The 57,671-nt window shown below is 39.7% G+C and carries 53 protein-coding genes and 3 riboswitches (1 of these 56 running past the window's edge); of the genes, 29 read left to right on the forward strand and 24 right to left on the reverse strand.

Annotation, left to right across the window (positions count from 1 at the left end):
• Window positions 1–283 precede the first annotated feature (283 nt).
• Window positions 284–679 (reverse strand): secondary thiamine-phosphate synthase enzyme YjbQ, encoded by a 396-nt coding sequence (locus MLE14_RS12105; RefSeq protein ID WP_243298638.1) that lies wholly within the window; start codon window positions 677–679, stop codon window positions 284–286.
• 76 nt (window positions 680–755) lie between these two features.
• Window positions 756–1,538 (reverse strand): arginase family protein, encoded by a 783-nt coding sequence (locus MLE14_RS12110; protein WP_243298639.1) that lies wholly within the window; start codon window positions 1,536–1,538, stop codon window positions 756–758.
• A gap of 214 nt (window positions 1,539–1,752) precedes the next feature.
• Here MLE14_RS12110 and MLE14_RS12115 point away from each other — a divergent pair, with 214 nt between their 5' ends.
• From MLE14_RS12115 to MLE14_RS12150, 8 genes are all read left to right on the forward strand, one after another.
• Window positions 1,753–2,514, forward strand: a complete 762-nt coding sequence (locus tag MLE14_RS12115) for an SDR family NAD(P)-dependent oxidoreductase (protein WP_243298640.1) — start codon at window positions 1,753–1,755, stop codon at window positions 2,512–2,514.
• A gap of 243 nt (window positions 2,515–2,757) precedes the next feature.
• Complete coding sequence (locus MLE14_RS12120) at window positions 2,758–3,420, forward strand: hypothetical protein (protein WP_243298641.1); 663 nt, start codon at window positions 2,758–2,760, stop codon at window positions 3,418–3,420.
• A 45-nt stretch (window positions 3,421–3,465) separates the two neighbouring features.
• The gene (locus MLE14_RS12125; RefSeq protein ID WP_243298642.1) at window positions 3,466–5,505 is read left to right on the forward strand and encodes a sensor histidine kinase; all 2,040 of its coding nucleotides are present in this window, start codon (window positions 3,466–3,468) and stop codon (window positions 5,503–5,505) included.
• Window positions 5,477–6,124 carry a response regulator transcription factor gene (locus MLE14_RS12130; RefSeq protein WP_243298643.1) on the forward strand — a complete coding sequence of 216 codons (648 nt, stop codon included), beginning with the start codon at window positions 5,477–5,479 and terminating at the stop codon, window positions 6,122–6,124. The genes MLE14_RS12125 and MLE14_RS12130 overlap by 29 nt, the downstream gene beginning before the upstream one ends.
• Window positions 6,125–6,321: 197 nt before the next feature.
• Entirely contained in the window at window positions 6,322–7,050 is a 729-nt protein-coding gene (locus tag MLE14_RS12135) for a MurR/RpiR family transcriptional regulator (RefSeq protein WP_243298644.1), read from the forward strand.
• Between the two features lie 132 nt (window positions 7,051–7,182).
• On the forward strand, window positions 7,183–9,126 hold the full coding sequence (gene mngA, locus MLE14_RS12140) for a PTS 2-O-a-mannosyl-D-glycerate transporter subunit IIABC (RefSeq protein WP_243298645.1): 1,944 nt from the start codon (window positions 7,183–7,185) through the stop codon (window positions 9,124–9,126).
• Between the two features lie 25 nt (window positions 9,127–9,151).
• Entirely contained in the window at window positions 9,152–11,761 is a 2,610-nt protein-coding gene (gene mngB, locus MLE14_RS12145; RefSeq protein WP_243298646.1) for a mannosylglycerate hydrolase, read from the forward strand.
• Window positions 11,762–11,828: 67 nt separating this feature from the next.
• Window positions 11,829–12,965: a glycerate kinase gene (locus MLE14_RS12150; RefSeq protein ID WP_313897761.1), complete on the forward strand. Its 1,137-nt coding sequence runs from the start codon at window positions 11,829–11,831 to the stop codon at window positions 12,963–12,965.
• A gap of 71 nt (window positions 12,966–13,036) precedes the next feature.
• On the opposite strand, the gene MLE14_RS12155 is transcribed toward MLE14_RS12150, so the two are convergent.
• Together MLE14_RS12155 and MLE14_RS12160 are read right to left on the reverse strand one after the other, a co-directional pair.
• Window positions 13,037–13,324, reverse strand: a complete 288-nt coding sequence (locus tag MLE14_RS12155; RefSeq protein ID WP_243298648.1) for a YxcD family protein — start codon at window positions 13,322–13,324, stop codon at window positions 13,037–13,039.
• A complete protein-coding gene (locus tag MLE14_RS12160) occupies window positions 13,312–13,752 on the reverse strand; it encodes a hypothetical protein (protein ID WP_243298649.1) in 441 nt (146 codons plus the stop codon). Before MLE14_RS12160 ends, MLE14_RS12155 begins: the two co-directional genes overlap by 13 nt.
• A 706-nt stretch (window positions 13,753–14,458) precedes the next feature.
• Here MLE14_RS12160 and MLE14_RS12165 point away from each other — a divergent pair.
• From MLE14_RS12165 to MLE14_RS12180, 4 genes are all read left to right on the forward strand, one after another.
• Window positions 14,459–14,623 (forward strand): FbpB family small basic protein, encoded by a 165-nt coding sequence (locus MLE14_RS12165; RefSeq protein ID WP_243298650.1) that lies wholly within the window; start codon window positions 14,459–14,461, stop codon window positions 14,621–14,623.
• A complete protein-coding gene (locus MLE14_RS12170) occupies window positions 14,620–15,012 on the forward strand; it encodes a sporulation protein (RefSeq protein ID WP_243298651.1) in 393 nt (130 codons plus the stop codon). The genes MLE14_RS12165 and MLE14_RS12170 overlap by 4 nt, the downstream gene beginning before the upstream one ends.
• Before the next feature lie 131 nt (window positions 15,013–15,143).
• Window positions 15,144–15,347 (forward strand): YkvA family protein, encoded by a 204-nt coding sequence (locus MLE14_RS12175; RefSeq protein ID WP_313897759.1) that lies wholly within the window; start codon window positions 15,144–15,146, stop codon window positions 15,345–15,347.
• A gap of 84 nt (window positions 15,348–15,431) precedes the next feature.
• Window positions 15,432–16,373, forward strand: a complete 942-nt coding sequence (locus MLE14_RS12180) for a nucleoside hydrolase (RefSeq protein WP_243298653.1) — start codon at window positions 15,432–15,434, stop codon at window positions 16,371–16,373.
• 429 nt (window positions 16,374–16,802) lie between these two features.
• On the opposite strand, the gene MLE14_RS12185 is transcribed toward MLE14_RS12180, so the two are convergent.
• Complete coding sequence (locus MLE14_RS12185; protein WP_313897760.1) at window positions 16,803–17,699, reverse strand: diacylglycerol/lipid kinase family protein; 897 nt, start codon at window positions 17,697–17,699, stop codon at window positions 16,803–16,805.
• Window positions 17,700–17,768: 69 nt separating this feature from the next.
• A complete protein-coding gene (locus MLE14_RS12190) occupies window positions 17,769–18,659 on the reverse strand; it encodes a diacylglycerol/lipid kinase family protein (RefSeq protein WP_243298655.1) in 891 nt (296 codons plus the stop codon).
• A 188-nt stretch (window positions 18,660–18,847) separates the two neighbouring features.
• On the opposite strand from MLE14_RS12190, the gene MLE14_RS12195 reads away from it, so the two are divergent.
• Genes MLE14_RS12195 through lgt form a run of 3 tightly spaced genes read left to right on the forward strand, consistent with a single transcriptional unit; the run spans window position 18,848 to window position 22,068 of the window.
• The gene (locus tag MLE14_RS12195; RefSeq protein ID WP_243298656.1) at window positions 18,848–20,068 is read left to right on the forward strand and encodes a zinc-dependent alcohol dehydrogenase; all 1,221 of its coding nucleotides are present in this window, start codon (window positions 18,848–18,850) and stop codon (window positions 20,066–20,068) included.
• 43 nt (window positions 20,069–20,111) lie between these two features.
• On the forward strand, window positions 20,112–21,200 hold the full coding sequence (locus MLE14_RS12200; protein ID WP_243298657.1) for a class II aldolase/adducin family protein: 1,089 nt from the start codon (window positions 20,112–20,114) through the stop codon (window positions 21,198–21,200).
• A gap of 49 nt (window positions 21,201–21,249) precedes the next feature.
• Window positions 21,250–22,068 (forward strand): prolipoprotein diacylglyceryl transferase, encoded by an 819-nt coding sequence (lgt, locus tag MLE14_RS12205; RefSeq protein WP_243298658.1) that lies wholly within the window; start codon window positions 21,250–21,252, stop codon window positions 22,066–22,068.
• A 72-nt stretch (window positions 22,069–22,140) separates the two neighbouring features.
• On the opposite strand, the gene MLE14_RS12210 is transcribed toward lgt, so the two are convergent.
• Window positions 22,141–23,013: a TetR/AcrR family transcriptional regulator gene (locus MLE14_RS12210; RefSeq protein ID WP_243298659.1), complete on the reverse strand. Its 873-nt coding sequence runs from the start codon at window positions 23,011–23,013 to the stop codon at window positions 22,141–22,143.
• A gap of 189 nt (window positions 23,014–23,202) precedes the next feature.
• On the opposite strand from MLE14_RS12210, the gene MLE14_RS12215 reads away from it, so the two are divergent.
• From MLE14_RS12215 to nagE, 3 genes are all read left to right on the forward strand, one after another.
• Window positions 23,203–24,705, forward strand: coding sequence for a DHA2 family efflux MFS transporter permease subunit (locus tag MLE14_RS12215; protein ID WP_243298660.1), 1,503 nt, complete (start codon window positions 23,203–23,205; stop codon window positions 24,703–24,705).
• 296 nt (window positions 24,706–25,001) lie between these two features.
• Window positions 25,002–25,922, forward strand: a complete 921-nt coding sequence (locus MLE14_RS12220) for an FkbM family methyltransferase (RefSeq protein ID WP_243298661.1) — start codon at window positions 25,002–25,004, stop codon at window positions 25,920–25,922.
• A 218-nt stretch (window positions 25,923–26,140) separates the two neighbouring features.
• Window positions 26,141–27,592 (forward strand): N-acetylglucosamine-specific PTS transporter subunit IIBC, encoded by a 1,452-nt coding sequence (nagE, locus tag MLE14_RS12225; RefSeq protein ID WP_243298662.1) that lies wholly within the window; start codon window positions 26,141–26,143, stop codon window positions 27,590–27,592.
• Window positions 27,593–27,688: 96 nt separating this feature from the next.
• Here nagE and MLE14_RS12230 read toward each other — a convergent pair whose 3' ends face one another.
• Window positions 27,689–28,891 (reverse strand): MFS transporter, encoded by a 1,203-nt coding sequence (locus MLE14_RS12230; protein ID WP_243298663.1) that lies wholly within the window; start codon window positions 28,889–28,891, stop codon window positions 27,689–27,691.
• A 435-nt stretch (window positions 28,892–29,326) separates the two neighbouring features.
• On the opposite strand from MLE14_RS12230, the gene MLE14_RS12235 reads away from it, so the two are divergent.
• The 5 genes from MLE14_RS12235 (at window position 29,327) to MLE14_RS12250 (ending at window position 34,856) form a co-directional block, all read left to right on the forward strand.
• Window positions 29,327–30,673, forward strand: coding sequence for a cytochrome ubiquinol oxidase subunit I (locus tag MLE14_RS12235; RefSeq protein ID WP_243298700.1), 1,347 nt, complete (start codon window positions 29,327–29,329; stop codon window positions 30,671–30,673).
• Window positions 30,670–31,686, forward strand: coding sequence for a cytochrome d ubiquinol oxidase subunit II (locus MLE14_RS12240; RefSeq protein ID WP_243298664.1), 1,017 nt, complete (start codon window positions 30,670–30,672; stop codon window positions 31,684–31,686). Before MLE14_RS12235 ends, MLE14_RS12240 begins: the two co-directional genes overlap by 4 nt.
• Window positions 31,687–31,775: 89 nt before the next feature.
• The gene (cydS, locus tag MLE14_RS22745) at window positions 31,776–31,877 is read left to right on the forward strand and encodes a cytochrome bd oxidase small subunit CydS (RefSeq protein ID WP_390628766.1); all 102 of its coding nucleotides are present in this window, start codon (window positions 31,776–31,778) and stop codon (window positions 31,875–31,877) included.
• Window positions 31,878–32,028: 151 nt separating this feature from the next.
• Window positions 32,029–33,414 carry a protoporphyrinogen oxidase gene (gene hemG / locus MLE14_RS12245; RefSeq protein ID WP_243298665.1) on the forward strand — a complete coding sequence of 462 codons (1,386 nt, stop codon included), beginning with the start codon at window positions 32,029–32,031 and terminating at the stop codon, window positions 33,412–33,414.
• A gap of 170 nt (window positions 33,415–33,584) precedes the next feature.
• A complete protein-coding gene (locus MLE14_RS12250; protein ID WP_243298666.1) occupies window positions 33,585–34,856 on the forward strand; it encodes a sensor histidine kinase in 1,272 nt (423 codons plus the stop codon).
• A gap of 99 nt (window positions 34,857–34,955) precedes the next feature.
• Here the strand turns inward: MLE14_RS12250 and MLE14_RS12255 are convergent, their stop codons facing one another.
• The 3 genes from MLE14_RS12255 to MLE14_RS12265 form a co-directional block, all read right to left on the reverse strand.
• A complete protein-coding gene (locus tag MLE14_RS12255; protein ID WP_243298667.1) occupies window positions 34,956–36,185 on the reverse strand; it encodes an MFS transporter in 1,230 nt (409 codons plus the stop codon).
• Window positions 36,186–37,862: 1,677 nt separating this feature from the next.
• Window positions 37,863–38,117 carry a spore coat protein gene (locus MLE14_RS12260; RefSeq protein WP_243298668.1) on the reverse strand — a complete coding sequence of 85 codons (255 nt, stop codon included), beginning with the start codon at window positions 38,115–38,117 and terminating at the stop codon, window positions 37,863–37,865.
• A gap of 12 nt (window positions 38,118–38,129) precedes the next feature.
• Window positions 38,130–38,315 carry a hypothetical protein gene (locus MLE14_RS12265; protein WP_097158663.1) on the reverse strand — a complete coding sequence of 62 codons (186 nt, stop codon included), beginning with the start codon at window positions 38,313–38,315 and terminating at the stop codon, window positions 38,130–38,132.
• A 232-nt stretch (window positions 38,316–38,547) separates the two neighbouring features.
• Here MLE14_RS12265 and MLE14_RS12270 point away from each other — a divergent pair, with 232 nt between their 5' ends.
• Complete coding sequence (locus MLE14_RS12270) at window positions 38,548–39,345, forward strand: arylamine N-acetyltransferase (RefSeq protein WP_243298669.1); 798 nt, start codon at window positions 38,548–38,550, stop codon at window positions 39,343–39,345.
• A gap of 262 nt (window positions 39,346–39,607) precedes the next feature.
• Window positions 39,608–40,489 carry an aminoglycoside 6-adenylyltransferase gene (locus MLE14_RS12275; RefSeq protein ID WP_243298670.1) on the forward strand — a complete coding sequence of 294 codons (882 nt, stop codon included), beginning with the start codon at window positions 39,608–39,610 and terminating at the stop codon, window positions 40,487–40,489.
• Window positions 40,490–40,554: 65 nt separating this feature from the next.
• Here MLE14_RS12275 and MLE14_RS12280 read toward each other — a convergent pair whose 3' ends face one another.
• The gene (locus MLE14_RS12280) at window positions 40,555–41,865 is read right to left on the reverse strand and encodes a nucleobase:cation symporter-2 family protein (protein WP_243298671.1); all 1,311 of its coding nucleotides are present in this window, start codon (window positions 41,863–41,865) and stop codon (window positions 40,555–40,557) included.
• Window positions 41,846–42,445, reverse strand: a complete 600-nt coding sequence (locus tag MLE14_RS12285) for a xanthine phosphoribosyltransferase (protein WP_243298672.1) — start codon at window positions 42,443–42,445, stop codon at window positions 41,846–41,848. Before MLE14_RS12285 ends, MLE14_RS12280 begins: the two co-directional genes overlap by 20 nt.
• Window positions 42,446–42,593: 148 nt before the next feature.
• A riboswitch (purine riboswitch) is annotated at window positions 42,594–42,695 on the reverse strand.
• A gap of 536 nt (window positions 42,696–43,231) precedes the next feature.
• Here MLE14_RS12285 and MLE14_RS12290 point away from each other — a divergent pair.
• Entirely contained in the window at window positions 43,232–43,828 is a 597-nt protein-coding gene (locus tag MLE14_RS12290; RefSeq protein ID WP_243298673.1) for an NADPH-dependent FMN reductase, read from the forward strand.
• A 248-nt stretch (window positions 43,829–44,076) separates the two neighbouring features.
• On the opposite strand, the gene MLE14_RS12295 is transcribed toward MLE14_RS12290, so the two are convergent.
• The 8 genes from MLE14_RS12295 to MLE14_RS12330 all read right to left on the reverse strand — a co-directional run bounded on the left by MLE14_RS12295 (window position 44,077) and on the right by MLE14_RS12330 (window position 52,588).
• Window positions 44,077–44,940: a zinc ribbon domain-containing protein gene (locus MLE14_RS12295; protein WP_243298674.1), complete on the reverse strand. Its 864-nt coding sequence runs from the start codon at window positions 44,938–44,940 to the stop codon at window positions 44,077–44,079.
• 498 nt (window positions 44,941–45,438) lie between these two features.
• Window positions 45,439–46,212 (reverse strand): ABC transporter ATP-binding protein, encoded by a 774-nt coding sequence (locus MLE14_RS12300; RefSeq protein ID WP_243298675.1) that lies wholly within the window; start codon window positions 46,210–46,212, stop codon window positions 45,439–45,441.
• 4 nt (window positions 46,213–46,216) lie between these two features.
• On the reverse strand, window positions 46,217–47,011 hold the full coding sequence (locus MLE14_RS12305; protein WP_243298676.1) for an ABC transporter permease: 795 nt from the start codon (window positions 47,009–47,011) through the stop codon (window positions 46,217–46,219).
• A 64-nt stretch (window positions 47,012–47,075) separates the two neighbouring features.
• The gene (locus tag MLE14_RS12310) at window positions 47,076–48,083 is read right to left on the reverse strand and encodes an ABC transporter substrate-binding protein (protein ID WP_243298677.1); all 1,008 of its coding nucleotides are present in this window, start codon (window positions 48,081–48,083) and stop codon (window positions 47,076–47,078) included.
• Window positions 48,084–48,106: 23 nt separating this feature from the next.
• The gene (gene hisC, locus MLE14_RS12315) at window positions 48,107–49,219 is read right to left on the reverse strand and encodes a histidinol-phosphate transaminase (RefSeq protein ID WP_243298678.1); all 1,113 of its coding nucleotides are present in this window, start codon (window positions 49,217–49,219) and stop codon (window positions 48,107–48,109) included.
• Window positions 49,216–50,310 (reverse strand): iron-containing alcohol dehydrogenase family protein, encoded by a 1,095-nt coding sequence (locus MLE14_RS12320; protein ID WP_243298679.1) that lies wholly within the window; start codon window positions 50,308–50,310, stop codon window positions 49,216–49,218. Before MLE14_RS12320 ends, hisC begins: the two co-directional genes overlap by 4 nt.
• 245 nt (window positions 50,311–50,555) lie before the next feature.
• Window positions 50,556–51,515: an ATP-grasp domain-containing protein gene (locus tag MLE14_RS12325; protein WP_243298680.1), complete on the reverse strand. Its 960-nt coding sequence runs from the start codon at window positions 51,513–51,515 to the stop codon at window positions 50,556–50,558.
• Window positions 51,516–51,535: 20 nt separating this feature from the next.
• Entirely contained in the window at window positions 51,536–52,588 is a 1,053-nt protein-coding gene (locus MLE14_RS12330) for an LLM class flavin-dependent oxidoreductase (protein ID WP_243298681.1), read from the reverse strand.
• Window positions 52,589–52,731: 143 nt separating this feature from the next.
• A riboswitch (SAM riboswitch) is annotated at window positions 52,732–52,839 on the reverse strand.
• A 245-nt stretch (window positions 52,840–53,084) separates the two neighbouring features.
• Window positions 53,085–53,190: riboswitch (SAM riboswitch) on the forward strand.
• A gap of 92 nt (window positions 53,191–53,282) precedes the next feature.
• On the opposite strand from MLE14_RS12330, the gene MLE14_RS12335 reads away from it, so the two are divergent.
• A complete protein-coding gene (locus MLE14_RS12335; protein ID WP_243298682.1) occupies window positions 53,283–54,389 on the forward strand; it encodes a 5-methyltetrahydropteroyltriglutamate--homocysteine S-methyltransferase in 1,107 nt (368 codons plus the stop codon).
• A gap of 108 nt (window positions 54,390–54,497) precedes the next feature.
• Here the strand turns inward: MLE14_RS12335 and MLE14_RS12340 are convergent, their stop codons facing one another.
• Genes MLE14_RS12340 through MLE14_RS12350 form a run of 3 tightly spaced genes read right to left on the reverse strand, consistent with a single transcriptional unit; the run spans window position 54,498 to window position 55,416 of the window.
• A complete protein-coding gene (locus MLE14_RS12340; RefSeq protein ID WP_243298683.1) occupies window positions 54,498–54,776 on the reverse strand; it encodes a DUF3784 domain-containing protein in 279 nt (92 codons plus the stop codon).
• A 43-nt stretch (window positions 54,777–54,819) separates the two neighbouring features.
• Window positions 54,820–55,191 carry a hypothetical protein gene (locus MLE14_RS12345; protein ID WP_243298684.1) on the reverse strand — a complete coding sequence of 124 codons (372 nt, stop codon included), beginning with the start codon at window positions 55,189–55,191 and terminating at the stop codon, window positions 54,820–54,822.
• A gap of 12 nt (window positions 55,192–55,203) precedes the next feature.
• Window positions 55,204–55,416 (reverse strand): helix-turn-helix transcriptional regulator, encoded by a 213-nt coding sequence (locus tag MLE14_RS12350; RefSeq protein WP_243298685.1) that lies wholly within the window; start codon window positions 55,414–55,416, stop codon window positions 55,204–55,206.
• 254 nt (window positions 55,417–55,670) lie between these two features.
• Here MLE14_RS12350 and MLE14_RS12355 point away from each other — a divergent pair, with 254 nt between their 5' ends.
• Window positions 55,671–56,999 carry an extracellular solute-binding protein gene (locus MLE14_RS12355; protein ID WP_243298686.1) on the forward strand — a complete coding sequence of 443 codons (1,329 nt, stop codon included), beginning with the start codon at window positions 55,671–55,673 and terminating at the stop codon, window positions 56,997–56,999.
• 66 nt (window positions 57,000–57,065) lie between these two features.
• Window positions 57,066–57,671, forward strand: the 5' portion of a protein-coding gene (locus MLE14_RS12360) for a carbohydrate ABC transporter permease (protein WP_243298687.1). 273 nt of this gene lie beyond the right edge of the window; 606 of the gene's 879 nt are visible here — the first part of the coding sequence; the start codon lies at window positions 57,066–57,068; its stop codon lies beyond the right edge, outside the window.

Consider the following 57,671-nt stretch of genomic DNA (forward strand, 5'->3'; position numbering starts at 1 on the left):
TCATATACACGTAACTCCATTTCTTTTGTCTTGTTTCTAGACAATTCAAGTATAAAAGAATTGGATGTCTACGTGTTTTTTTATGAATAAAAAGTTGTGTTCAAACCCCAACAAATATTATAGAGCCATTATTATAAGATTAAATAAAATTCCGCAGTCACATTGGCTGCGGAATTTTATTTTGGAGATGGGTCACAAGGACAGTAATGGTCAATAGTACGGAAGAAAAGTTTTTGATAAACGAAATGAAGGAAAAATTCGATAAAGAAATCGAATCGGTCCTTTATAAAATCTTGACATAAAAACTCCGTGTTCTTGGGCCGTCAAATTCACAAAAGTAGATACCCTGCCACGTTCCAATCAGCAGTCGTCCTTCATTTATAATTACATACTGGGAGGAACCGACCGTACTAGCTTTCATATGTGCAGCTGTATTTCCTTCCATATGCCGATCTAATTTATGATGCCAAGGATACACTTCATCGAATCGGCGGATCATGTCGCGTTTGACATCAGGATCTGCGTTTTCATTAATGGTGATGCCTGCTGTGGTATGGGGGCAATAGATGATTACTGCGCCATCCTTTATTTTGTTTTCTGTAATGAATGCCTGTATTTGTTCAGTAACATCGATCATTTGGTCCCGTTCGTTTGTTTTTAAAGTAAATGATTTGAGCATAGCCGGCCATCCTTTTATTGTTTATTATTTATTTTACTTAATTTTAAGAAGGCTGTAAAAATAGAGGAGCTGATTGTCAGGCTCCTTTTGTATGTGTTTCATTGGCATTTAAGCAGGTTTGTAAAAGCTGGAGGTTGGCTTTTTGATTTTTTTGAATAATAGACTGATAGGTTGGCTGTAAGGATTCAATAGGAGATAGTCGAAGTTCGCCGCAAATATCAACACCTTCAACTTGTTTAGACATCAGGAATGATTTCAGCATTTGGGTCAAGGTATGAATGCCCATTACACCTTGGTCCCAGTTTGTTTGGACTTCACCTTTATGCAGAACGTCTTTATCAATGCTAACATACACATGATTTGTAGGTATACTTGAAAGAATTAACGGAAGTGAGTAATGATGGACACCATCAAACGGAAAGATCACGGTGCGAGAGTGTGTGGAGTTCTGTGCTAAAGCAACAGTTGGACCAATGATTACAACTTGCTGTAATAAAAGTATATTGGAAAGAGCATAGGAAACCCAGGAGCCGCATGAGAGCATTTCATCATGATCTTGGTTCGTCCTGAGGTCAGGATGATTATCAAATAATACGAGAGTAAAAGGTTTTGAGATTTCTTTAAGCAGTAAATAGGTTACATAATGATAGTTTCCGCTTCCAATCAGGGTGATTCCTTTCTGTCGCCTTTTTTGAAGCCGCATTTGCAGGGTTTGCAGGGTTTCTTCTTCGCAAAATAAATTGACATGCTCTAAATGCCGAAAATCCAGTCTTTCATGAGGATAGTGCTGAAGCTTTGTTTGTGCTAAATACGTTTCGTCAAAATCTATGATGGTTATTCCACTGTTGATTAACCCCATATTCTTTCAACTCCCAAACCGTATTTAAATTATTCAAACATTTACATAATTTTAACATACAATTTGGAATGTGGGAGAAATAATGCTTATACTTTACTAAGAAACGTCCTGAGGCGCACGAGCTTAGGGTAATACCTGCGGCATTGTTTTGTGTAGATCTTCGGGTAAACCTTGTATGCACCGATATTTGCAGAATGAATGGAGGCTTTTGTAAATGGATTTGCAATTAAGAGGGAAGAAGGTTTTGGTCACGGGTGGTTCGAAGGGAATTGGGAAAGCAATTGCTCAAGTGTTTGTTCAAGAGGGAGCAGATGTAGGGATTGCAGCTCGTGATTTAGCTGTTCTTGAACAAGCGAAGGAGGAACTGGGCGGTAGAGTTTCAATTTTTCAAGCCGATTTGACGATTTCGGATGAAAGAGAAAGGTTAATCGAGTCCTTCATCAAAGAGAAGGGAGCGATTGATGTCCTTATTAACAACGCAGGCGGCAGTAATGGCGGAAAAGTAACGGAAACATCCATGGATTTATTTTACAAGGCATTGGAACTTAATTATTTTTCAGCGGTTCATTTAAGTAAGCTAGCGGTCGAACATATGAGAAAGGCTCAGAAAGGTGCTATTATACATATTTCATCGATATATGGCAGAGAAAGCGGGGGTAAAGCAACCTATAATAATGCGAAATCCGCTTTAATCAGTTTTACAAAGGCTCTTGCAGACGAAGTGGCAGCAGATGGTATCCGGGTGAATAGTGTTGCGCCAGGCAGTATCCTTCATGAAACGGGTAACTGGAAGAAACGGATCGAAGAGAATCCGGAAAAAATGAAGCAATTCGTGAAAAATGAAATACCAGCTGGCCGGTTTGGTACTCCAGAAGAAGTAGCTAATGTTGTGGCTTTTCTCGCATCTGAAAAAGCTTCTTGGATTGTTGGGGCCAGTATCAATGTTGACGGCGGGCAATCACGGATGAACTTTTAAAAGCTTTTCGTATCAAGGAATCATTGAAGTATTAGAACCTATATTAGGTCTGCAAGGCATAAGAAGGAAATAAAAATGAAGTAGAGAAATACTACTAGGAAGATTTCGGGGTAGAAATCATTTTTTAATTGCTCCCAGGACTAAAGATAGGACTCGGCATAGGAGTTGCTCCCTTGTGGCAGTACGGAGCCCTTTTCTAGAATGAATGGCGAGAATATATCTTTATAAAAAGGAGCGATTTTTGTGCAAACTCATTCTTTACCTCGTAGCTTCACAGTTGTTTTTGGAGGTGTCTGTTTCTTTCTCACTGCAATCTTGCAGATTGTGTCCTTATTTGGGCCACCGTTAGCAGGTGATATTGCGTTTCTAGACTGGGTTTTGGAACGACCAGGCTATACGCTGTTTTTTACTTTTTTAGTGTTAGGCTTTTCTCTTTTTAATGTGCCAGCCTTGCTAGGTGCTACTCATTTGGTAAAGGGCCGTGGAGAAAAACTGGTATACATTGGATCAATTATGGCTTTAATTGGAAATTTCTTTTTTACGATCCTAGTAACAGAGGCGCTGATCCAGCGCGGTATGGCGATCTTAGAAAGGGAACCAATGGTCTCACTCCTGCAGTGGATATTTGAAGCACCGGTCTATATTGTGCCACACATGTTATTCTTCTTACTTTTCTACGTTGGCTTGCTATTGCTGACAATTGGTTTATTTCGTGCCCGTGTCGCGTCAAAGTGGTTGATTGTAGCGGGAATTGTTCAAATCTTAGCTGGATTCTTGGAACTGGGACCTGCTCAAGCCTATGTTCAGTCGGCAGTATCCCTGGCTTTGTTTGGAGGAATTGGGTGGGTATTGGTAAGAAAACCGGCAGAACAAGATACGATGGTTACAGTTCAAAAAACAATTTAAAGCTATTCGAGTCTATGTAAAGAAAACGAAAAAGGGGGTGCTGTCATGCAGCGAAACGTATTAATAGTGTCTCAGATTTCTGCTATTTTCATAGTTTTCGCTGCTTCAGCACTCTTTGTTCTAAATTCGCCGGTGCTTTATGGAGAGCTTCATCAAGTCTGTGATTCATGTGCAATAACAGACTCTATCGAAAGAGAACTAATGATGTTGGGCTGGTCTGTAAGTGGTTATGGACTGTACCTGCTAATTTTATCTATATCATTTGCATGTGGCAGCCTTATTCTAGGAATCTTGATTTTTCAAAAACGTCCCAAGGATCCAATGGCGCTTCTAGTATCAGTTTGTCTTGCTATTTTTGGATTAACTGTTACAGTCTCCGATTCATTCTATGCAGCTTATCCATTTCTCTCCAATTTCTCGAAAATCATTCATTTTATTGCCATTTTACTTATGGGGGCAGTAATTTGCTATTTCCCCGACTTCCGGTCTACACCAAGATGGAATCATTTCCTCGCAGGCACCTATCTTTTGGTAGAAATAATGGGTCATTTTTTCATCGTGAATCGACAAAAATTTATTTTTCCTGATTTGTATCATCCCTTGGAGTGGACCATTCTCCTTACAATGGGAGTAAGTCAAATCTATCGGTACCGACGTCTTTCTACTCCTATACAGCGCCAGCAGATTAAGCTGCCCATCTATGCTTTTACAATGACGGTGTTATTGGTGATTCTTTCTGTCCAAATTCCATTAGATCGTCTTTGGGGAAATCTTGTGGGACAGACATTATATTTTATTGGGCTGTCACTTATTCCTCTATCCTTTGGAATTGCAATCATTCGCTACAGGCTTTGGACTATCGACTATTTGATAAATAGGACGATTCTCTATGGTATCTTGGCAGGTATTTTATTGACAATCTACGGTAGTGTCATTTTTGTGTTTGGTTCTACCTTTCAAGCAGAGGGAACGACCTTTGCTGCTTTGATGGGTACGATTGCTGTTGCAATTTTAGTCCAGCCGCTTCATCATCGATTGCAGAAGTTAGTTAACCGGTTCATGTACGGGGACAGGCAGGACCCCTATGCCGCTTTAGTACGATTGGGAAATCGTCTTGAGAATACTACAACCTCAGAGCTGGTTTTAGATGCAATTGTAACTTCCGTCCGAGATGCTCTCCATTTGTATTATGTCGCACTAATTTGGCCAGGCGGGGAGGTTGCAGCGGCAAGCGGTATCCCTCAGGAAGGTACAAAGCGTTTGGACGTTGTGTATCAGGGCGAGAGGGTAGCGGAGCTCATCTTTGCAGCGAAGGAACAAGATGACGGATGGCCGGATGCGGATCAGCAAATTTTGAATGATCTGTGCCGACAGGCGGGTGCTGTTATTCATGCTGTCCGACTTACTCAAGAACTGCAGCGTTCACGCCAGACTCTTGTAACGACACGTGAAGATGAAAGGCGTAGGTTAAGAAGGGATCTGCATGACGGGTTAGGTCCTGAAATTGCTGCCTTCTCTTTTCGGGTTGCAACCGCTCGTCATCTGCTCCGGACTGATCCGGATCAAGCCGATCAAATCCTAAGTGAACTCCAGCTTGATATTCGAAGTGCAGTAGATCTCATCCGTCGGCTCGCTTATAATCTCCGTCCACCCGTGCTAGATGAATACGGACTAGAAGAGGCTATGAGAGAACTTGTTCGGGTAAATAAAGGGGCAGACCTAGAGATTAAGCTGCATATTCCTTCACCGTTACCAGGGCTGGATGCAGCGGTTGAGGTGGCTGCTTACAGAATTGTTCAGGAGGGTCTGGCGAATGCGGTCAGACATGCCCGAGCAACTCAAGTACAACTTAACCTGACGATGGAGAAAGAAAAGATAATTGTAACAATAACGGACAATGGAGTAGGTTTACCACAAGTATCCCGTCCAGGAGTTGGCCTTACTTCGATGCGAGAACGAACAGAAGAACTTGGGGGTACCTTTACAATAATGAACCGAAAAGAGGGAGGCACCTCGATTCGAGCAGAAATTCCTAACTATGACAGAGGTGAACAAAATGCCGCAAGTACGCGTCCTGCTGGCTGATGACCATCCAACCTTTCGAGCAGGGCTGGTTGCTTTATTACAAACTGATTCAAGCGTAACCGTTGCCGGTGAGGCTGGCTCTGGAGATGAAGTAATTGCAATGGCAGAAGACTTAAAACCAGATATCATTATAATGGATATCCAAATGCCGAGCTGTAATGGGATAGAGGCGATTCGGCGCATTCTTCAAAAGGATCCGCAGGTGCGTATCCTCGTGATGACGATGTTCGAGGATGACCATACCGTGACAGCAGCGATGCGGGCAGGGGCACGCGGGTATATTTTAAAAGGGGCACTCCCCGATGAAATTATCCGTGCGATTCGGGCAGTTGCAGCGGGGGAGGCGATTTTTAGCCAGACCATTACCATCCGTTTTATCGAATATTTCGATCAAATCCGTCCAGGTGTACGTGAAGGCGACCTGATGATGCTTACTATTAGGGAGCGGGAAGTGCTTGATTTGATTGCAAGAGGCTATCGTAATGCAGAAATTGCAGAAACGCTTGTCCTTAGTCCAAGTACGGTCCGCAATCACATTACCAACATCTTAAGTAAACTTCAGGTGGCTGATCGCGCGGCGGCGATTCAAAAGGCTAGGGACGCTGGATTAGGAAAATGATACTTTATAAAAATAACAATTTTTATAAATGAGTAAAATAAACATACCTAAACACAAGACTTGAATAATTCTTTTTCAAATTTAAACAAACGATTGATTAAGAGTCACCACAAACTTCATTATTGTACACAAATTTTTTCTTATTTTAAAATAGCCGTAACAAGGTTGTACATTTCAAAGGATCAAGGTGCTGAATTATGTTATTTGAAGAACGCGTCCGGAAATTCGAATATAAATTAAATGATACAGATGATCAGATTATTGAATACATCATCAAAAATAAAGAGAAAGCTGTTACTTTGTCTATTCAGCATTTAGCAGCTCAATTATATACGGTACCAAATACGATTACGAGACTTTCGAAAAAGCTTGGGTATGATGGATTTTCTCATATGAAAAATAGCTTAAAGGAGGAGCTTCATAATCAGGAAGAGGCTGAAGAGGACAGTCTCTCCTTTTTGGTACATAAAACGATAGGATTATTGGATCAGGATAAACTTGCACTTATTACTAAAATGATTCAAGAGGCCGATCATGTCTTATTTTTTGCTGTAGGCGATACATCACCATTATGTGATGTCATGGTGAAAAATCTTAAGATTGTCGGAAAATCATCTGCTTTTTATATGCATCGGCATGATATGGTTCATGAAATAAATAAGCTAAATTCCGATGATGTCCTTTTCTTAATTAGTTTATCAGGCGAAACATCGCAGGTTTTAGATATGGCTAAGTTAGCAAAGGAAAAGGGAGTACGATTAATTTCTCTTACCCACTTTGATCGAAACTCCCTCCAGCAAATGGCTGATGTCAATTTATATTGTTACTCTCCAAGAAAAACATTAAACGGTTATAATATCACAGATAAAACCCCTGCCATGATTGTTTTGCGGGTGTTGTCGGAATATATGTGGGACTCTTTCTAGGGTGTGTATAAATACACATGAAAGCGTTTTTACATGTAAATTACTGTGTAAAAATAAGAAGAATTCGGGCTTCTTATTTTTTTTTGTTAAGATGGGGTCAAGTTCTTTTCAAGCTATAAAGGGGGTTACAACATGTTATTAAAACATCTTACATCACCAGCCCTTATTCATACAAAGCAATCATTTTCTAAAAAGGAGGAAGTGATTCGCTTTTTAGTTCAAAAGCTGGGTGAGGAAGGTAAAATTTCATCGGAAGATGAGTTTTATCAGGCTGTATTGGATAGAGAAGCCATTTCTCCTACAGGGTTTGAGGGTGGCCTTGCGATTCCGCACGGTAAATCTTCTGCAGTAAGGGAAGCCGCTTTTGCTGTGGCTACGCTTTCAAAGCCGATCGGCACATGGGAGAGCATTGACCCAAATAATCAAGTCGAATTAGTTATTTTGTTAGCGATTCCAAAAGAAGAAGAGGGTTCAACTCATCTTTCATTATTATCAGAGCTTGTTACAAGATTATCGAATAAATCCTATAAAAACAATCTTTTACAGGCACAGACCAGTAAAGAATTATTCGAGAGTTTGGATCCTATACAACAAGTCGATGAAGAAGCAGAAAAACCAAATTCAGTAAAACTTGATAAGACCGTTCTGGCAGTCACTGCTTGTGCGGCAGGGATTGCTCACACTTATATGGCTGCTGAAGCACTTCAGAAAGCTGCGAAGGAATTAGGTGTGGATATTTTTGTTGAAAAACAAGGGGCAAACGGAATTGAAAACAGGCATTCAAAGGAGCTTCTTAAAGAAGCGGACGTTGTCATTTTTGCAACAGATGTAGCAGTAAAAGATGAGAACCGATACAATCACCTGCCCAAGCTGAAAACATCCGTTGCTGCTCCTATTAAAGATGCCAAAAGAGTTTTACAGGATGCCTTACAAAAAGCAGAGAATTCATCTAAAACTGAATTTCTCGATACAGCAGATTTTTCTAATGAACCAGACCGTAATTCCATTAAAACTGAACTAAAGGATTCGATTTTAACGGGTATTTCTCATATCATTCCTGTAATCGTGGCAGGGGGAATGACATTAGCAGCTGCTGTCTTTATCTCACAAGCGTTTGGTCTTCAGGACTTATATGCTGAAGAAGGATCGTGGTTATGGTTATTAAGACAACTCGGCGGAACCTTGCTCGGTACATTAATGGTTCCAATTCTTGCAGCATATATGGCGTACTCGATTGCCGATAAACCTGCATTAGGACCAGGTTTTGCAGCAGGGGTTGCCGCCAACTTAATTGGCAGCGGTTTCCTGGGGGCGATGTTAGGCGGTATTTTAGCCGGTTATTTCTTAAAATTCTTAAAAAACAAAGTAAAGCCAATCGGTACTTTTGCAGGGTTTATTAGTTTTTGGCTGTACCCGGTAGTTGGAACCCTGGTTGTTGGTTCTATCATGTTGTTCGTTATAGGGGAACCATTGGCAGCCTTGAACAGCGGATTAATTCAGTGGCTAGAAGGAATGTCTGGCGCCAATGCCATCATTTTAGGTGCAATTCTGGGAGCCATGGTGTCCTTCGACCTCGGAGGTCCAGTTAATAAAGCTGCCTACACGTTTTGTATTGGGGCAATGGCGAGCGGAAATATCGTACCATATGCTGCTTTCGCATCTGTCAAAATGGTATCAGCGTTTTCCGTAACAGGAGCAACTATAATTGGTAAAAAATATTTTACTCAGCAGGAACAAGAAGTTGGTAAGCAAACCTGGCTATTAGGATTAGCTGGTATTACAGAAGGTGCAATTCCATTTGCAATTAACGATCCATTGCGCGTTATCCCTTCATTTATAGCGGGGTCTGCTGTAACGGGCGCGATCGTAGCTTTCTTTGACATCGGTCTGAATGTTCCAGGTGCCGGTATCTTTTCATTAGCGTTAGTACAGGGACAGCCGTTAGTAATTGCTGCTGGCATTTGGCTGGGAGCTGCATTGCTGGGGGCCTTTATCTCGATGGTATTGCTTATTGTAACTAGAAAACAAAAGCTCAATAAAGAGCAAAAAAATAAAGAGCTAGTAAAGTCAGCATAAGAACTCACAAAAGCGGGGAGATATAATGAAAAAAGTTCATATTGTTCCGCACATGCATTGGGACAGAGAATGGTATTTCTCGACGGAAGAATCTCGTATTTTATTAGTTAACAATATGGAAGAAATCTTAGATATGTTAGAGAATAATCCAGATTACCCTAACTATGTATTAGATGGACAAACATCCATTTTAGAAGATTATTTTGCCGTAAAACCAGAGAACAGAGAAAGAGTTAAAAAGCTTGTTCAAGAGGGCCGTCTTATTATAGGACCATGGTATACGCAGACTGATGAGATGGTGGTTGGCGGAGAGTCAATTGTCCGTAATCTGTTATATGGAATCAAAAACAGCGAAGAATTTGGCCCTTATATGCAAATTGGCTATCTGCCTGACTCATTTGGGCAATCGGCGCAAATGCCAATGATTTTAAACGGATTTGATATTAAGTATTCCATCTTTTGGCGTGGCACGTCAGAACGTCATGGAACCGATAAAACAGAATTTTATTGGGAAACGGATGATGGATCTAAAGTTCTCGTTCAATTGTTTCCGTTAGGGTATGCAATCGGCAAATACTTGCCAGAGGATGAGGAAGCACTTCAGCAACGGATTGATAAATATTTTACGGTGCTGGACAGAGGAGCCACTACCGAGAATATTATTTTACCTAACGGTCACGACCAAATGCCGATTCAAAAAAATATTTTCACGATTATGGAAAAACTCCGAAAACTGTATCCGGACCGTGAATTCTTCTTAAGCAAGTATGAGAATGTATTTGCTGAACTTGAAAAACAGGAAGGTCTTGCGACACTTTCAGGTGAATTTTTAGATGGCAAATATATGCGAGTCCATCGCAGTATTTACTCCACTCGTATGGATATCAAGGCAGCTAATGCCAGAATCGAGAACAAGATTACAAATATTTTAGAGCCCCTGGCATCTATCGCTTACAGCTTAGGTTTTGAATATCATCATGGCTTAATTGAACTGATCTGGAAGGAAATTATGAAAAACCATGCTCATGACAGTATTGGCTGCTGCTGCTCGGATAAAGTTCACCGTGAAATTTGCAATCGTTTCTTCCTTGCAGAGGAAAGAGTGGATCAGCTAATCAAGTTTTATAAAAGAAAAATAGTAGATTCCATGAATACAGAGTGGAATTATGACCGGCTAACTGCCTTTAATTTACTTCCGTATGAGCGTAATGAGGTCGTGACGACAGAGGTTATCTCAAAATTCACGTCATTTAAGCTGATTGATGAAAATGCTGAGGAAGTTGAATTTGAGATTCTTGGAAGTGAAATCATGGATCCAGGACTGATAGACAGGCAGATTGTTCATTACGGCAACTACGATCCATTCATTAAATATACAATCCAGCTAAGGGATACACTTCCAAGCATGGGGTATAAAACGTATTTTGTAGCAGAAAGCGATCATGAAGTCAATCAGTCAGCAGCCGAAACGGAAAAAGTAGACACTGATTTTTATGAAATTACCGTTAATCCAAATGGAACTTTAAATATTTTTGATAAGCAAACCAAACAAAGGTTTAACCAGGTTCTTTTACTGGAAAATGGCGGCGACGACGGAGACGAATATGATTTTTCTCCATTACCAAACGAAACATTGATATATAGTGATCAGGTACAGGCAACTGTAGACGTAACGCAAAATCAATATGAAGCAATTATGGATATTGAATACAGACTTAGTGTTCCGTCTGATTTGGAAAAAAGAAAAGCAGGAATAATGGATGGATTTGTAGATGTTCGTCTTGTGGTGAAGGTACCGAATCATAAACCGATGATTGAAGTAAAAATAGAAGTTGATAACCAGGCGAAGGATCATCGTTTACGGGCATTAATCCCGACGAATATTGCCTCTGCATTCTCTATTTCCGACAACCAATTTGGTTCAATTAAACGAAAAGTTCTGGATGAAGCAATGGAGGTTTGGGAGCAAGAGAATTGGGATGAGCGTCCAGACTCGATTTATCCAATGTTAAGTTATGTCGGTCTATCCAACGACACATATGGTGTGAGTGTCCTTACCAACAGTACAAGAGAATACGAAATCGTTGGAGAAAGGTTTGATACGATTGCGATTACTCTTTTCAGAAGTATCGGCTACCTTGGTAAAGAAGAGATGCTGCGCCGACCCGGACGTCCATCTGGAATCAAACTGGCTACGCCTGATTCGCAAATGATTGGAAAACTGGAATTAGACTTTGCCATAACCACTCATCCAGGGTCTGCTCTAGAGGCCAATGTGGCTCGTGTCGCAAAAGAGTATCTCACACCGGTGGAAACGTATAATAAGATCCCATATGATGCAATGAAACTAAATCAAGCGAAAATGAAAACGCCACTGACATACAGCTTGTTGGAAGAAGCCGGGCCCAATGTTGTTCTAAGTACACTGAAAAAGGCTGAAAAAGCCAATCAGTTTGTTCTGCGTTTCTACAATCCTACAGATACTGAAAAAACGGCAGCCTTTAAGTTCAATCGTGAAATGGGCCAAGCCTATCTTGCAAACTTGAATGAAAAAGTGGCTGAAGAGCTAGACGTTCACAAAAATTCAGTCCAGACTATTGTAAAAACCAACCAAGTCAAGTCGATTTTGTTTTAAAATAAAGAAAAAGGCACGAAGCTAGTGTCTTTTTCTTTTATCGTGTCAGGAGGTTTATCAGTTGAAGGTGCTCATCGCAATAGATTCGTTTAAAGGTAGTCTGTCTTCTGTTGATTCCGGTGAAGCAATCAGCTTGGGGATTAAAGAAGTGTATGATGATGCGGAAATTGTCATCATTCCAATCGCTGATGGCGGAGAGGGAACGGTTGAAGCTCTTGTTCAGGCAACTCAAGGGAAATACGTAGAAAAAGAAGTAATTGGCCCATTAGGCAGACCGGTTCAAGCAGTTTATGGAATATTAGGAAATGGCACAACAGCTGTGATTGAAGTTGCGGCTGCATGCGGACTTCCGCTTGTTCCAGTAAATGAACGGAATCCTTATTACACAACTACTTATGGAGTTGGACAATTAATCCTGCATGCAATCGAAAAAGGTTGCCGCGACTTTATTGTTGGTTTGGGCGGAAGTGCCACTAATGATGCAGGGGTCGGTATGCTTCAGGCATTGGGATTTTCTTTCATTGATGATGATGAAAAGGAAATCGGATATGGCGGACTTGAATTACAAAAAATCCGCAAGATTGATTTAACCGGTGTTCATAAAGAATTGAAAAACTGTACGTTTAAGGCAGCATCTGATGTAACTAATCCCCTATCTGGCGAAAATGGGGCTGCCTATATATATGGACCTCAAAAAGGGGCCACTCCAGAAATGGTACAAGTGTTAGATAAAGGTCTTGCTCATTTTGCTAACCTGACTTTAGCTCAGTTAGGCAAAGATATTCAGCACATTTCGGGGGCAGGAGCTGCCGGAGGACTAGGTGCTGCCTTTGCCGGATTCCTAAATGCAGAGATTCATTCAGGAATAGATGTATTATTCGAAACCGTTGGTATGAAAGAAAAAATGGCAGGGGTCGACCTGGTCATAACGGGTGAAGGAAAGCTTGATGGTCAAACTTCCATGGGGAAAGCACCATTAGGAGTCGCTCAACTGGCTTCGCAATTTAATATTCCTGTTATAGCACTAGCTGGAGGTGTAACAAAGGAGGCTTCCATTCTGAACCAGCGGGGGATTACGTCATTCTTTTCGATCACCAATGGCCCTCTTTCTCTAGAAGAAGCTATGGATCCTGTGAATGCATTTGAGAATATGAGGATGATGACTGAACAGCTTTTCCGACTGATTAAAGGGATAAAGGCATAGGATTTCTTGATAAAGTTTTCCTGATAAAAAATCAACACTGCCATCTGACAGTGTTGATTTTTTTTAACCATTTATTTAATGACTGCGATAATCCCCTCGATATCATCCAGCACTAGCTCAATCCCAGCAAAAGGGTCTCGGTGTAAAAACTCATCCAGCCACAAACGCAGAGCCTCAATAATGTTTTTCGTAATCAAGACCTGCTTTCTGTCATGAACATAGGCTTCTGCGGAAAAGCCATAGTCATCATCATACATGAGCTCGACTTCCACCTCTTCTGGTTTCACTTGCTTTTTTCGGGCTATATACACGCATAGGGCATTAATAATATCCTGTTCAGAGATGATTAGCTTCTCCATGAATTTTCTTCCTCTTTTTTACGTTTGTTCTTGAAGAAGGACAATATACCTCGGATTAAAGCAATCACCAAAACGATCGCCATAATATTAACGAATAAGCCAAGCATATAACCTAATACTCCCATGTTGGCAAATAGACTGCCAAATAAGAGTCCAGCAATTCCACCTAGCATCAAGCCTTTCATAAGACCGCCAGTCATAAATCCGCCTGTTTTATTGGCAGTGGCAGATTTATTAATGGTTGAATGATCGGCTTTGTTTTGGAAACTTGATTGATTCGTTGTGCTGCTGTTATTGAAGTTAAAGCCCTTCTTACCTGATTTATAAGATTTGGCTTCTACTGTGGTTATGTGGTCTGGGAAAACAAAGTGACTAACGGGTGCAAAGATAAGCGCTGCCGTTAGTAATGCTGATAATATTTTTTTCATAATTGCATTCCTCTCCTGTATATATAGTAGTATGTCTAATAGTTGTATAAAATTGTGCTAGTAAACTACTTCACATCACCTTCCCAATCTTCTTACTATTTACGGTACAGTATGTAAAAGGTTTCATTATTTTAATAAAATAGTAGCAGCCAATTTTTGGAGTTTGAGACAATAAAAAAACTTAGCGGAACTGCTGTCTGTAATAAATCCGATTCCGCCATACCACTGGTGATATAGGACATAATCGCCTCTATTTGCCGAAAAACATACAATAATTGCTCGGTTCGGGGGATGAAAATTTAGAAGGTAGTTACTTCTATAATGGTATTACAATATAAATTACAGTAAAAGATAACAGCTTTGTTCGGAATGAAGTTATTTTTAAAAAACGCACAAATAAATCCTGTCACAAAACGGTCACCAGAGGATATAGGAGATTACGTAAATACGATTTGACAAAAGTGAGAGCATCTTTTATAGTAAAAGTATCAAATGGAATAAGTTCTCCTAAAGGGGAGTAGCTTTTACAACAGAGTCGTCAGTTCGGAGGGTATCCAATCTCCCGGCTTTGTTGGCAACTAATCGTTGTTAGCAAGACCTTTGCCTATTAGGTAAAGGTCTTTATTGTTTTTACAAAACCTTTACCGGATTCGGTAAAGGTTTTTTTCGTTTCAAGCCGATAATGTAATAAAAGGAGAGATAAACGATGAGAAAACCAAAAGTAGACTTTTTAGAATTAGTTAGAAAAAACAAAGAAGATTTACTGAGAGATAAAGAACAAATCGAAAAAATCGAGGAACGAATTGAAGAAAGACAAGTACACAGTGAAAAAAGGAAATATGAAAATTTTGGGGCAGGAGGAGCTATATGATACTTAGAAAATATATGTCTCTTTTAGGGATAGGTTCAGCCCAGATTGACCTAATCCTCGAAAATGAAACGTATAAACCTGGCGAGGAGGTAAAGGGATATTTTTTGATTAAGGGAGGGACCGTTGTCCAAAAATTAAAGCGAATTGAGTGTGATTTGATCAGGGGGGATTTGAAAGGAGAAACCGAAGAAACCATTGAAACGAAGACGATATTAACATCTAAGAATATTCAGTGTGAAACCGCGGAGCGAATCCCGTTTCGCTTTCTGCTCCCAGAATCAATTCAAGTATCGTCAGGTACAATAAGCTACCATTTTAGAACAAGATTAGTTTTTGAAAAGGGAATAGAAAGCAAGGACTTGGATGTGATTCGGATTGTTGGAAAATAATAATGAAGGTGCGGGATCTGCTTTTTAGCAGATCCATGCCCTAAAAAGGTGATGACATGACAAGATTTTTAAGAAGAATGAAATTTGTCTTTACTTTTTGGAAGTCACTTCCGTTTATAGGGGAGTTCTTTTTGTCAAAGGAAGTGGAGACGAAGAAAAAAGTAATGAGTCTTGCGCTGATTTTAGGCTATGCCCTCTTTCCCTTTGACTTAATTCCAGACTTTTTGGTTTTGTTTGGAATCATTGATGATACGGTGATTATTGCCTTTATAATTGAAAGGATGATAAAGTGGGCTCCTGATTCACTTAAAGAAAAATATCGTTTAGAAAAGTGATCTTAATTTATGAGGTTACTTATTACGGGATTTTCGTTTACTATTAAAATAGGTTAATCATCATAGGAAAGATTGGGGATCTAAATGACAAAAAAGGTTTATTTCAACCATGATGGCGGGGTCGATGATCTCGTTTCGTTATTTCTTTTATTAAAAATGGATAGTGTTGAACTGACTGGTGTGTCAGTCATTCCTGCTGATTGCTACTTAGAGCCGGCCGTATATGCAAGCCGTAAAATCATAGACCGCTTTGGTAATGGCATAGGGCTTGACGTGGCAGAGTCTAATTCACGCGGTAAAAATCCGTTTCCCAAGGATTGGCGCATGCATGCTTTTTTTGTAGATGCTCTTCCGATTTTAAATGAGTCTGGAAAGGTTGTTACTACAGTGGCCGACCAGCCAGCTCACTTACATATGATTGAGAAAATCCAATCATCAGATGAAAAAACAACCCTTCTGTTTACAGGTCCGCTTACGGATTTAGCGCGAGCATTGGATGCAGCTCCAGATATCGAAGAAAAAATAGAACGGCTTGTCTGGATGGGTGGAACCTTCCGGGAAGCGGGGAATGTGGAAGAACCTGAACATGATGGAACAGCTGAGTGGAATGCGTTTTGGGACCCGGAAGCGGTTGGACGTGTCTGGGAAAGTAAGATTGAGATAGATTTAGTCGCATTAGAAAGTACAAACAAGGTGCCGTTAACGCTGGATGTCCGGAAACGTTGGGCTGCTGAACGAAAACATCTGGGTGTCGATTTTCTCGGGCAATGCTACGCTATGGTACCGCCTCTTGTCCATTTTGCTACGAACTCAACCTACTACCTGTGGGATGTATTAACGACAGCGTTCGTAGGAAACAGGGATTTAGTAAAAGTGGAAAGACTCTATAGCAAGGTGATTACAGACGGACCTAGCCAAGGCCGAACCGTGGAAGCTGCTGACGGCAGACCAGTTAATTTAGTGTATGATGTCAACCGAGATGCTTTTTTCGATTATATAACGGATTTAGCTAAAAAGGAGTCTTGATTGACATGAATTGGCCCGTTAATTGTTCTATTCAAAAATTAAATGAACGTTTGTTTAATGATTGAGTATATCTTGTAAAACATAGAAGAAGCACTTCTCCGTTAGCGGGCAGTGCTTCTTTTTAGATTTATGTATACATGTTTCATTCATTTTATTTATGAATCTTTGGATAAAATACCGCAATTTGTGACACACTTTTCTGAAACAGGACATTTCAAATGGTGACAGCACCGGAAAGGAGATCTATAACATCATGATTGAATTCATTAAAGGTATCATTGAAAAAATTAATGAATTGATCGTCGAGTTAGTTGAATTTGATTATGAAGAGGCTTATGAAGAAATGCTGAAGAGGAAGTAATTTACTTTTTACAAAATGAGGCACCCCTTTTTATGACAATCATAAAAAGGGGTCCTTTTATTTAGTGCTTACATTACATGCAATGCACTTGGTTCAATTTTAATTTGGACAGGGGTCTGCCCGATCATTTCCCCGTCTCCATGGATCATCAATGGGGATGGGGATTCAATTGTTATTTCTTTACCTCTTATAATTTTTATAAAAGGAGAGGTTGTATGATTTCCTTTAAAAGCTAATGGAAAGACCCTCAAAAATTCAAGTTTGGACATGCCTTGGACAATGCAAATGTCAAACAATCCGTCATTGTTTTTAGCCTCTGGGCAAATGGCAATTCCACCGCCATAAAAAGGAAAATTAGCAACGGCAATTAACCATACTTTCGGGATTTTGTATAATTTTTTGTCAACCATTAATGAGATATCTGCAGGTCTATATTTTAATAAAACATTTAGTGCACTAAAGATGTATGAGATTTGCCCCAATCTTACGTAATTTAGCCATTTTTTATATATGGAAGCGTTTGTTTTTTGAGCCACTTCTCCGTCAAATCCGATTCCTGCCACAGTACAAAAATAAGTGGAATTTACTAATCCGATATCGATCACTTTTGGTTCTCCATTTAAAATACGTTCAAGGGCTTCATCATGTTTTAAAGGCACATATAGTCCTCTTGAAAAATCATTTCCAGACCCAGCCGGAATAATTCCTAAAGGAATATTGGTATTTACAAGTCCATTGATGACTTCCTGAACGGTGCCGTCACCGCCTACTGCCACGATTGCCGTCACATTTTCCTGAAATTTCAGTTCCCGAACCAATAAAGTCGCGTGTTTAGGTTTCTCTGTAAAAAAAACACGGTAGCTGACGTCCTTATTCTGAAGTAATTTTTCTATTTTCGACCAAATTTTGAGTGCTCTTCCATTCCCAGAAACTTTATTAACAATGAAATGATACAAAGAACTCACCTATTCTTGTATTTTTAGCAAAATTATAGCCGACTTCATTTATGATTATACAGGGCGGTACAAGCTGTTTTAGCTAAAAACAGTAAGATGCTGAGGTATAACGGTAAAATCCAGATTATTTGCAAAGGCTTGTTCCCCATCGAGGTTAAGTGCAATCGGCTCTGGAAATGTGAAGCTGCCCGTTTTTATTTTTGTAAACCGAATCATGGATGGGTGCTCAGCTATGTTGAGCATAATGGCAAGTAAAGAAAAAAACAGGTGAAGCCGATTGGATTTTTTTATGGTGAGAAGATGAAAAGAACCATCATTATCGGTTGAATTCTTAATAAGGCGCTCAAATGGCCCGACAGAGTTTCCATTCATGATTAAAAATAAAGCAACGTCTGAGATGACTTCATCAGGCGAAATTTCAATTGATATCGCAGCTGATTGTTTTGTTAGCAAAAATGTTTTTAAAAAATAAAGACCATATGCTAATTCGCCAAAACTAGATTTTAGAGCAGGGGATGTTTTATAGGTGATATCAGCGAGCCATCCTGCTGCTGCAATATTGGCAAAGTATCTATTTCCAATTTTTCCGATGTCTATTGGTTTAGTTTGGCCCCTCTCGATTATGGAAAGAGCTTCCGTATTGGAAGAAGCACCGATATATTTGGCAAATTCGTTGCTGGTTCCAAATGGAAATACCCCTATAGGCGGTCTATATTCTTCATCCGCGATCAATTGGAGCGTTTGGTTTACAGTGCCGTCACCACCAGCAATAAATATGGCATCCCATTTACATTTGCATGCTTTTTTTATTGTATGATCCGCACTTTTGACGCTTGTTGGCTGAACGATGTCTAATTGGTACCCCATTTCTGAAAGTTTTTTTAAAAGTATGGGAAAGTCTTTATGAGTCCCTTTTTTTCCTGAAAACGCGTTATAAACCATCAATGCCTGTTTGCTTTTTGTACCCATATAAAATCCTCCGGCCTGCAAGATACTCTCTCACTCAAATTTATAACTCTCATACTATTTTTCTTTCTATGCGCTCACATCTATTCATTTCATGTGAATATTGTTTCCATATTTATGTAATTAGTGAATAAAACGGAAAGACTCAGGGAAAATTAAACCTAAATTGGTAAAGAAACTAGGTGACTTTAGTGAAAGCTTTACAATTCGATTTTAAAATGCCGCGCTATATTTCCAGCAAATTGATCGGCAGATTAATCCCTTCTGTGTATTGGGATTCCAGATTTTCCTGCTTGCAATTTCGGAACCAGGCAGAGCCTGAACTTCCGAATGAGGATTGGGTAAAAGTAAAGGTCAAATTTGGAGGGATTTGCGGCAGTGATCTAAACCTCATTTTTTTAAAAGATAGTCCTGCCACTTCACCATTTGTTTCATTCCCGTTTACAATCGGTCATGAAATTGTAGGGGAAATTGCAGAAACTGGATCAAACGTTACTCATTTCAATCGGGGGGATCGAGTGGTGATAGACCCGATTTTGTCATGTATATCAAGAGGAATTGAACAACCATGCCCCGCATGTTTAGAGGGTAATTTTAGCCTATGTATTCATAAACATAAGGGGAACCTCTCACCAGGATTATTAATTGGGACATGCCGCGATACAGGGGGAGGCTGGAGTTCCTGTTTAGTAGCCCATAAAAGCCAGGTCTTTAAACTCCCTGATCATGTAAATGATTTAAACGGTGTGATGGTTGAGCCATTTAGCTGTGCTTTACACAGTGTTTTAAGAAATCCTCCTAATCATAATGACACTGTTTTAGTCATAGGAGGGGGAGTGATTGGGATATGTGTGATTGCCGCAATTCGGGCACTGGATATTCCATGCAAAATTGTTGCATTGGTAAAACATCCTTTTCAAGCCGAGATGGCCGCAGGTTACGGTGCAGACGATATCGTTTATCTGCAAAAGAACTATGTTGATTCCTTAGCGAAAGCTCTGAATGGCCAGGTATTAAAACCGCTTTTTGGTCCGGAGGTTATTCAGGGAGGTGCAGATCTTGTTTTTGAGTGTGTAGGGAGAAAACAGAGTATTAATGATGCACTTCGGTTTTCCAGAAGTGGAGGCAAAATTGTTTTATTAGGACTGGCTAGCATAATGGATGGGATTGATTGGACGACTGTATGGCTGAACGAATTAGATGTTAAAGGCTGCTTTGCTTATAGCACCGAGATGTTCAAGGGGAGGAGAGTACGAACGTTTGATATTGCAATTGAGCTAATGCGTGATGGCAAGGTTGATCTTGCACCATTAGTGACCCACCGTTTTCCGCTAGAGGATTATCGAAGTGCTCTAGATACTGCTTTTAATAAGAAAAATGGTGCAGCAATTAAGGTGGTTTTTGAACCCTAACTACAACTAAGATTTTTTAAATCAAAGTAAGGAGGACATGATGATGAAGAACTTTACAATAACAGGTGCGGAAAAATCACCTTTTCTTACATGGTATACGGAAGGATTAAAGGACAAATTCTCTTCTCAAGGGTATGAATTTTCTGAGGAGCCGATTGATGATATTAGAATTGTATTCAATGTCATTAACCATGAAAACCCTAGACCTTTCCGCAGAAAAGCGCAAGCGACTTTTGTCATTTCTATATTGGAGAATAATGAAGAACCGGAAAATATATTTGAAGCAGCTTATCCGTATTTAGTCAGATCGCTAGCCAATCATTTAGTTTTTATCGTAAATACCGATGAGCAAACGGATGTTTATTTTATTACACCTGAACAGGGATTTTATAAATTAAGCTATGAAAATGAAGATGAAGAAGAATTTTTTCAAAAGATTTATGAAAGATTAGAACCGGTTGCCTCATCTCAATTAGTGATTGACAATGACTTTGTCGAAGATTTGGATCAAGAATTATGGAGTGGTAATGAAATAACAGAAAAAATGTATGTGGCAGGTAAAAAATTAGACCAAATGAACTTGCTGCCTGCTCCTTTTCCGCTCGATAAATATCTATCACCTCGCGATATGCGTCAGTTAAAAAAATTATACGGGATTGGGGGCTTGAGCTACGGGAATCTAAGCAGCCGGCACGATGAAAGCCGCTTCTGGATGAGTGCCAGCGGATGTAACAAGGCAAATTTACGCATAATTGGCCAGGATATTTTACATATCAAAGGATTTAATTCAAAGAAAAATGCAATGGAAATTAGAGTTCCGCCAAGTATTACTCCAAGAAGGGCATCGGTTGATGCAATCGAACATTGGATGATTTATAAAGAACATCCAAATGTAGGGGCAATCGTCCATATCCATGCCTGGATGGATGGGGTGGAAGCAACGGAAATTAACTATCCATGCGGAACTATTCAATTAGCAGAAACAGTGGCGGAACTCGTTCGGCGTGCTGAAGACCCATCTCGGGCAGTCATTGGGCTTAAAAATCACGGTCTTACCATTACAGGCAGGGATTTAGATGATATTTTCGAACGAATTGAAGGGCAGGTCATTCCTCAAGTACCAATGGCGTAATAGCTCTTGACTGAAACACTAAAAATTAAAATGTAAAAGGGGTCTTAGTATGGAAAATAACATTCAGCCAATCAATCGGGTTGCCATTGAACTTGGCGGGATTGAGATATACTGGTACGGTGTTATTATTATTTCAGGGGCCATTCTGGGTCTATGGCTGGCCATACGTGAAAGTGAACGGCGAGATCTTCCAAAAGATACATTTGTTGATCTTGTCCTATTTTTAGCGCCGGTTTGCTTTATATTTGCACGCCTTTATTACGTGATGTTTAAATGGGAATATTATGCCGAACATCCCCTTGAGATTTTTGCTGTCCGGGAAGGCGGGCTGGCCATGCATGGCGTACTAACGGGTGCAGTCTTAACGATTATAGTGTTTGCTAAGGTTCGTAAAATTTCGTTTTGGAAATTAGTTGATATTTTAGCTCCAAGCCTGATCTTGGCTCAAGCTATTGGGCGCTGGGGAAATTTTATTAATCAGGAAGCTCATGGGGGGCCAGTAACAAGAGAATTTCTCGAAAATTTGTATTTACCGGATTTTATCATTAATCAGATGTACATAAATGGGATGTATTATCATCCTACATTCTTATATGAGTCCATTTGGAATTTTGTGGGGTTTATTGTTCTCATGTCTTTACGACGGGTCAATTTAAGACGCGGTGAGTTATTTTTGACTTATATTATGTATTACTCAGTCGGGCGTTTTTTTATCGAAGGAATGAGAACCGACAGCTTAATGCTCACTGATAGTTTGCGGATTGCCCAGGTCGTTTCTATTGTTTTAATCTTAGTTTCTGTGCTTACGATCTGGTACCGGCGTAAAAAAGGGTATGCGAATATGCGCTATTTAGATAAGAGCATGTAAAAGGGTGGTGCCAGGCACCACCCTTTTTTTCTAGTTGTATATTTAAAAATTTGATTAATCGGCTGGTATAATCTAAACTAATTCTTCAAGCTTTTGCAAATTTTGAGTCCATTTCAGAGATGGGGGATGGATTGCTTTTAATGATAAAAACGCACTTTCGACTAGGAAACGGCGGGGTTCCTTTGCGTGAAGGGTTTCACTTTGGATGAAATCAAGCAGTGCTTTGAATTTAGCTTGATCTTCGTGATTTACCAGCTCTTCTTTTAATAAAGAAACGGTTCGGACAATTTCTTCATGGGATACATGCTTATGTGCCGCGCTTTCGGGAAACCATTGTTCTAATAGCTCAGGAGGAAATAATTGCTCTCCCTTCTCAGATACATCGTTTACCATGCTCACCAGCCGCGCTACACTGTAACGGACAACTTCGGTTATACTCTCATGTGGTCTTCGTGCAAAGGTATGGTGCTTAAGATTTTCGAATAAAAAGCCTTTAAACATAATCGCACAATCGAATAGGTAGGGTTTCTTGCTTTCCCCGAAGATATCAATAAACCGTTGATATAACCATTGCAGCATCTTTAAATGTCCGCGTTTGATAAACTCTTTTAATTCTTCATCTGGTATAAAAATTACTTCTTCAAACAGATTCACTAATTTATTTGTTCGATTTGACCTGAGCTGGAGGACAATCTGTTTAATAAAGATTTCAATATCTCCTGGATCTTGACCGATCAATAATTCATTTCTCTCTTTCTCCATCTTTTTGTAGACAGAATGAAAAATTGCGATTAATAATTCGTTTTTAGATGAAAAATAATTATAAAATGTCCCCTTTGAAATTCCGCTGTATTCTAAAATATCCTGAATGGATGTGGCTTGAAATCCTTTCTCAATAAATAGTTGATGTGCTTTATTAATCACATGCTGTTTTCGGTCATTCATTATAATCACCTTTACCTTTAAATGTACTAGCAGTACAAATAGTATAATACATTATTATTAGAGTAGATACAAACGTTGATATAATGGGATATTTTTTGATTGCACATTTTGTACTCATGGTATATGATATAGTTTGTGTTTAAAAGAAAGCAGATCAATCTGAACTGAGTGTACAGAGGAGGAAGAACTATGGACCAAACTGTGGCTAATACAAATCGTCCGCCATATGGGATCCTCGCCATTTTAATGATAGGAGCTTTTATCTCGTTTTTAAATAATACTTTATTAAATGTTGCATTGCCTTCAATCATGGTAGATTTACATGTTGATACCGCGACTGTCCAGTGGTCGACAACCGGCTATATGTTAATAAACGGGATATTAATTCCAACCACCGCCTTTTTAATTCAAAAATACTCAGTTCGCCGACTATTTTTAGTTGCTATGAGTTTATTTACAGCCGGTACCATTATTGCTGGAATGGCAGATGTATTTGGAGTATTATTAGCAGCCCGTATGGTTCAGGCTTCGGGATCAGCCATTATGATGCCGTTGTTAATGAATGTCATGCTAGTCAGTTTTCCGGTTGAAAAACGGGGAACTGCAATGGGAGTGTTTGGACTTATTTTAATGTTTGCGCCAGCAATTGGTCCGACTTTATCAGGCTGGATTATTGAACATTACGATTGGAGAATGCTGTTTCATTTTATCACCCCTATTGCAGCTTTGATTTTAATATTAGGCTTTTTCTTATTAAAGGATCAAAAAGAGAAGGTAGAGATTCATCTTGATACGATTTCCGTCATTTTATCCACAATAGGATTTGGCAGCTTGCTGTATGGATTTAGTTCCGCAGGTAACAAGGGCTGGGGAAGTCCTTTCGTATACGGAACGATTATCCTTGGTGCGATTTCTCTAGTTTTCTTTATCCGCCGTCAATCCAGACTAGAAAAACCTATGCTGAATTTTAATGTTTTTAAATACCCGATGTTTAGTTTAGCTTCAGCTATTACTATGATTTTAAATATGGCGATGTTTTCCGGCTTTTTGCTGCTGCCTATTTATGCACAGACAATTCGCGGTATTTCACCGATGGAAACAGGCTTAATGCTTCTCCCTGGAGCCCTGCTAAATGCAGCGATGTCCCCTGTTACCGGGAGATTATTTGATAAATTTGGTGGTCGCATTCTAGCAATTATCGGACTCGTTATTACAACATTTACTACTTATTTATTTAGCCAATTATCATTTGAAACAACTTATTTAAACCTTGTTATTCTGCATGCAGTTCGAATGCTTGGGATGTCGATGGTAATGATGCCAGTTTCAACAAACGGTTTAAATCAGCTGCCAAGATCTTATTATCCGCATGGCACAGCTATGAACAATACATTAAACCAAGTCTCAGCGGCAATTGGTACAGCTTTCTTGATTACGATTATGTCGATTCGCGAGAAGGCTTATACGGATGAACTGATGAGAAATGTCGTTGGCCAACCTACTGCTGATGTCCAGCAGCATATTATGTTGGAAGCCATGCTTGGGGGCATTGACGACACGTTCCTAATTGCAACGATCCTAACAGTTATTGCTTTGATACTTGCCTTCTTTATTAAAAGAGCGAAGCCGGCAGAGGATCCTTTTGAAGGAAAACAGCCTGGCAATAAACTGGCTAAAGCTATTGGAGATTAAGAGCGTATATAGAAAAGGAGAAGAGAATTCAATGTGCGACGTTCTCTTCTCTTTTTTTTGTTATTTTGGCGGGACTAGCTTTGTTGACAGGAACAGAACGGAATCGTCGATCAAAGAACGTCTAAAGGACAATGCCGATGGGAACAGGGCAGAATCATTCTTGTTCAGTGTCTAGTTATCAAACTCCTCCGATTGTAAATTCTATGTTAAATCCTCTTACATAAGAGAGGAGATTCATATAGTAGTACGAAAACATAAAAGAGGACGTACTATTTGTTTATTTACAGGAGGCATTCATGAAAGCAACTATTCGAAAACCTTTTCTTTTAAAAATGTGGGAGAACTATCCGAAACTATGGAAATTTCTTATTGATGTTGGGATATTACTCAAATATAAGACATTAAAAGCGGAGAAGCTTCCGAAAAAAGTGGTCTTGCCTTCTTCAACCATTTTATATGTTAATTCAGAGGAAAACAGGGGGCGGGCTTTGTTAATTAGTAATGGGATGACGCAAAAGCGGATGACCCATTTTTGGAGTCAGGCTGTTCATGTGATGAATCCAGATCTTATTATTGATGTGGGAGTCAATTACGGCGAATGTATTTTTTCTGCCATTTACCCAAGCCACACAATGATTTACGGTGTAGAAGCAAACCGTCAATTATTCAAATATATCGAGCAATCAAAAAATGTACATCCAAATAAAGCACAGATTCTTTTATTTAATACCTTTGCAGCAGATAAAGATGATGAAGAAAAAGTGTTCTTTGTTGATAAACACTGGTCTGGCACTTCTTCTGCTTCCTACAGGCCCTCTCATCAGATGGTTGAGCCAGTAGCTGTTCATTCAACCACAATCGATTCGCTGGTGCAGGGGATTGCAATGAATAAGGCGGTATTATTTAAAGTCGATGTGGAAGGTTATGAAGCTTTTGTATTAAAAGGGATGACAACCATTTTTGAAACAAGTGCAGCTATGCTTGGATTTATCGAATTCAATAGCGAATATATTGAAAAATCCGGGATCGCCGTCAATGATTTTTTAACATTTTTAAACCGGTATTTTACCCTATACATTTATAAAGCAGATGATTCATTGGTAAAAGCAAACAATCTGCAATTTGAAGATCTAAAAGAACTGTTCAACTCAGACTATATTCATACCGATATGATCTTAGCATCGGACGAGGGAATCATTGAATTATTAGGAATGTAAACTTCACTTCGGGGTGCCAGGCAGGCACCGGTTTTTCTTGTTTCACTATGTATGTTATATATAGCAAGAGCAGGGACTCGATTTTTTCATGAGCCGCTGCTTTTTTTTATTTTGAGGACATAGATTTATAGTAGTGTCCGAGGTAAAATGAAAGGGGGATACAAACGTATTAAATGTGTCATAGTTCAAAATCAATAAAAAAGGAGTGAATGACTGGTATGATGAGTTATTTACAAAGAATCGGACGATCCTTGATGCTACCGGTAGCTGTTTTACCTGTGGCGGCCCTATTAATGGGGATTGGTTATTGGATCGACCCTAACGGATGGGGGGCTGGCAGCCCGGTTGCCGCCTTTTTAATCAAGGCGGGCGGTTCTATTTTAGACAATCTTGGAATCCTTTTTGCAGTTGGGGTTTCCTTAGGAATGTCCAAGGACAGAGATGGAGCTTCTGCATTAAGCGGATTAGTTGGATTTCTAGTTGTGACAACTTTACTGTCAACCGGTTCAGTAGCGATGCTTCAAGGTATAGATGAAGCTGAAGTGAACGCAGCATTTGGTAAAATTAATAATGCATTCATTGGTATTTTTTCTGGTGCCGTTGCTGCAGCTATGTATAACCGTTTTAGTCACGTCCAATTACCTGCAGCATTGGCATTTTTCAGTGGCAAACGTTTGGCGCCGATTATGACAGCGGTTGCGATGTTAGTCGCCTCTGCTATTTTATTCTTTGTCTGGCCAGTTGTTTATACTGGATTGGTTTCATTTGGTGAAGCGATTAGTGGATTAGGAGCGATTGGTGCGGGACTTTACGGATTCTTTAACCGCCTCTTAATTCCAATTGGTCTGCACCATGCATTAAATTCCGTGTTCTGGTTCGATGTTGCGGGAATAAATGATATCGGTAACTTCTGGTCCGGTGAGGGAGAAAAAGGGGTAACAGGTATGTACCAAGCCGGCTTCTTCCCAGTCATGATGTTCGGTCTGCCGGCAGCAGCCCTTGCCATGGTTCATACGGCAAAAACGAAGAAGAGGAAGATGGTAGCCTCGCTGATGTTAGCAGGGGGGTTTGCCGCATTCTTAACAGGTGTAACTGAACCAATCGAATTTGCCTTTATGTTTGTGGCTCCTGTTCTATATGTGACTCATGCTGTTTTGACAGGTCTGTCGCTGTTCATTGCTTCCACCTTTGGATGGACAGCCGGATTCGGGTTCAGTGCAGGATTTATCGACTTTTTCCTAAGTTCTAGACTTCCATTGGCTAACCTGCCATATATGCTCTTAGTCCAAGGACTTGTGTTTGCAGTTATTTATTACTTTGTATTCCGCTTTATGATCACAAAGTTTAATTTAATGACTCCTGGAAGAGAAGAAGATACAGAGGAAAAGACAGCTGGAGAGGCTATAGCCGCTCAATCTGGAAAAAGCAAATTTGCGGCGATGGCAGCTACAATATATGAAGCATTAGGCGGAGACGAAAACGTTACTTCTTTAACAAACTGTGTAACCCGTCTAAGAGTGGAAGTAAAAGATATGGATGCTGTTGACCAGCAGAAAATCAAGAGCACAGGTGTTCATGGTATTAATATTGTAGGTAAAAACAATATTCAAGTTGTCGTAGGAACACAAGTACAGTTCGTAGCGGACGAAATTGAGAAGCTGCGCAAATAAGCTTTAGGGTGTGCTAGTCACGCAACGTTTTCATAAAAATTCATTCCTGCCAAAAAAGGTGCCAATCCTCAAGTTGAGGAGGCACCTTTTTTCTATTTATTGAACAATTTCCACCTGACGGGTTTCTCTTCCCAGGAATGCTACTGTTAAAACGCCAATAATGATGCTAATACAGAATATTGTAAAAATCACACCGATGGAATAGCCTGCGGCAACCATCGATCCTACTAGAAGCGGACCTAAAATACCGCCAACCCGACCAACTGCTGCAGCCATCCCAGTACCGGTTCCGCGGATAACAGTCGGATATTGTTCAGGGCTGTAAGCATAGAGAGCCCCCCACGCCCCCAGGTTAAAGAAGGACATAAGAATACCTGAAGTCATGAGTAAACCGGTTGTTTCTGCATTTCCGAAGACAAGAGCAGAAGCCGCCGTCCCTAGCAGGTAGGTTACGAGGACGAACTTTCTTCCCATTTTTTCTATCAGCCATGCTGCACTAAAGTAGCCCGGCAATTGGGCAAGAGTCATAATTAATACATATTCAAAGCTTTTTATCATGGTAAATCCTTTGATTACCATCACGCTTGGCAGCCATAGAAAAATGCCGTAGTAAGAAAAAACAACGGTGAACCAAAGAACCCATAATACTAGTGTGGACCGGGCATGTTCTTTTGACCAAACTTCCCGCAAGTTTTCTAAAATAGAGCGCTTTTCGACTTTTTCTGGTGAAAAAGCCGGGGAATCAGGCAATTTAACCCGCAAGTATAAAGCGTACAATGCTGGAAGTGCTCCAATGATTAGTGCCGCTCTCCAGCCATATTCAGGAATGACAAAGTAAGAAATAATAGCTGATAATAGCCAGCCAAATGCCCAAAAACTTTCAAGCAGAACTACTACCCGGCCGCGATTTTTAGCAGGGACACTTTCAGAAACGAGAGTGGATGCAACTGGCAGTTCTCCTCCAAGTCCAGCTCCGATTAAAAATCGCAAAATTAAAAAGGCGCCTAATGAGGTTGTCAGAGCGGAAAATCCGCTTGCCAGTGAAAATAAAACGAGCGTAATGATAAAAACATTTTTACGGCCAATCCTGTCAGCCCAAAGTCCAAACAAAAGGGCTCCAACTGCCATCCCGATCGAGTTAACACTTCCAATCCAGCCCATTTCATCCGGTGTTAATTTCCATTCTGCCGCTAATGCAGTTATGATAAAGGACAGCATTCCGACGTCCATCGCATCGAACATCCAACCTGTTCCAGCAATTCCGAGCAGTTTTCTTTGGGAAATAGGTTTCTCCGCCATTAGTATTCCCTCCTTGATATGTGTCTTGACACTTGGATTTACACAAATAACTATAGCCATAGTCTTACTAAATTACAAGTAAAAAATTTTCCGAGGATTATAGAATGTTATTCTTGCTTTATTTGAAGTTTTTCCTTCCATCGAAAAGTGATTCATCCATTTGATTAGGCAAATGTGCATATTTTATAAGGATTTTTAAGTAAAGACACACTGATGACTATTGTCGTTCAATTTTTATCGGAAGAAATTTGAAATTTTGGGGATACTACAGAGTGACTCAATATTTACCTTTTAGGAAATAGAATCTAATGGGGTGAAGACATGTACAAAAAGCATGAACGCTTACTTATATGGTTATCTTTTATTGTTGCAACCATTACGGGATTATCCTTTATCGGCAGGATTTTTTCCGGATAAGGAAAGGGGGCGGCCAAAATCGGGAATCAAGATGCCGTTTTCTATAGTCGGGTTTTAACAGAATTGACTTTGTCCTTTCATATTATTTATGCAACCATTGGGGTCGGAATCCCGCTTATGATCATGATTGCCCAATGGGTTGGGATTAAGAAAAAGGATGAGCATTACATATTATTAGCGAGAAGATGGACCAGGGGGTACGCGATTACTGTTGCTGTTGGAGTCGTGACGGGTACAGCAATTGGCTTGCAGCTCTCCTTGCTCTGGCCACACTTTATGCAAGTAGCCGGTCAGGTTATTGCACTGCCTTTATTTATGGAAACCTTTGCGTTTTTCTTTGAAGCGATCTTTCTTGGGATTTACTTATATACATGGGATCGGTTTGAGAATCAAAAAAAGCATTTGCTGCTGTTAATTCCGGTAGCAATTGGTGCTTCCTTTTCCGCCGTTTTTATTACCATGGTGAATTCTTTTATGAATCAGCCTCGCGGATTTGATGTGGTAAACGGGGAACTTGTCAATATTAACCCGCTTGTTGCCATGTTTAATCTGGCAACTCCGACTAAGGTAGCTCATGTCTTAGCGACCTCATATATGACAGCGGCCTTTGTGCTTGCAGCGATTGGAGCATACAGACTTCTAAGAGGTTCCGAACATATTTATCATAAAAAAGCATTATTTTTAACAATGAAACTGGGCCTTATATTTTCAATTACTACAGCTGTACAAGGAGATTTATCAGGAAAATATCTGGCAGAATATCAGCCGGAAAAATTAGCTGCGGCTGAATGGCATTTTGAAACAGAAGAGGGTGCGCCGCTAATTCTATATGGGGTGCTTGATAACGGGGAAGTGAAGTATGCGATTAAGATTCCATACGCGCTTAGTATATTAGCTCATGGGTTTCCTAATGAAGAAGTAATCGGACTTGACCAGTTTCCTGCAGAAGAAACACCGCCTCTTTATATTCATTATTTATTTGATTCGATGGTGACAATTGGGATGATGTTAGTGCTGCTGTCCCTTTTGTATGTCCTCGGGATTGCGAGAAAATGGAGATTTGTTTCCTCCCGATGGTTTCATTGGCTGATTGTACTCGGAGGGCCATTATCTATATTGGCCATCGAGGCTGGGTGGTGGCTCGATGAAGTGGGACGACAGCCGTGGGTCTTACGGGGCATTTTAAAAACCGTAAATGCGTCCACGACAAGTGGGGATGTGGACCTGATGTTATGGTTATTTGCCGGTTTATACCTTGTTTTAGGGGTTGCAAGTGTTGTCGTTCTAATGCGGATGTTCCGTAAAAATACAGTTGAACGGGAATTAGCAGACAGAGAGCTCGATAAGGTTGGTGAGTCTCTATGACATTTGAAATAGAAATAATTGGGATATCTGTATTATGGCTGTTTCTCTTCGGATATGTTATCGTTGCCTCAATAGATTTTGGAGCAGGCTTTTTTAATGCATATGGAACGTTAACAGGGAAGCAGCATATTTTAACGAAAATTATTCAGCGATATTTGTCTCCTGTCTGGGAAGTGACCAATGTTTTCTTAGTTTTCTTTTTTGTCGGGATAGTCGGTTTTTTTCCAAGAACTGCTTATTATTATGGCACCTCATTACTGGTTCCGGTGAGTATTGCCATTGTGCTTCTGGCGATTCGCGGTTCTTATTACGCCTTTACAACATACGGTGGGCTTATACATAAGCGATATATCTATTTGTACGGTCTCTCCGGTCTCTTTATTCCCGCCTCATTGTCTATTGTCTTTACGATTTCTGAGGGCGGGTTTGTGACAATTGAATCAGGGCCAGTTTTAAATTACTGGACCCTTTTTACAAGTCCTTTAACATGGAGTATTGCGGTGCTGAGCCTGGCTGCTGTCCTTTACATCTCAGCCGTTTTTTTAACATGGTATGCTCATCAGGCTAATGACAAAGGTGCGACCGAATTGCTCCGGAAGTATGCACTGTTCTGGGCAGGGCCATCTATACTAGCGGCATCCGGAATCATGGTTGAATTGCGTTCCCATACACCTTTGCACTATGAACGGATGGTCGATCTTTGGTGGATGTTTGCGGGATCGCTTTTGTTTTTCCTAGCAGCTGTTTATTTAATATGGAGAAAAAAAGGGTATGGATTGGCCGTATGGCTGATGATTGGCCAATATTTCCTCGCCTTTTTTGCCTACGGAATTTCTCATTATCCATACTTGCTGTATCCCTATCTTTCTATCTATGACAGCTTAACAAACGAGGCAATGGCGATTTCTCTTATTATTGCGTTCCTGGCTGGATTTGGCCTGCTGATTCCGTCCATTTATCTGCTCTTGAAACTATTCTTATTTAATAAGGACTATGTACAAGGATCACAATAACCCTTTTCTGCCTTTGGGGTGCTGCCTGTCACGCCCCGGTTTTTCTTGTTTCAAAAGAAATGTTTACGCTCAGCTAGGAGGATTCAGCGATGGATGGGTTTTTAGTTTTTTATGCGCCGATTTTGTTTGTTATATTGTCAATAATTATTGCTTTTTGGGTTGCACAAAAAGACGAATCGGTGGGAAAATAGAGTTCGGGACCAATTACCCGAAATTTGTCAAATGTTGTCGATTGTCTAGCGGTGAGTTAAGGATATAAAAGATAGCTTCGATTTATAATCGAGGGGAGAAAAGCTCTTTTGGGTATTTTTACTCAAGGGTATAGTAGAGGGTGTGACTTGAGTGAAAACAGTATTGATTGTCGGTGGCGGAATAACGGGTTTATCTGCTCTATATGAGTTACATAAATGGAAAAAGGCGAATCAATCAGATGTTCATTTAATTCTGGCAGAAGCATCTGATAAGCTTGGCGGAAAAATCCGAACTGCGAGAAAACCAGGATTTATAATCGAGGAAGGGGCAGACTCCATTGTAGCGCGGAAAGAAAATGTGATGCCTTTTATCCAAGAACTGGGGATTGAAGAAGAAGTTGTCTATAATGCAACTGGCAGATCTTATCTTTATACAGAGGGAGAGCTAAAACCAATTCCTGCCGATGCAGTATTCGGAATTCCAACCAGTATTGAGTCATTGGCGAAAACAACTCTTGTATCTGCTGAAGGAAAAGTAGAAGCACTTAAGGATTTTTATACAAAAAATGAATCATTCACGATGCATGATTCAATTGGTGATTTCCTTGAGTATTTTCTCGGTAAGGAATTCGTTGAAAAACAAATTGCTCCTGTTCTTTCAGGTGTTTATTCCGGAAAACTTAGTGATTTAACGATTGGTTCTACACTGCCTTATATCTTAGAGTATAAAGATCGGTATGGAAGTATTATAAAGGGTCTTGAAGCAAATAAAGAAAAATACTTAAGTAAAAATGAGAAGAAATTTCTATCCTTTAAAAATGGACTTGAAACATTGATTCAGGCGATTGAAGATCACTTAGAAGAGGCTGATATTTTAAAAAATAAAAAGGCTAGCCAAATTAGAAAGGCAGATAATCGCTATCAGGTTATCTTTACTGACGGGGAGTCAATTGAGGCTGATCAAGTAGTTCTCAGTGTTCCTCACCATGCGGCTGAAATCCTGTTAAATCAAGCAAATCTCGAACATGAATTTGCCCAGTTAAAAACAAGTTCACTAATCAGTGTATATCTCGGATATGATGTTCCAGATCAGCAGTTGCCCATGGAAGGAACAGGGTTTATTGCTCCTAATTCCGAAGAGTTGGCATGTAATGCATGCACGTGGACAAGTCGCAAGTGGAAACATACCACAAGACAGGGGAACCTATTGGTCAGACTTTTTTATAAAAGCAGCCACCCATCCTTTCCTGATATAAAGGATTTACATGAAGAAGAACTGCTTCGGGTTGCACGGGCAGATATTCAGAAAAGTCTAGGCATAACGGCTGAACCAGTAACAAGTGTTGTAACAAGCTGGTCAGACAATATGCCTACTTACAGGATTACTCATCCAAAAACAGTAGAAGCATTGGAAAGAAAGCTGGCGCAAGCCTATCCGGGTGTCCTGCTGGCCGGCTGTTCCTATTATGGCGTGGGAATTCCGGATTGTATTGAAAACGGGAAAGAGACGGCTGAGAAAATCATTCATATGCTTTGATAAGAGTGGGAAATCACAGAATGTTGAGACGGGATATCTGGGCTTAGGTTCTTATGGCCAAGATATCTTTTTTTGCGTCTAGTCAAAACGATTTAGAAGGAAATAGGAAAAAAATAACGAAATTAAATGATAGGAAATGGGTCAATGATACACGCACCGGGGGCATTTTAATGGTCACTTACCTGAAGGATATTTTATTAATTGTTTTCTTTATTTTTTCTCCATTAGTCTTTTATCCCTACATTTATAAATGTAAAAACAATATAATTTTATACCGCTCATTATTGGCTGTTCTTTTTTCTGTTATCTTAATAATCGTTATGACTGTACCTATTAATATCCAAGGAGTCATCTATGATTTTCGATCAGTTATTGTGATACTGGGTTCGCTTTATGGGGGACCGGTAGTCTCTCTCATTTTATTTGGATTGCTGGTTATGTACCGGTGGATTCTCGGAAACCCTCACATGCTGATCTACATCGTTTCCATTTTACCAATAGTAATCATTGTTCTTTTGACACTTAAAAAATATAATCCTTTAAAAATAAAGCATAAAATAATTATGGCTGTGATCCTTTGTACAGTTATGAAACTGCTTACAATCAATATTTATCTGTTACTGTTAGGAAGCGCCGATACAATCATAAACAATATTATAGAAACCATACAGACATATATTGTACAGGCCTTCATTATCGGAGTGGTAGTTTATTTGATAGAACTTCTGATTCAGTATTACTACATCCAGGATGAAATTTATAAAAGTGAGAAAATTAAGATGGTAAGTGAAATGGCTGCATCGGTCGCACATGAAATACGGAACCCTCTGACCACTGTGAAAGGCTTTATTCAACTATTAGGCTCAGACCTAATTGAAAATGAAAAGAAAGAATATTATATGGATATATGTTTGGAAGAATTAAACCGGGCCGACCTTATTATTTCTGATTATCTTTCTCTAGCAAAAACAGATGAGACGATTACGAAGAAAATTAATGTGACGAATGAAATGAATCATTTAATGAGTGTCCTTATGACCTACGCCAACTATAATAATATAAATGTAGAGACAGACTTCTCCAATGGCTATGAAACATATATTATCGGGGATAGAAATAAGTTTAGACAGGCCTTAATCAATATCGGCAAAAATGCAATTGAAGCAATGGAGAAGGGAGGCACTCTTTCTCTTGAAGTGATTAAGTTAAGTGAATCTGTAGTTGTAAGGATACGTGATACGGGTGTAGGAATGACGCAGGAACAAATAAACAAGCTCGGGACACCTTATTATTCAACCAAAGAGAAGGGGACAGGGCTTGGCACAATGGTTACATTCGCTATTATTAAAAAAATGAACGGAAAAATAGAGATTAAGAGTGAAGTAAACAAGGGAACCGAATATACCTTTACTTTCCCGCTTGTTAAAGGAGAAGTTTCTTAATGATCTCTTTAAAGCATACCAAAAGAGACGCAGCTGTATATGCGTCTCTTTTTTAAGCGAATCCGCTCAAAATGTAAATGGTGCTCATACGCAAAAAAGTTAGATCTGTTTTACCTCTGCTTCCAGTTTAACGTGATCAATGAACTTAAAATAAGGCAGTATCATTCCTAACAGGGACACCGTACAAATGATAGTGCCGATGAAAAAATATAATGGCCGGATTCCCCATAACTCACTTAGAACACCGCCTGCAATGACCCCGAGAGGCATGGCTCCCCTAATAATAAAAAGGCGAACCGATGATACTTTTCCCATTAGCTCATTGGGAACGGCCTGCTGACAAATCGTGATATTGTGGACACCAAAGAATGCCATCGCAATTCCCGCCACAGCCTCTGTAAAAATTGCGAAAGCAATACTAGAGTTAAGTCCTAACGATATAAAGGTAAATCCGCCAACCACTAAAGATCCTAACATCAGCATTCTGCGGCTTTTAAAGTGGATCTTCCCGACTAACAAAGAACCGATGACATAGCCAAGCGGAAACCCAGCCATAAAATACCCATATTGGGCATAAGTACCCGATAATTCTTCCGTTATATAGGGAAGGGTAACTACCATCGTCACGCCAACTCCAAATTGTACAAATGCTAGAAAAACACCTAACCAGACAATGACGGGCTGTCCGAAGAAATACGAAATCCCCTCTAAGAATTGATGAAGCCAAGATTTCCGAATAGGCAAAGTACCTCTGTTTTCCTTTATAAAAAGCAGCAGTGTGCCGCTTATAATCAACAAGACACTGACTACAATGAGTGTAGGTTTAACACCGATATTCTCTACCACAATACCGCCTAAAAGCGGTGCACAAAAGGTCATTAATCGAACAGTACCATCAATATAGCCGTTAGCCGTACTTAATTGGTCTTTTGAAACAATCGTGGGAGTAATGGCTTGGTTGGCAGGGGTGTACACAGGAGTGATTAAACCAACGATGATTTGAACGGCGAAAATATGCCAGGCTTCCAATACACCAGCAATTAATGAGATGAGCGGCAAGAGAAATATCAGTCCTCTTATCCATTGGGAACAAATCATGGTCCACTTGCGGCTCCATCTGTCAATAAAGGGACCAATGAAAAGCTGGAGAAGAAGGGAGGGGATAAAGTATAGCAGCCACATACTCCCTAATGCCATCGTCGAGCCTGTCAGTTGATAAATTAATATAGAATTACAAAACGTTCCGAATGCTCCTCCTAACTCAGAAACTGCATTTCCAATCCACACAAATACAAACGAAGAGTTTCTTAAAATATGATGAGAACTCAATAGCCACAACACCTTTTGAGAAATGTACACAACTTTTATTATGAGCTGAAATGTGATGGTAGAGTAAAAAGTCGTTCCTTTTGATTATAAAGGATATGGTGGAATTTAATATAAATATTGGAAAGAAAGTTTGTTTTTAATTCTTTTTCGAAAAGATTGTGGTTTTTTCGACAGTAGTGGTTTTATAAAGCTATTGATTTGAACAGGAAAGGCATAGAATTAAGGAAAGCAGTCCGAATGCGCCTGTGATTCGGACAGAGCCTTTCCGAATCAACCCCTGATTCGGACAGGAAAAGCGTAGAATTCAGAGGAGCAGTCCGAATGAACCCCTGATTCGGACAGGAAAAGCGTAGAATTCAGAGGAGCAGTCCGAATGAACCCCTGATTCGGACAAGAAAAGCGTAAAAATCAGTGAGGCTGTCCGAATGAACCTCTGATTCGGACAGGAAAAGCGTAAAGATCAGTGAGGCTGTCCGAATGAACCTCTGATTCGGACAGGAAAAGCGTAAAAATCAGTGAGGCTGTCCAAATCAACTTCTGATTCGGACAGGAAAAGCGTAAAAATCAGTGAGGCTGTCCAAATGAACCCCTGATTCGGACAAGAAAAGCGTGAAAATCAGTGAGTCTGTCTGAATCAACTTCTGATTCGGACAAGAAAAGCGTAAAAATCAGTGAGGCTGTCCGAATGAACCTCTGATTCGGACAGGAAAAGCGAAAAAATCAGTGAGGCTGTCCGAATGAACTTCTGATTCGGACAGGAAAATCGTGAAAATCAGTGAGGCTGTCCGAATCAACTTCTGATTCGGACAGGAAAATCGTGAAAATCAGTGAGGCTGTCCGAATCAACTTCTGATTCGGACAGGAAAATCGTGAAAATCAGTGAGCCTGTCCGAATGAACCTCTGATTCGGACAGGAAAAGCGTAGAATTCAGAGGAGCAGTCCGAATGAACCCCTGATTCGGACAGGAAAATCGTGAAAATCAGTGAGTCTGTCCGAATGAACCCCTGATTCGGACAGGAAAAGCGTAAAAATCAGTGAGTCTGTCCGAATGAACCTCTGATTCGGACAGGAAAAGCGTAAAAATCAGTGAGTCTGTCCGAATGAACCTCTGCTTCGGACAGGAAAAGCGTGAAAATCAGTGAGTCTGTCCGAATGAACCCCTGATTCGGACAAGAAAAACGTAAAAATCAGTGAGTCTGTCCGAATGAACCCCTGATTCGGACAGGAAAAGCGTAGAATTCAGAGGAGCAGTCCGAATGCGCCTGTGATTCGGACAGGAAAAGCGTAAAATTCAGAGGAGTAGTCCGAATGAACCTCTGATTCGGACAGGAAAAGCGTAGAATTCAGAGGAGCAGTCCGAATGAACCCCTGATTCGGACAGGAAAATCGTGAAAATCAGTGAGTCTGTCCGAATGAGCCCCTGATTCGAACACGAAACGATTAAAATGCGTGCAATTCTGTTCAAATCCGCACGATTCGAGTGGATTTCGTTGGGATGTATGAAGCCTATCCGATCGACCTTTATGTAGTACACAAATTGGTAGCAATGCCAACAAAGCTTACGAAAAGAGCTTTTTATAAAAATAAAAAACCTATGGCACAAATTGATTCTTGAGAATTTGTGCCATAGGGCAGCTAGTCATCAGGATTCATTCATTTTTCCCAGTTAAATGGTATTATTGTCCGGACATTAATTGAGATTTTAGCTGCTGAACCACTTCTTGTGAAGCAGGAGCAGATGGCTGATAGTATCCTTTTTGGAGTGCGAATTCATATAGCTCTCTTTGGCGCGCTTCATCTTGATTTCTTAATTGAATTAAAACCTGCCGTAGCTGGGGATTATTTGATTCGCTAATATAGCTCGCATACCCCGTTAGGCTCGCGTTTAATCCTGCTAAATAATCACTGACGATATCCTTATCTTGTAACATGATCATCCCACCTTATCCTAAAAAATTTAATAGTTGCTGTTGAGCTTGTCTAGCTGATTGGGCATCCCTTTGCAGCATTGTTTTTAATTGCGGATCTGTGCAGCTTTGGGCATAGGTTTCTAATTTTTTTGCGACTGTCGCATGTCCGCCAATGAGATGACGCAAATTTTCAACCTCAAGTTCGGTTAAATTATTCACAGCAATATCCTCCTTTTCCATATATCATTTGTAATTTTCCCATGTTTTGAAAAGAAATACTTTTGCATGGAATTTTCATTAAACTTTTATTTAATCTGTACGGATATATTTTCCAATCTATTCTTTTTTTTATGGTAAACTGACGTTAATGCTTATGTTGGTCTATTCAATTTAATTAAACAAACGTTTGTATAATTCTAGCTGGCATAAATGGCAGAGGGAGGATATAAGTTTGAGAGACTATTTAAATAAGCTAGGAATTGGCACGGTAAAAGGAAATTCACTAAAACAAATAGAAGAATTAACAAGAGCACATTTACATACGTTTCCGTTTGAACTGATTAGCAAATATACTCTTGCGGACGAAAATTTCAAAAAGAGAATTCCGAGTGTTTCGGAATTCTTAGAGCGGCATGACAAATTAGGATGGGGCGGCAATTGTTATGTATTGAATGGCCGTTATGTTCAGCTTTTAGATTGGTTAGGATATGATGTTAAACTCGTTCCAGTTGAAAAAGGGCATATTGCGATTTGGCTCAAATGGAAAGGAGATGAATATCTGGTTGACGCTGGGTATGCTGGACCGTTTTTTGAACCGATCCCGATTAAGAAGGGAGATTGGATAGTGGAAACAATGTATGAAACCTCTTATTTTGAGCGGTCAGAGGATGGAGGAATTGTTTGGACTCGAGTCCTGGATGGAGGGAAGCCGATTGTCACAAAGACGCTTTACCTTCGCAAGCTGACTAGGGAAGAATTTAACTACTGGCTGCAGCGGTCTTACACGGATATACCAGAAAACCGTCTTTTCCGTAAAATCGAAGTTACATGGTATCCAAATGAGGAGCGGCATCAAATCATGAATTCGACATACACAGTCCATAAACCAAATGGAGAGCAGTTCGAAAAAATTTATGAGAATAGAGAAGAATGGATTCAGCTGATTGAAGAAAAGGCTGGAATATCCAGGGTTTCAACTGAAAAAGCTTTAAGCTTTTTGAGTGAACGGGGAGTGGAATTGTTTACTTAGTTTTTTAAAAATTTCTAGCACGCGGATCTTTTGCTATGGAAATCGTTTTAAATAAAGGCTACATACGTAAAAGGTGATAAAAATGGTAGACGTAATGACCGAAATAAAAATTCAGTTTCCCATCGAAATGGTTTCAGCGTATGCCGCAAATCCTGATCATGCACCAGAAATGAAATAATTAGGTCGAAGTTATTGGTGAGACGGGTACTTGGCCATTCTAATGGATTTCACCATGTACTTAATAAAAGAGGTGAATCAAGTTTTGAGAAGCGACAAGGAAATGTTTGATTTAATTATAGGGGTAGCCGAAAAGGATGAACGAATTCGGGCTGTTTATATGAACGGGTCAAGAACCAATCCAAATGTGCCAAAAGATATTTTTCAAGACTACGATATTGTGTATGTGGTAAACGAAACGGGATCTTTTCTAAAAGATATGAACTGGATTCATGTGTTTGGAGATTTGCTGATTATTCAAGAACCAGATAAAAATAATAAGCTCTTAGGAAAAGAGATGGATTTCGATCGGTCTTATACATATCTCATGCTTTTTACAGATGGAAATCGGATAGACCTTCATATCGAAACAATAGAAGCCATGCTAGAAGGGTACGGCAGCGATAAACTGACAATTCCTTTATTAGATAAAGATAATATTTTACCAAGGATTGGTGCACCTACAGATATTGATTATCATGTAAAAAAGCCTACTGAAGCAGAGTTTATCATCTGCTGCAACGAATTTTGGTGGTGCTTGCAAAACGTCGCTAAAGGCATTTGGCGTGATGAATTGCCATATGCAAAACTCATGTTTGAATATACAAGTAAGGCCATGCTCGATTGTGTTGTTTCATGGTGGATTGGGATGAAGCATGATTTTCGAGTTTCACCAGGTAAGCTCGGGAAGTATTTTAAAAAATTTCTTCCTGAACACTATTGGGAGATGTATAAGAAAACTTATTCTGACAGTCATTATGACAACATGTGGGCCTCTATATTTGTTGCGTGTGATTTGTTTCGGAAATTAGCTAAAGAAATTGCTGAAAATTTATCGTTTACATACCCAATTGCTGATGATACAAACATGATGAAGTACCTTAAACGTGTAAGGGAACTGCCAGCTGATGCAGAGGGGATTTTTTAAAATACGAAAATAGTATTATTAAAAATAAAGCCTGGCTCCATATCAGCCAGGCTTTACCTAATCTATTAAGATACTTTTTCCTCAGCAATTGGATGTGCCAACACTGCCTTTTTAGAAGGAATTACATTAAAAATAATATTCAAAATGATAGCTGTAACACTTCCGGCAACGATTCCGTTATCGGTCAGTATCTGTACACTTTCAGGCAGTTTAGAGAAAATGTCTGGTACCACCGTTACTCCTAGTCCCATTCCAACTGAACATGCAATAATTAATAGGTTTTCTTGTTTACCAAAGTCAACCCGGCCTAACATCTTAATTCCATAGGCAACAACCATGCCGAACATCGCGACCATTGCCCCTCCTAAAACAGGTGTTGGAATGATGGTTGTAAAGGCTCCGATTTTTGGAACTAAGCCAAGAAGAATAAGGAGAGCCCCAGTCAGATAAATAATCTTCTTTGTTTTAACCCCTGAAAGCTGGATCAGTCCTACATTTTGCGAATAAGTTGTATAAGGAAATGCATTGAAAATGGCGCCTAATACAATGGCCAATCCCTCAGCACGATAGCCCCGCGCAACGTCTTTTTCTGTAATATTTTCTTCACAGATATCACTCAGGGCAAAATAGACGCCTGTCGATTCTACTAAACTAACTAGTGCAACGAGAATCATTGTAATCACTGCTGTCCATTCGATCGTTGGTGTGCCGAAATAGAACGGTTTTACCATGTGAAACCAAGATGCGTCAGCAACAGGTGTAAAGTCAACCATCCCCATAAATGCGCCAGCAACAGTTCCTAATATAAGCCCGAGTAAAATTGCAATGGAACGGATAAAGCCAGTGAAGAATCGGAATAAAAGAATAATAAATACCAAAGTTCCAAGAGCTAGTGCAAGATTAGGAAGGGCCCCGAAGTTTTCACTACCCTGACCGCCTGCCATATTGTTCATCGCAACTGGAATCAAGGTAATTCCAATAATGGTTACAACAGATCCTGTGACAACCGGCGGAAAATAAGGAACAAGCTTTCCAAATACCCCGGAAATGAGGATGACAAATAACCCTGATAGTAAGATTGAACCATAGACAGCTCCAACACCATATTCACCGCCAATGGCAATCATTGGACCGACAGCTGTAAATGTACATCCAAGTACAACTGGTAAGCCGATTCCGAAAAATTTGTTTTTCCATACCTGTAAAACCGTAGCAATTCCACACATTAAAATATCAACGGATACCAAGTAGGTCAGCTGTTCACCAGTCATACCTAAAGCTCCGCCAACAATCAGCGGAACAATAATAGCACCAGCATACATCGCTAATACGTGTTGAATGCTTAAGGAAACTAATTTAAATGGCTGTTTTCTCATAGTCTACCTCCTCTAAAAATTGGACATTTCCAGCTTCTAATGAGCTGATTCGCGCCAAAGATTCAACACGAATAGCTTGTTCTTCTAAACGTTTTCTGCCTGATTGGAATGCTTTTTCAATCACAATTCCAATACCTTTTGTTTCAGCCCCAGCCTTTTTGACTAATTCTAGCAGGCCGAATGCAGCTTCCCCATTTGCGAGGAAATCATCTATAATCAGCACCCGGTCTCCTGCGTTTATATATTCCTTAGAAATAGAAATTGTGTTGGTTTCCCGCTTTGTAAAAGAATAAACCTCTGCGGTGAATAAATCATCGACTAATGTCAGCGGTTTTCTTTTTTTGGCAAATACAAACGGAACTCCAAAATTCAAAGCTGTCATCATCGCAGGTGCAATCCCGGATGATTCTAATGTAAGAACCTTTGTAATCCCATCATGGCGAAAACGCAGATAAAATTCATCGCCTATCGCCTTCATTAGCTGTGGATCGACTTGATGATTAAGAAAAGAATCCACTTTTAAAACGGTATCAGACAATACTTTCCCGTTTTGTCTGATTTTTTCATGAAGCAATTTCAATGATTATGCCCCCTTTATTAAAATAGTAATCTCCGATCTTTGGGGCATAAAAAAAGCCCAAAAGATCATTACATTCACATCTATACAGAGTGAAGCAATGCCCTTCTGAGCTAACATCTTTAGGGATGAAAATAATCCGTAAATCGGACATCTTCCATTGCTCACTCATAGTCGGATTATTTACGGTAACCCGGTAGAGACTTGCGAGCCATATTCCCGCGATTATATGAGTGAATGCTATATAAAATTACGAAAACATTATAGCATACATCTAGAAGATAACAAGATGGAGATTCTTGTTAAATAAAGATTGAGCAGATTAATAGTCATGATGGCAAGGATTTTAGTAAGCTAATGGAGGGTGCGGGAAACAATTTTACATCGAAGCTTTTCAGTTGACAATTTTGATTGGGATATACTATGATATGTCTTGTATTCAAAAATCTCCAATTAGAGATAAACGAATATAAGATAAACAGGAATATAGTCTTGGGTATAAAGTTCCATAATTTTAAATATTTTTATCGGATGAGCTCTAATGACTATTAGGGGACATATATCTCAAAATTGAGAATTGTGAATAGGTACTATTTTTAAATACCTAATATAGTCAATAGAGCGAATCTTGATGAAAATAAATCGGGGAACTTATGAGTTATAAAATGGGCTTAAACTCTCAAATTTGAGATTTAAGATATATTTCCCTTCATTTTAAGGAAAATTGGAACGAATCCAATTATGGCTGTATTTTTAGGATGTCAGATGTACCGATAGGTGGTGTATAAAATGGGATTTTTCGACAAGCTATTTCGCAATACAACAACCGAGGAGGAAAAACCAATGGATAAATTAAAAATTGGTATTATTTTGGGATCTACTCGTCAAGGACGTGTTAGCACACAAGTAGGAGAATGGGTAAAAGGAATTGCTGACAAACGTGGAGATGCTGAATACGAAATCGTAGACATTGCAGACTACAAATTACCATTCTTAGGAGAAACAGATGGTTCTGAGCCTGGAATCGCTGCTTGGAATGAAAAGTTGGCAAGTCTTGATGGATTTGTATTCATCGTAGCAGAATACAATCACAGCATTACAGGAGCACTTAAAAATGCGCTTGATATGGCTCGTGAAGCTTGGAACAACAAAGCTGCAGGTATTGTCAGCTATGGTTCAACAGGTGGAGCTCGTGCAGCTGAACACCTTCGTGGAATTCTAGGTGAATTAATGGTTGCGGATGTTCGTACTCATCCAACATTGTCATTATTCACTGACTTTGAAAACTTCTCTGTTTTCAAACCACAAGATCTGCACCTTGATAATGTAAACCTCATGCTTGACCAAGTAGTTGCTTGGAGCGGTGCATTAAAGACTCTACGATAAAACGCCTTTTAAAATGAAGGGAAACCGAAAGAGGGGATCAATTGGATCTCCTCTTTTTTAAATTCAATTTGCCGTGATTCGTGTCTGTCACGTCCCGAAATTTACAGAAAAAAGACACCCTGATTGCGGGTGTCAATACTTGAAATTTCTATGAAGCAGGCTACTTTGGTTTTTCTAAGAAAACTCATGCTGTTAGCACGATGGAAGCAATTTGGAATAAATATAAGCCGAACCAGAACAAATGACGATTAATAAAATCCGCCGCCAAAAATACTGGAGAATGCACTTACCAATGAGTCAAATAACATTTCACCCATAATGCGCAGTGCGATAAAGGTTAGTACATAAGTTATTAGAATTCCGTAAACCTTATCTAATCCTTCCTGAGATGCCTTGCTATAGCTTGTAACAACTAAAGCTGGAACTAAGAAAATCGCACCAACTAAGCCAAAGAATAATAAATAGATAAATAGACTGACATTTAATAAAGATAAAATAAGTGCCAAAGCAAGAATGGTTACAAATGGTATTAGGAAGCTGGCAAAACGTGAGACAATTTCTTTGAAACTGCTATTAACTTTGGCTAATTTAACAGCAACGAATGAAAAGGCTGCTATTAGAAAAATAAAAATAACGTAAGCGATAAATGGTTTAATGACTACATCAGCAAAGGGAGGATTAATATCCATTGATTCGCCGAAGAACTCAGCACCAAAATCATTTAGATCACCTATTACTCCTTTTAATGCAAAGTAAATGATTAAAGGCACCAGTAATGAATAAAGAATAATGGTAATAATTCCATTAATAAACTGTTCTTCCCCAGCTTTAACAGAAGCTGAATAAGGCTGTTTTAGCACCTGGACAAAGGAATTGAAGTAAGACTTTGATATTTTTTTAGCACCCTCTACATACTGGCTCGCTTGAACGTTAGAAGCAGGTTCAGGTTGAGACACATATTCTTCCTTTGTTCCGGAAACTTGGTGTGGTGCTTGTACAGGTTGGTTATCTGGTCCAATCACAGTCTCATCAGATGTGCTTGAAAGCTGAGTCCCGCACTTAACGCAAAACTTACCCCCTTCATTTTCATGACTACAATTCGGACAAATCATCAAGTATTCTTCCTCTCTGAAATAAGTTAATAGGCATATGACTTTATACCCATTTATGTAAATACTATCTAATTATATAGAAAATTAGCAGAATTACCATACATTTCAATTAAAAATTTGCAAAAAATCAATGAATGCCTGCCGCTCCCTGATGGTTGTTGAAAACTAGAGGTAAGCAATGGGCACAAAGGTGTTAAAACGTTTGCTTTATTGGTAGCCACAATTTTCCTGTTTATGAATCATTAATGTACCAGAGGAAGCGGGAAGGATTATTATAACAATCATCACCGTTGAGGGAACATTTATAGAATTAATTTTCCTTTATATGTTACGGAAATTTAAAAGTATTGTTTGAGTTGCCACACACCTTGAATAACGGATTTTATGTCCAATCCGAAACCGGTATTTAATCAAAGAACATACATTTGGTTTATTAACAAAACCATTAGATATAAAAAGCACCCTTTGCTTTAAAAGCATAGAGTGCTAAATTTTTGCTTAAACCGACTTCAAACTCTCTTCCCGGATTAATTCCAATAATTCGGCTTTTAATGCAGCGAATTCCGGACTTGCCTTGCTTTGATAATCTCTTGGGCGGGGAAGAGGGACTTTAATGTTCGCCTTGAGACGTCCTGGTCTGGCTGTCATAACGTAGACGGAGTCACCTAAAAAGATAGACTCTTCCACATCATGGGTGATAAACAGAATCGTTTTTTTCGATTCTTCCCATACTTTCAGAAGAATTTCCTGCATGATCGAACGGGTTTGAGCATCTAAGGCGCCAAATGGTTCATCCATCAGTAATATTTCAGGATCATTGGCAAGGGCCCGGGCAATGGCGACCCGTTGCTTCATCCCTCCTGAAAGCTGAATCGGGTAATGTTTTTCAAATCCGCTTAAACCAATCATATTTAAATAATGTTGGGCCACTTCCTGCTGTTCTTTTTTCGAAACACCTTTTAACTTAAGGCCAAATGAGATGTTTTCGTCGACCGTTAACCAAGGGTACAGAGAATAGGTTTGAAATACCATTCCCCGGTCAGGACCTGGTCCTTTAACCTCTTTTCCATCGACCAGCACTTTCCCTGAAGTAGGCTCTTCCAGCCCTGCAACGACTCGTAAAATCGTAGACTTTCCGCACCCAGAAGGGCCTAAGATCGTAACAAACTCTCCTTCTTCAACTGTAAAGGAGGTTTGGTTCAGAGCCACTACATCTCCACTTTTCGTTGAAAAAACTTTTCCGACTTGATCGATTACTAGCTTTGTTGTCATGGTGTTATCCTTCCTTTCTCATCCAGCCAAATGATAAGCGGTAGATCGTTTTGAAAATCAAATCGGTTAGTAGACCTAGAAGACCAATTATCAAAATTCCGACAATGATTTCTTCTGAATTTAGGAAGCGGGAGGCTTGCATGATCATATACCCGAGTCCGCTTGAAGCCCCAACAATTTCGGCTACAACCAGGTAAGTCCAGGCCCAGCCAAACGTAATCCGAAGTGTATCAACAATTCCAGGAAGAGAAGCAGGCAAAATAACCTTCGTAAATAATTGGCCTCTGCTAACTCCTAACGTGTAGGAAACCTCGATCAGTTCATTCTGTACATTTTTTGTAACGTCCATCACCATTAAAGTCAGCTGGAAGAAGGTTCCGAAGAAGATAACCGCCATTTTTTCGGTTTCGCCAAGTCCAATCCAAAGGATAAATAAAGGAATAAATGCAGAGGCAGGCATATAACGGATAAAGCCAATAAATGGTTCAAATGCTGCCTGAAAAATGCGCAAAGAGCCCATTAAGATCCCTAGTGGTACCCCAATTGCAGCTGCCAATAAAAAGCCAAGAGCGACACGGGAAAAACTAATGCCAATGTCAGCCAAAATCTCTCCATCTTGAAACATTGAAATCGCAGTGGTAACTATTTTGTCCGGTGCAGGCAAGAACAAAGGACTTATGAAACCTCCGTAAGTTAAAACAGACCAGATGACGATGAATAGGAAAAAGGTAGTTAAACCGGCTCCAATTGATAGTTTTTTTGAAATTTCCTTCTTAGGTGTAAAGATTGATTTCCACATTTTTTGAACTCCTCCATCATTGCTTAATGAAAAAAGGAGGCCAAGACAGGCGCTCCTTGCTTGTTTACTGCCCTTCTACAAAGGTTGAGTTCAAGACCTCATCTGCACTTGGGGCTGTTTCGATTAGCCCTTGCTCTAAATAGAAGTCACTAGCTTTTTGTGCTGAGCTATAAATATCACCTTGCTGCTCACTTGTTCCAAATAGTTCTTTATTTGCTTGTCCATCCAAAAATTTAAGACCTTTCACTGTAGCAGTAAATTCTTCCACATCAATATTTAAACCATCAGCCATAATCTGATTGGATTCTTCTTCATTTTCCTTCCAATAATCCATTGCTTCTGCCATTGCATTGACAAGGGCTTGAATATCCTCAGGGCGTTCTTCCACTACATTTTTTCTAAATCCGACGGTGTCCACGATAATTCCTGGCAAATCCTTAGTTGAGACGAGAATTTTTCCGTTTGCCTCTGAGGCTTTAGACAACCAAGGCTCCCAAGTGACGGCTGCATCAACTTGACCAGCGACAAAAGCTGCTCCTGCATCACCAGCTGACATCTGTACCATTTCTACATCTTGATCTGTCAAACCTGCTTCTTCTAAAGCAGTAAGCAGAAGAAGGTGGCTCGTCGATCCTTGTTCAAAGGCAACCTTTTTCCCTTTTAAATCTTCAACAGTGCTGATCTCATTTTTTACGATAATTCCATCTCCGCCATAGGAGTCATCTAATAGCCAGACAACCTCCATTGGAACATCGGCGGCTGCCATTGTAACCTGAACATCTAATGCAGTCGCCATTCCATCAACTTGTCCGCCAGCAAGCGCTTGCTTCCGTTCTGCTAATCCTTCAATGATGGAAAGCTCCACGTCAATACCATGCTTTTCAAAAAATCCTTTTTCTTGTGCTAAAAAGAGCGGCCCATAGCCTGTCCACGTTGGAAGTGTAACTTTTAAAGGTTTTTTTGCTGAGCTATCTTGTTCGCCAGCTGCGTTGTTGTCGGATTCAGAAGCTCCACACGCAGCCAATACGAATAGTACGAATATAGATAGAAGTGCTAATGCTATTTTTTTCATTGCTTGGTTCTCCTTCAGTTCATTTATTTATGAAAAATAGAATATAAGGCGTTCATTAATGCTGCCAGCTCGTTCTCTGCACCAACAGATATTCTGAGAGAGGTCGTTAATCCATATCCGGAAAGATCGCGCACGATAATTCCATATTGTTCAGAAAGGAGAGTGAATAACTCGCCACTGTTATACCCGGTATCGACATAAACGAAATTTCCATAACTTTTAATATATTTAAAACCAAGCTCTTCAAATGCCGCATATAAAAGACTTTTGCCGGTATCATTGATCCTTCGAGCATTTTGAACATGCTCTTGATCTTCGAGACTGGCAACTGCCCCAGCCTGAGCAACACTATTGACATTAAAAGGCGGGCGGACCTGGTGAATTGCATGTACAATTGGTTCTGGCCCGATTCCATAACCAAGTCGGGCCGCAGCCATGGAATAAATTTTTGAGAAAGTTCGAATCACAAACACAGGATAATTTTCTTTTACAAACGGAATCGAAGAGAAGTACTCAGGTCCGTTCGCGTATTCATGATAGGCTTCATCTATGACTACAATGACATGATCCGGAAGCTGTTGGAAAAAGGCATCAAGCTCCTGTTTCGGGATTACTGCACCGGTTGGATTGTTTGGATTACAGAGACAGATTAGTTTGGTTTTGGTTGTGATTCGATCTAATATCGCCTGTAAATCGATGCCTAAATCCTCTTTCATTGGAGAAAGTATAGGTGTTGCTCCCATTAAATGAGCAGAGGCTAAGTATTGAACAAAGGTAACTTCAGGAATGATGACTTCATCCCCTGGGTCAAGATAGGTTTGTGCAACCATCGTAATCATTTCATCGGCTCCGTTGGACAAAATGATGTTTTCTGGCAGAACACCTTCTATTTCTGCAATTTTTTGCTGAACAAGCGTGCCTGTTGAACTAGGGTAAAGATTTAAAGTTTGGAGTGCCTGTTGCATAGCTTTAATTGCCTTAGGAGAAGGTCCTAATGGATTTTCATTGAATGATAGCTTAAAAACTTGTTGTTTTCCTAAAATCTTCTTCATTTCTTCGACTGGAAGGTCTGCAAGCTGAGAGGAATATGGCATCAGCTTCGGATAAACCTCGCGTACTAATTGTTCCACTTTCACTGTATATTCACCAACTTCCCAATTTCCTCGACGTGTTGAATTGCGTTTATAACCATAGAAGGAGTGACCTCAAATGGCATATTTGCCATATCCTCGATGGTGACAGATACCTCGCCTAATTGCTTCCACTGAGCAGGTGAAAGAGTTTTAATGCCCAACTGTTCTAGCAGATAGGGTAATTCCACTTTTTGATAAAAAGATATAAGATTCGTAATCTCTTCTTTTGGCTTATCTTCAAGGCTTAGCTGTGCTAAAATGCCGTAAGCTACAATTTCTCCATGATAGGTATGATGAACTTCAGGGAAAATGGTTAGCCCAGAATAAATAGCGTGTGCTGCTGCTGTACGGCAATCATCGCCGCCATATCCGCTCACACTTCCGCTTACAAGGATAATGCTATCAACCACATCTTCAAGTGCAGAGGTTACTATGCCTTGCTTAGAAGCATTGATTGCAGCTTCTCCCTGCTCCAAAAGCAGCTGATAGATTCCGTGAGCGAGCCTTACAGCACTTTGATTTCGTGCATTAGGCTGTACTTTTTGAACAGATGCCCTTGATTCAAACCATTTGGCGAGTGTATCGCCAATCCCGGCAACCAAAAATCGGTATGGAGCTGATTGAATAATCTCCATATCGACAAGAACTACATTTGGTGCCTTTGATTTGCGGCTGATTTCAATAAAAATGCCCTCATCATCGTAGAGAATGGAAATCGGAGTAGCGGCTGCACAGGTAGCTGCAATCGTAGGAACTGCAATTAAAGGAAGCTTTGCAGCAAATGCAACAGCTTTAACTGTATCTAACACCTTCCCTCCACCGACACCGATTAGGACGTCAGGCTTGATCTCCTGTACAATTTCAATGAGTCTATTAATCTCTCTCCAAGAACATTCACCACTAAAAGGGATTGATCCAAGAAGAGGGAGCTGATTCTTTTCAAGACTTTTCATTATTTTCGGTTCCGCAACTGACAATGCTGTTTGCCCGCCAATTACTAATACTGTTTGTCCATATTCTTTTACATAAAGCCCAATTTCCTTAAGTACATTCGTCTTGCGAACATACTCTCCCGGCCCGGTCACAACCTTCATGTTGCCAACTCCTATATAAAAATTGCATTTATATACAATATATAGAATGAATATACGGAAGGCAAGAGGAAAAGTGTCTGGAATCACTCGAATTTTGTCGAAAACGCTTTCGGAGCGTGGCTGCTTTAAAAACAAAAAGTTATAAATCCCCATATCTGCGGATTAACTACATGGTTAAACAAACGTTTGTTTAAATCCCTATAAAAAACCCTCTCAACTTTTTAGTTGAAAGGGTTTTTACCATCTTATAAACTTTTAACCGACTTAACTCCCTCTAGTTTTCTCAATTCTTCTCCAAGAAATTTAGCGACTTCCAGCATTCCAAACTTTCCGGCTTTTGCTTCTGCATCGGAATTATAGTTTGTGTTGGTATTGATATCATAGGTATAGACATTGCCATTTGCGTCGCGAATAAATTCAATGCCTGCAACTTCAATCTTATTTTCTTGCAAACATTGCTCATAATCTTTAATAAAGTCTTCATTGAAATCTTCAATAATTGCAAACTTTGGTTTTTCCTCCTGTTCACCAACAGGGCAGAATAAATCATTAATCTGACAAGCGTCAGCTGGGCAAAGTTCAAATCCTTCTGATGTGTCAACTTTCACAGCATACATAAATTTACCGCCTACAAATTCGCAGCGAGTAATGGATGAGTCAGGGGACTGGATGTATTCCTGAATCAATGTAATTCCGTCCACCGGCAATTCAAATGCAGGTCCATACACGTATTCCTGAAGGGCATCAATCGTGTGAAATAATTGAACGCCTAGTCCTTTACCAGCCCGGTTATGCTTGGTAATAAAGGATGGTGCACCCAACTTGCGCGCAGCTTCGATAATTTGTTCTTTCCCAACCGCAGCAATCGTTTTAGGTGTGCGAATTCCAGATTGGTTTAATGCCATGTACTGATTTACTTTACTAACTTCCAGTCTTAATGCGCGAGTGCCATTAATCACTCTTCGTCCATGTCTTTCAAGCCAGGCAAGCACGGCTTCTGTCATTTCAGGTGCGAAGCGATGATTCCGTGTATGGGAGGACGCACTCATTCGGCTATAAAAAACTCCCTCAGGCGGCTCTTGTGATAAATCAATCACACCTTCGTCTAAAAACCATTGTTCATAGGGCAACTCTAATTCTTCTAATCTTTTGACAAGGTGGTCCGTCCACTCTTGGTTTTCGTGAAGAACATAAATTTTGCTCATTTTAACCCCTCTTTTCCGTATTACAAAATCGTTTGTTTATTTCTCAGTTTTTCAACTAAAGGTATGACATCTCTAGAGAAACGTTCCATTTCTTCCAATTGTGGAGAGAACTGAAGTAAAAGCAGATCAACTCCTGCCTCTTCAAACGCAAGAATTCGTTCTGCGATTTGCTCTGGAGTACCAATTAAATTAGGACGTAATCCTCGGTTAGAAACGGAATAGTCATATAGTTTAACTTGCTGTTCCAATTGGGACTTTCCGACAAAATCTTTATAACCTGCATAACCGCTGGATTCTTTAACATTTGTAATTCGCGTAAGCTCTTGCCGGGCCTCTTCTTCTGTATCACGGCATATAATATAAGCTGCCATGCCAAAAGAGCGGAATGGCTCTTTCCCTGCTTCTTCTCGGCGATGCTTCATATCATCAATCTTTTGTTTTATTTCCTCAACTGTTCCTCCGTGCATGACATAGGCATCACAGCTGTTAACGATTGCTTGTTTGCCGCGTGGACTTTCCCCTCCGGCATAGAGGATCGGGTTAGGACGTTGTACTGGTTTCGGGAAAAGATGTGTATTTTTAAGAGAATAAAATTTTCCTTCATAATTAAGCACATCTTCTGTCCATAGTCCTTTTAATACCTCAATAAACTCTTCAGTCCGGTCATAGCGTTCATCGTGCTCTGTAAATATTCCTCCATATTGCCGGGCTTCCTCTTCCCACCAGGCGGAAACCACATTAAGTGTGAAGCGGCCATTACTGATTCGGTCAATATTCGCAGCCATTTTAGCGGTTACGGCAGGATTATGGAAACCAGGGCGTATGGCTGTCATGATTTCAATTTTATTCGTAACAGCTGCTAAAGCCGCGGCGGTAGACCAGGCCTCGAGTGAATCATGCTCTGGTCCTTTTATATCATTTAAGTAAAGCTCCGCAATTAAGGTCGTATCATAACCCCAATTTTCTGCGGATTGAATGACTTTTTTGGCATATTCAAAGGTTGGAGGCATTTTCTCATCATCTACATTTCGAAGCCATCCTCCAAAAATCGGTAACCAAAATCCATATCTCATCGGTAGTCATCTCCTTGTGCAATGGTTCCTTAAGCAGGTCCCTATTAAACTGAAATTTTTAGTTCAGTAATCCTTTAATTAGTTAAAACAAAAAAATATGGACCTTCGAAGATGAAAGGTCCATATTGTTTATGGTTAAGTACCTCTTATCTTCTAGGCGCATTAGCCTACTGGAATTAGCACCTTGCCCATATCTTAGGGTGGTTGCTGAGACATCATCGGGCCAGTCCCTACGTCTCTCTTGATAAGAACCAATATTCAATTTTTTCACTGAACTATGATTATTACCATAAACGAAGAATCTGCAAAATGCAAGAGGAAAATAGCACTTAAAATCTGGGGCGGATCAGTCCATTTGGAGGGGGCCGATTTGGGTATTACTAGAACGCTCTTAATTTTTTCAGTTGCCATGAAGAAGGAAATTTTAAAAAAGTTCTTTCTTTTTTTAAATAAAGTTGGTAGTATTACAGACATATAGTTGTGAATTGAATATGATTTCTTATCAAGAGAGGTTGAGGGTAAGGCCCTATGACACCTCAGCAACCTGTCAGCATTGACAAGGTGCTAATTCCTGCAGGTTTATAGAACCTGAAAGATAAGAGGATGACTGACATATCAAAATGGTCTCTTCTTATGAAGAGGCTTTTCTTATTCTGAATCCTTGAACAAAATGTAAGGTAGGGAGAAGAACGTAATGACAGAGACAAAGACTGTAAAAGCGCCATACAAAGCGGATCATGTGGGAAGTTTTTTAAGACCTGAGCGAATCAAACAAGCTCGCTTGCAAAAGGATAAGGGAGAGATTTCAGCAGAACAGCTTCGCGAGATAGAAAATGAGGAGATTATTAAATTAGTTGAAAAGCAAAAGGCTGCTGGGCTTCACTCGATAACCGATGGTGAGTTCAGAAGAGCTTACTGGCACTTTGACTTTTTAGAAAACCTGGTTGGTGTTGAGGGCTATGAAGCGGAAAAGGGAATACAGTTTCATGGGGCTGTGACAAAGGCTCACTCTATTCGTGTCGTAGGAAAAATCGATTTTGACGGTCATCCAATGCTCGAGGATTATAAATTCTTACATTCAATTGTTGGAGATCAGCATGTTGCGAAGATGACGATTCCTAGCCCTAATATGCTTTTCTATAGAGGCAATATTGATAAAGAAATTTATCCGAATGAAGAGTTGTTGTTAGCCGATATAACAAAGGCTTATAAGAAGGCAATTCAAGCATTCTATGATGCAGGGTGCAGATATTTGCAGCTCGATGACACATCATGGGCTGTTTTTCTATCTGAACAAGGTGAACAAATGATTCGCGAGCGGGGACAGGAGCCGGAACATCTCAAACAATTATTTGCTAAAGCCATTAACGAATCAATTGAAGACCGTCCAGAAGACATGTTGATTACAATGCATATTTGCCGCGGTAATTTCCGCTCAACTTATAGCGCTACCGGTCCTTATGAAGGTGCTGCAAAAACCATTTTTGGTGAACTAAAGGCAGACGGGCTATTTCTGGAGTATGATGATGACCGTTCAGGCGGATTTGAACCGCTTCGTTACGTAAAACGCGACAATCTTCACATTGTACTAGGTTTAATCACTTCAAAATTTGCTGAGCTAGAACCAGTTGAGAACATTAAAAAACGGATTGAAGAGGCGTCACAATATGTGCCAAAAAGCCAATTATGCCTCAGCCCTCAATGCGGCTTTGCCTCAACCGAAGAAGGCAACATCCTAACCGAAGAAGAACAATGGGCCAAAATCCGCCACGTCATAGAGATTGCAAGAGAAGTTTGGTGAAACAGGGGGACGGTTCTTGTGTTTCATTCTTCCAGTTCTGTTTAAAAGAGTGAATAGCCTCTTATAAAAAAGATCAGGTGTGTATACTCCTGATCTTTTTCCTGTAACTTATTCCACCATCTTCGTATTAACGTACACCAGCAAAACAACAAATCCCATAAGAAATATTGGCAATAAAATTTCTACATCCGGATTGTCAATGAATGAACTGATTATAAAAACAATGCCTGCTGCTAAATTATATGAACCTACTAAACTGGCTAATTTTTTTTGATCTTTCACACGTCTATAATTAAAACCAGATAGTAGCCATGTCTGTTTTTTATACCCGATTAAATAAGCAAGCACTAAAAGAATAGCACCGATCACAATAAAATGCTGATTCATACGGGGTACCTCCCTAATAGTATAGTTTCATGCATATGAAAGTTTATTTCCGTTTCACAATGGCCGGACCAATAAAGTAGGCAATATAGAAGGTAGCACCTAGATAAAAAATCAGGTAGTTTACCGGAATGGTTTGGCGTTCAAGAATGAGTTCGGCAATCAATAAATAAAGCAGTAAAAGTAAATTGGCCACCGAAAAAATCTGAATCGTACATCGTTTAATATTAAGATTTACTCTTTCATCGTACTCAATTTCATCATTTGCCTCTTTCCTTTTCATTCTGATCCATTTTAAGCCAGCTACACTAATTGCAAGTGCTGCTAAAATCCCCCATTGTAAATCAGCAGTTAGTAAATACACAATTCCAAAAATACTGATCGATGCAATGATGATTGCAAATAAGTTTATTTGCATCATTCTCCCTCCTTACTCTTCTATCCAAAACAACTCATCAACAGGTTTTTCTAGATGCTTACTAATAAGCAAACAAACCCGAATAGTAGGATTGTATTTTTGTGCTTCTATGAGATTCATCGTTTGTCTGGTAACTCCAACTAGCTTAGCTAAGTCGCCTTGGGTTAGCCCACCTTTTTCAATACGGGCAATTTTAACCTTGTTTTTAATTATTATTTCCTCCAAAATCAGATCCCGTCCCTTCGAGGTCTTCATTACAAATTGTAATATATAATTTCCAAATGTCAAATATATTTTACATTTGAAGCATCAGGGACGGTTCTTGCGTTTCAATAAAATGAAACGCAAGAACCGTCCCTGTGTTTCATCAGAAAATAGGAATAAAGTACAGTTTTCTATTAAAACGAAATATTACAGGTGATTTCGAATTATACATACATATAACAAAGTGATGTTAATTTGGAAAGCGGGGTTAATTTATGAAAAAGCTTTTAGTCCTTTTATCTTCTATTTTTCTAATTACCGGCTGCAGCTCTAATGGTAATGACAATGACCAGGATAGTGCAGGAAAAGTAGAAATAGAAGTTATGATGTTTGAAGGCGGATTTGGTTCAGAATGGGTGAAAGAATCAGCAAAAAGCTTCATGGAATTAAACGATCATGTAGAAATAAAAGTTACATCCAGTCCTGATATTCATACCCAATTACAAACGAGATTTTTGTCCGAGGATGTCCCTGATTTGGTAAACCCTGGTCCAAGCTTTGATATTCAGGGAGTTATTAACGAAGGTATGATAGAGCCATTAGATGATTATTTACAAGAGAATGCCTATGATAGCGATCAAAAATGGCTTGATACTTTTGAAACAGAACAATTTAATTTGAAAAAAGAAGGGAAAATCTATGGGCTGCCCACCATTTTCTCACCAGGTTACATTTGGTGGTATGACGAAAAATTGTTTGAAGAAAATGGATGGGAATTGCCTGAAACACAAGATGATTTATACGCCTTAAAAGAACAAGCAGAAAGGCAAGGAATTTCTGTCTTTGCCGTTCCGGGATTACACCCTGGATACTACTGGAACGGGATTTATTTACCTCTTGTTGAAAGGATTGGCGGGAAACAAGTTATTCTTGATGCATTTAATTTAAAAGAAGGGGCCTGGGAACACGAAGCATTTGTCGAGGCTGCAAAAGAATCACAAAGAATGGTCGAAGAGGGTCTGTTTTTAGAAGGGACTTTTGGCCTTTCCCATACCGAAGCTCAAACCTTGTTTTTTCAGCGAAAAGCATTATTCGTGATGGCGGGCTCGTGGTTAGAAGGCGAAATGAAGGATGTAATCCCTGACGATTTCAAACTTAGGGCATTCAATCAGCCATCTTATCCTGGCGGTAATGGAGAACAGCTTACACCCGTATCTACGGGTTGGGGAGGAGCCTGGTATATTCCTAGCGGGTCCGAAAACAAAGAAGAAACGGTTGAATTCCTAAAGTTCTTATCTAGCGAACAAGAAGTTGAAAAAATGGTGAAAATGAAAGGTCTCGCAAGTGTTGTTAAAGGAACAGATGATGCTATTGGATCCGAAGCACTAAAAAGTGCACTGAACGTTTTGTCAGGTGCTGAAGGTTCTTATGCACCAACTGCCATAAATGACTCTTATCCTGAAATGACGAACAATCTTATTAATATTTATCAAAGCTTAATGTTAGGAGAAATAACGCCAGAGGAATTTGTAAAGCAAGCTGAGGAGTATGCAGAGCAAACAAGAAATGACTCGAATATAGAAAAGGTAGAAATCTCCTGGTGATTGTAAGGTTAGTAATGAGAGGTCTAACTGTTTTTAGACCTCTTTATTTTGAAAGGTAGTGGGACAATGAGGAACAAAGGTGAAAGATGGTTCATATTTCTGTTTTTATTACCGGCTTCTTTGTTGTACATCACTTTTGTTATGTATCCATCTTTTAACGCACTTCGTATGAGCTTTTATAATTGGCGGGGAATTGGAACCAAAACATGGATAGGATCTGAAAATTATAAACGGATGCTGGAAGATGAAAATTTTATTAATGCCTTTATGGTTACAGGAAAATATATATTATTTCAGATTCCGCTAGTTTTAATTTTATCAATCGTTATTGCTTTAACGATTTCTCACTTTATCAAAACAAAATGGTTTAATATCTATCGGTCGATTACATTCTTCCCATATATTTTGCCAGGAGTTGCAATAGCGATGCTTTGGGCCACCATCTTTAATCCGGTTAGCGGCATGTTAAATGGAATATTAGATTTGGCTGGTTTAGACAGTTTGAAAAATGAATGGCTAGGGAGATCAGAGACTGCATTTGAAAGTGTTGTTTTTGTTAACGTATGGAGTATGGTGGGATTTTATAGCATTTTAATTTTAGCGGCTATTTTAAACATACCCCGAGATCTTTTAGAAGCAGCCGAAATAGACGGGGCATCCAAATTTCAACAG

Origin of the sequence: Bacillus litorisediminis, assembly GCF_022808645.1 — a bacterium.
Classification (GTDB): Bacteria; Bacillota; Bacilli; order Bacillales; family JC228; genus Bacillus_BF; species Bacillus_BF litorisediminis.

What these genes read in the sequence shown, in the direction of transcription:
- MLE14_RS12165 (WP_243298650.1), top strand. Translation starts at nt 14,459, where the DNA reads ATGAGAAAACCAAAAGTAGACTTTTTAGAATTAGTTAGAAAAAACAAA.
- MLE14_RS12335 (WP_243298682.1), top strand. Translation starts at nt 53,283, where the DNA reads ATGACAGAGACAAAGACTGTAAAAGCGCCATACAAAGCGGATCATGTG.
- MLE14_RS12210 (WP_243298659.1), bottom strand. Translation starts at nt 23,013, where the DNA reads ATGAATGACCGAAAACAGCATGTGATTAATAAAGCACATCAACTATTT.
- MLE14_RS12180 (WP_243298653.1), top strand. Translation starts at nt 15,432, where the DNA reads ATGACAAAAAAGGTTTATTTCAACCATGATGGCGGGGTCGATGATCTC.
- mngA (WP_243298645.1), top strand. Translation starts at nt 7,183, where the DNA reads ATGTTATTAAAACATCTTACATCACCAGCCCTTATTCATACAAAGCAA.
- MLE14_RS12160 (WP_243298649.1), bottom strand. Translation starts at nt 13,752, where the DNA reads ATGAAAAAAATATTATCAGCATTACTAACGGCAGCGCTTATCTTTGCA.
- MLE14_RS12215 (WP_243298660.1), top strand. Translation starts at nt 23,203, where the DNA reads ATGGACCAAACTGTGGCTAATACAAATCGTCCGCCATATGGGATCCTC.
- MLE14_RS12105 (WP_243298638.1), bottom strand. Translation starts at nt 679, where the DNA reads ATGCTCAAATCATTTACTTTAAAAACAAACGAACGGGACCAAATGATC.
- MLE14_RS12280 (WP_243298671.1), bottom strand. Translation starts at nt 41,865, where the DNA reads ATGAGAAAACAGCCATTTAAATTAGTTTCCTTAAGCATTCAACACGTA.
- MLE14_RS12300 (WP_243298675.1), bottom strand. Translation starts at nt 46,212, where the DNA reads ATGACAACAAAGCTAGTAATCGATCAAGTCGGAAAAGTTTTTTCAACG.
- mngB (WP_243298646.1), top strand. Translation starts at nt 9,152, where the DNA reads ATGAAAAAAGTTCATATTGTTCCGCACATGCATTGGGACAGAGAATGG.
- MLE14_RS12190 (WP_243298655.1), bottom strand. Translation starts at nt 18,659, where the DNA reads ATGGGTACAAAAAGCAAACAGGCATTGATGGTTTATAACGCGTTTTCA.
- MLE14_RS12250 (WP_243298666.1), top strand. Translation starts at nt 33,585, where the DNA reads ATGGTCACTTACCTGAAGGATATTTTATTAATTGTTTTCTTTATTTTT.
- nagE (WP_243298662.1), top strand. Translation starts at nt 26,141, where the DNA reads ATGATGAGTTATTTACAAAGAATCGGACGATCCTTGATGCTACCGGTA.
- MLE14_RS12135 (WP_243298644.1), top strand. Translation starts at nt 6,322, where the DNA reads ATGTTATTTGAAGAACGCGTCCGGAAATTCGAATATAAATTAAATGAT.
- MLE14_RS12130 (WP_243298643.1), top strand. Translation starts at nt 5,477, where the DNA reads ATGCCGCAAGTACGCGTCCTGCTGGCTGATGACCATCCAACCTTTCGA.
- MLE14_RS12340 (WP_243298683.1), bottom strand. Translation starts at nt 54,776, where the DNA reads ATGAATCAGCATTTTATTGTGATCGGTGCTATTCTTTTAGTGCTTGCT.
- MLE14_RS12310 (WP_243298677.1), bottom strand. Translation starts at nt 48,083, where the DNA reads ATGAAAAAAATAGCATTAGCACTTCTATCTATATTCGTACTATTCGTA.
- MLE14_RS12355 (WP_243298686.1), top strand. Translation starts at nt 55,671, where the DNA reads ATGAAAAAGCTTTTAGTCCTTTTATCTTCTATTTTTCTAATTACCGGC.
- MLE14_RS12325 (WP_243298680.1), bottom strand. Translation starts at nt 51,515, where the DNA reads ATGAGCAAAATTTATGTTCTTCACGAAAACCAAGAGTGGACGGACCAC.
- MLE14_RS12345 (WP_243298684.1), bottom strand. Translation starts at nt 55,191, where the DNA reads ATGCAAATAAACTTATTTGCAATCATCATTGCATCGATCAGTATTTTT.
- MLE14_RS12110 (WP_243298639.1), bottom strand. Translation starts at nt 1,538, where the DNA reads ATGGGGTTAATCAACAGTGGAATAACCATCATAGATTTTGACGAAACG.
- MLE14_RS12230 (WP_243298663.1), bottom strand. Translation starts at nt 28,891, where the DNA reads ATGGCGGAGAAACCTATTTCCCAAAGAAAACTGCTCGGAATTGCTGGA.
- MLE14_RS12260 (WP_243298668.1), bottom strand. Translation starts at nt 38,117, where the DNA reads ATGTTACAAGATAAGGATATCGTCAGTGATTATTTAGCAGGATTAAAC.
- MLE14_RS12170 (WP_243298651.1), top strand. Translation starts at nt 14,620, where the DNA reads ATGATACTTAGAAAATATATGTCTCTTTTAGGGATAGGTTCAGCCCAG.
- MLE14_RS12240 (WP_243298664.1), top strand. Translation starts at nt 30,670, where the DNA reads ATGACATTTGAAATAGAAATAATTGGGATATCTGTATTATGGCTGTTT.
- MLE14_RS12115 (WP_243298640.1), top strand. Translation starts at nt 1,753, where the DNA reads ATGGATTTGCAATTAAGAGGGAAGAAGGTTTTGGTCACGGGTGGTTCG.
- MLE14_RS12155 (WP_243298648.1), bottom strand. Translation starts at nt 13,324, where the DNA reads ATGGAGAAGCTAATCATCTCTGAACAGGATATTATTAATGCCCTATGC.
- MLE14_RS12200 (WP_243298657.1), top strand. Translation starts at nt 20,112, where the DNA reads ATGAAGAACTTTACAATAACAGGTGCGGAAAAATCACCTTTTCTTACA.
- MLE14_RS12220 (WP_243298661.1), top strand. Translation starts at nt 25,002, where the DNA reads ATGAAAGCAACTATTCGAAAACCTTTTCTTTTAAAAATGTGGGAGAAC.
- MLE14_RS12305 (WP_243298676.1), bottom strand. Translation starts at nt 47,011, where the DNA reads ATGTGGAAATCAATCTTTACACCTAAGAAGGAAATTTCAAAAAAACTA.
- lgt (WP_243298658.1), top strand. Translation starts at nt 21,250, where the DNA reads ATGGAAAATAACATTCAGCCAATCAATCGGGTTGCCATTGAACTTGGC.
- MLE14_RS12320 (WP_243298679.1), bottom strand. Translation starts at nt 50,310, where the DNA reads ATGAAGGTTGTGACCGGGCCGGGAGAGTATGTTCGCAAGACGAATGTA.
- cydS (WP_390628766.1), top strand. Translation starts at nt 31,776, where the DNA reads ATGGATGGGTTTTTAGTTTTTTATGCGCCGATTTTGTTTGTTATATTG.
- MLE14_RS12330 (WP_243298681.1), bottom strand. Translation starts at nt 52,588, where the DNA reads ATGAGATATGGATTTTGGTTACCGATTTTTGGAGGATGGCTTCGAAAT.
- MLE14_RS12290 (WP_243298673.1), top strand. Translation starts at nt 43,232, where the DNA reads ATGGGATTTTTCGACAAGCTATTTCGCAATACAACAACCGAGGAGGAA.
- MLE14_RS12125 (WP_243298642.1), top strand. Translation starts at nt 3,466, where the DNA reads ATGCAGCGAAACGTATTAATAGTGTCTCAGATTTCTGCTATTTTCATA.
- MLE14_RS12295 (WP_243298674.1), bottom strand. Translation starts at nt 44,940, where the DNA reads ATGATTTGTCCGAATTGTAGTCATGAAAATGAAGGGGGTAAGTTTTGC.